The following is a 42,864-nucleotide window of genomic DNA, read 5'->3' on the forward strand; positions in this document are numbered from 1 at the left end:
ACTGCGAAGGATAACCGCCAGACGCAAAGCCAGTTTAAATGCGCTGCGTGTGGTTATGAGGCGAACGCCGATGTGAACGGCGCTCGCAATATTTTAGCGGCGGGACACGCCGTTTTAGCCTGTGGAGGCGTGGTGCAATCAGGCCGCCCGATGAAGCAGGAACCCGGTACTGCGCGAGCAGCTATCACCCAGTAATGGGAATCCCCCTCCTGTGACGCGAAGCGCTAAGGTGGGGGAGGATGTCAATTCCCTCAACTACACCTCCGGCACCACGGGGAACCCCAAGGGGGTGGTCTATCACCATCGCGGCGCCCACCTCAATGCGGTCAACAATGCCCTCTCCTGGGAGCTGCCCAAGCACCCGGTCTACCTCTGGACCCTGCCGATGTTCCACTGCAACGGCTGGTGCTTCCCCTGGACCCTGGCGGCCACCGCCGGGGTGAGCGTCTGTCTGCGCCACGTGCAGGCGGCGGCCATCTACGGGGCGCTGCGCGAACACAAGGTGAGCCATTTCTGCGCCGCCCCCATCGTGCTCAATATGCTCAACAATGCCGATCCGGCCCTCAAGCAGGGACTCGACCACCCCGTCAAGGCGATGACGGCGGGGGCTGCGCCGCCCGCCACCGTGATCGCCGGCATGGAGGCCATGGGGATCGCCGTGACCCATGTCTATGGCCTCACCAAAACCTATGGCCCCTGCGTGGTGTGCGAGCCGCAAAGACGCTGGCAGGGGCAGGATGCCACCACCCTCTCCCGTCTCAAGGCGCGCCAGGGGGTGGCCTCCCCCCTGCAAGGGGAGATGCGGGTCATCAACCCCGTCAGCGGCGAGCCGGTTCCCATGGATGGCAAGACCCTGGGAGAGATAGTGCTGCGGGGCAACATCGTCATGAAGGGCTACCTCAAGAACCCGTCGGCGAGCGAGGAGGCGATGGCACAGGGATGGTTTCGAAGCGGGGATCTCGCGGTCTGGCACCCGGACGGCTATGTGGAGATCAAGGACAGATCCAAGGACATCATCATCTCCGGCGGGGAGAACATTTCCAGCCTGGAGGTGGAGGACGTGCTCTATCGCCACCCCGATGTGGAAGAAGCCGCGGTGATCGCCATGCCGGACGAGACCTGGGGGGAGGTGCCCTGCGCCTTCGTCAAGCTCAAGGAGGGGCGCGAGCTCACCCAGGCCGAGCTCATTGCGTTCTGCCGCGAGCAGATGGCCCACTTCAAGGCCCCCAAGCACATCATCTTCACCCCGCTGCCCAAGACCTCCACCGGCAAGGTGCAAAAATTCATGCTGCGCAAGCAGTTGGCGTGACGACAAAGGCGCCGCGCCATCAACGGGCCTGCGGGCCCGTTTTGTGTTGCGCGATGCAAAGAAGCAGGGCCTCGCCGGTAGCGGTCGCCAGCCAACAAGACGTGCCTTTCGAGCCCGTCCCGGCTTACCATGGCCGCCATGTCCCGCCAGCCTGAGGATGCCTGTGAGAAAATCGGACCGTCTGTTTCAACTGACCAACCTGCTGCGGGCGCATCAACCCCTGACCGCCCGGGAGCTGGCGACGCGCCTGTGCGTGTCGGAGCGCACCATCTACCGCTATATCGACGATCTCTCTTTGGCGGGCATTCCGGTTTACGGGGAAGCCGGGCTGGGCTATCGGCTGAGCGAGGGGTTCGAAATGGCACCGTTGCAACTGAGTGCGACCGAGCTGGAGGCCCTCATCACCGGGGTGAACCTGGTGGCGGTGCTGACGGGCAAGGGGATGGCCGATCCGGCCCGCGCCCTGCTCGCCAAGATTGAGGCGGCCCTGCCCGCCAAGGAGGCTCGGGCACCTCGCGTCCCCGTGGTGCGGGTGCCTGACTATTCCACGGCGCAGCCTGCATACGCTCGCTGGGACAGGTTGCACGACGCCATCACGGCCGGTCACTGGCTGCACATTGGCTACCGGGATGCCAGCGCCAGCAGGACGGAACGCCAGCTCTTTCCCCTCGGGCTCTTCTACTGGGGCGGATGCTGGACGCTCGGCGCCTGGTGTGCGCTGCGCCGGGCCTACCGGGATTTCAGGGTGGATCGCATCGACACCCTGGCGCCGTGCCGTCAGGGGGAAGGGGCGCCCCCTGGCGCGACCCTGGCCGATTACCTTGCCCTGCGCCAGTCGGATGCGTTTCCCCCTGGGCGCAGTGGCGCCGAAAAAGTCATTCAGGACTGACACAAGGCTGTCAGTAGCCCTTCGTTATGCTGGGTTCTCCAGACCATCCACAACGGAGAAAACGAGATGATCATCAAGGGTGACATGCAACAGGCAGGGGGCGTCGAATTTGCCACCTTCAGGCTCAGGGAAGGGGTGACGGAGGCGGATTTGCTCGCCCTGTCACGGCGGGTCGAGTCCGAGTTTCTTCTTCAGCAATCCGAGCTCATCATGCACTGCCTGCTGCGCGGCGCCGACGGCCTCTATGCCGATGTGGTGATGGCCCCCAGCCAGTCGCTGGTGGAAGCCTATTGCCAGCAGTGGCTGCACAACGACGTGGCAGGGGAGTACCTGACCCTGCTTGACCATCACTCGGTCAACATGAGCTTCTGGACCCGTATCGGCTGAGGGCGGCGCGGGGCCTGCCATCCCCCGGCGAGGGGGCAATCATGAAATGAAACGGGCCCACAGGGCCCGTTTTGTTGAACAGAATTCAATAATTACTTGGTGTGGCGCTCATGCAGGCGCTGCACCACATCCTTCAAACCCAAGCCTTCGTTTTGCAGCAAGACTGTCAGGTGGTAGAGCAGGTCAGCGGATTCGTTGATGAGCTCTTCCCTGTCTTTCGCCATGGCGGCCAGGGCCACTTCCACCCCCTCTTCACCCACCTTCTGGGCGATGCGCTTGGTGCCTTTGCCATAGAGGCTGGCGGTGTAGCTGGTGGCGGGATCTGCCCCTTTGCGTGATGCCAGGATCTGTTCGAGCTCGGCCAGGAAGCCGAGCGGCGGCACGGGGTGGCCGTCGAAGCAGGAGGGGTTGCCCAGATGGCAGGTGGGGCCGACCGGGTCGGCGGCAATGAGCAGGGAGTCCTGATCGCAGTCGGTGGTGATGGCGACGAGCTTGAGCACATGACCCGAGCTCTCGCCCTTGGTCCACAGGCGCTGCTTGCTGCGGCTGAAGAAGGTGACCTGGCCGGTGGTCTGGGTCTTTTCCAGCGCCTCGCGGGTCATGAAGCCCTGCATCAGCACTTCGCCGCTGAGGGAATGCTGGACGATGGCGGGGATCATGCCCTCACACTTGGCCCAGTCCAGGCGCTCGGCCAGCGGCAATGCATTGTCTACTGCTTGATTATTCACGGATGGCGACTCCTTCGTTTTTCAGCCAGCGTTTCAATTCGGGAATGGGAATGAGGCCCTTGTGGAACACGGAGGCGGCCAGCGCCCCGTCCACGTCGGCCAGGGTAAAGGCATCGCGAAAGTGCTCCATGGCCCCGGCGCCGCCGGAGGCGATGAGGGGCACCTTGCACACGGCGCGCACCAGCTTGAGCTGCTCAAGGTCGTACCCCTGACGCATGCCGTCCTGGTTCATCACGTTGAGCACTATCTCTCCCGCGCCCCGGCGCTGCACTTCCTGTACCCACTCCAGGGTGGTCCAGGTGGTGGTGCGGGTGCGGCTCTCGTCGCCGGTAAACTGTTTGACCTGATATTGACCGAGGGCGGCATCGAAGTAGGAGTCGATACCCACCACCACGCACTGCACGCCGAAGCGCTCGGCGAGCCGGGTGATCAGGGTGGGATCGGCCAGGGCGGGGGAGTTGATGGAGACCTTGTCGGCACCGAATTCCAGGATCTGGCGGGCATCCTCCACGCTTTTGATGCCGCCGGCGACGCAGAAGGGGATGTCGATGACTTCCGCCACCCGGCTTACCCAGCTCTTGTCCACTACCCGTTCGTCGCTCGAGGCGGTGATGTCATAGAAGACCAGCTCATCGGCGCCCTCGGCGGCGTAGCGGCGGGCGAGGTCGACAATGCCGCCCATCACCTCGTGGTTGCGAAACTGCACGCCCTTGACCACCACGCCATCTTTGACGTCGAGACAGGGGATAATACGCTTTGACAACATGCTCATTGCTCCATGTAAAGCACGGTTAAAGAAACGTCGTTCTGCCGCCGGCGTTGGCCCGGGCGGCGGACGGGAACACGGTTGGCATGCCTTGAACGGGGGCCCATGAAGGGAGAAACGACAGGCCCGGCAGGCCGTCTCGTCGCCTCTGGGCACCCCACTATATGCATGACTTCATTCAGTGATTCAACCCTTTGTCGCCCTTGACCTGCCCCGGATGGCAGGCTGGCGCCTCGGGGAGGGGAGCCCGATCGTCCGGGTGGGTCTCGTCCGTTGCCATATGCTGGCGCAGGGTGAGCAGGGCGGCATCAAAATCAAACGCCTTCAGTTGCCTGGTCAGGGTGTCGCTGCGAGACCCCAGCATGAGGCGAAGGGGACCGGAATACTGCTCGTAGAGGGGGATCACGGCGGTGTCGCTTTGCACCAGCAGGGCTTCCATCTGGCCCAGCAGTTGCTGGCGCCACTGATCCCCCAGAGGCACCAGATCGGTGGTCGGGGCGGCGAGATCGTCCCCGAGCAGAGCGCAAAGGGCGGCGATCTCTTCATCGATGGATGACATGAGTCCGGTGGGCTCAGTGTTGCCGTCCGCGATGGCCTGCTCCAGGGCCAGGCAGTGGCGCGACAGCTCATGTGCCCCCAGGGTGCTCGCCACGTCGCGCAGGCTATGGACCATGCGGGTTGCATCGCTGTGCTCCCCGGCCTGCAAGTGGCGGTGCAGCCGGGTCATGTCCTGGCCATGCTCATGGATGAAGTCGCGAAGCAGGGCCAGGTATTTCTCCTGATTGCCGTTGAGGGCCGCCAGCCCCTGGTCGAGATCCAGACCCGGGTGTGCCTGCAGGCGGGCAAGGGGGCCTGTCACGGGATGGCGAGTGCTGTCGTCCGGGGCAAGCTCGGGGACCTTGCCTTGGGGCAGCCAGCGCTGCAGGGCTTCAAACAGCTTGGCGGGGGTGACGGGCTTGGCAATGAAATCGTTCATGCCGGCCGATGCGCTCGCCTTTCTGTCCTCCTCGAAGGCGCTGGCGGTGAGCGCCAGGATGGGCAGCCTGTCCATGCCGGGCAGGGCCCGGATGGCGCGGGTGGCGCTGTAGCCATCCATCACTGGCATCTGTATGTCCATCAGGATGAGGTCGAAGGGGTGCTGGCTGACGAGGGCCAGGGCCTCCTGGCCGTTGACGGCCGTCTCGATGACGAGGCCGCTGTGGCACAGGAGCTCGAGCACCACTTCCCGGTTGATGGCGTTGTCTTCCACCAGCAGGATCCGGGCGTGGCGAGGGAAGCTGAAGGCCTGTTGGTTCCCCTGCTCGGACGGGGTCCGGGAAGGAGCGTCCTCTTTTGCCTTGAACAGCCTGGCGGTAAACCAGAAGCAGCTTCCCTGGCCTGGCTCGCTGGTGACTCCGACCTCACCCCCAATCAGGGCGGCGATCCGGCTGGTGATTGCAAGGCCAGTGCCGCCATATCTGCGAGTGGTGGAGACATCCGCCTGTTCGAACGCCTGGAACAGCTTCTCGCGCTGCGCAGGGGTGATGCCGATGCCGGTATCTTCCACCTCGAAGCGCAGCAGGTAGCCGGTGGTGAGGGGGCGGGCCAGCCTGACGCGCAGGGTGACGGTTCCCTGCTCGGTGAACTTGATGGCGTTGGTCGCATAGTTGAGCAGGGCCTGGCGCAGGCGGGTGATGTCGCCGTGCACCCAGGCGGGGGTATCGCCGATGTCCGTCACTATGGTGAGCCCCTTGGCCCTGGCCTGGTCGTTCATCAGGGCGCGGACGTTGTCCAGCATGGCGGTGAGGGTGAAATCGGTCAGCTCCAGCGTCATCTTGCCCGCATCGATCTTGGAGAGATCCAGGATGTCGTTGAGGATGCTGAGCAGGTGCTGGGCGGCAGTGTCTATCTTGGTCAGCCGTTCGAGGTCGGTGGGATCCCGGGTGTCGCGCTTGAGCAGATAGGTGAGCCCCAGGATGGCATTCATGGGGGTGCGGATCTCGTGGCTCATGTTGGCAAGGAAGGCGCTCTTGGCGTGGTTGGCACTTTCGGCCCGCTGGTGGGCCTGGGCCAGCTGCCGGGTGCGCTCGTTGACCATCTCCTCCAGGTGGTAGCGATACTGGTCCAGCTCCTCGCCGAGCTGTTTCTTCTCGGTGATGTCGGCCTGGACCGTGACGTAGTGGGTGATTTCACCGCTCTCCTGGCGGATCGGCGACACCGTGGCCAGCACCTGGTAGTGGGAGCCATCCTTGCGCTGGTTGATGAATTCGCCATGCCAGCGCTGGCCGTGGTTGATGGCATCCCACAGGGCGACATAGCTGGCATCCGGGGTGAGGCCAGAGCGCAGCAGGGACGGGGTCCGGCCTATCACCTCGTGCTGCTGGTAACCGCTGGCGGCGAGGAAGGCGGGGTTGACGTACTCGATGCGCGCCCGGGTGTCGGTGATGAAGACGCCGTCAGGGCTCTGTTCGAGGGCCAGGGACAACTGGCGCAACTGCTGCTCGGCCAGCTTGCTCTGGGTGATGTCCAGATGGATGCCAAGGAGGCGCACGGGCCGTTGCTGGGCGTCCCGATAGACGCTCCCTTTGCTCACCAGCCAGCGGATGCCGCCATCTGGCAGCAGGATCCTGAACTCCAGCTCGACGGGGGCGCCGCTGACCGCCCGCTCCGCCAGCAACTGCTCGATGTGCGGCCTGTCATCCGGATGCAGGCAGGCTTGCCAGGCGGCCAGCTCGCCGAGCGCCTCGGCACTGCGGCCATAGAGGCGGGCGCATTCCGGCGAGAAGAAGAGACGGTTGCTGACCATGTCCCATTCCCAGATGCCGACATGGGCCCCTTCCTGGGCCATCAGCAGGCGCTGTTCGCTCTCGCGCAGGGCGCTGCTGACGGTTTCGGCGCGCACCCGTGCACTGATGGCGTCGTCCATCAGGTTCAGGGCTGCGAGGCGAGCACGACGCTGGGTATCGAGCGCCATCTGCTGATTGTGTTGCAGGCGCTGCTCCGCGAGCTTGCGCTCCGTGATGTCCTGCACGGTGCCGTAGAGCTCGAGTATGGTGCCATCCCTGTCCCTGAGCGCCGCCCCACGGGCAATGACCCAGGCGGTCTCCCCCTGCTCCGTGATCACTTCGGCATCGCACTCGTAGGGCTGCCCGTCCAGCCTGCAGCGCTCGACGGCCTGGGCCACCGTGTGCCACCCCTCCTGGGTGAAGTATTTTCTGACCTCGGGATAGACGGCGGGGGGGAGGGCCGGATCCCGGCCATAGATGCGATAGATCTCCGGTGACCAGAAGTGGCTGTCATCGGCCACGCGCCAGCGCCAGTTCCCTATCTTGGCGAGACGCTGGGACTCGCGCAGTATGGCTTCATTGCGGCGCAGCGCCTCCTCGGTCTCCTTGTTCTGCCGGTTGTCCTCGATGATGGAGATGAAGTAGTCGGGATTGCCTTCGGCGTCGCGCACCAGGGCCACCGTCAGAGTGGTCCAGATGATCTCGCCCCCCTTGTGCAGGTAGCGCTTCTCCAGGGTGTAGTGGGGGATAGTTCCCGCCAGCATCCGGGCCACATGGGCCTCATCGAGGTAGAGATCGTCCGGGTGGGTCAACTGCTGGAACGTCATCCCGGTGAGCTCGTCGGCCCGGTAGCCCAGGATGTGGCACAGCCGCTGATTGACACGCAGCCAGTGTCCATCGGGGGAGACCAGGGCGATGCCGACCGCTGCCTGTTCGAAGGTGACCTGGAAGCGGTTCTCGCTCTGCTGCAACTGGTTCTGGGTGTTCATCAGCTCCTGCCAGCGCAGGACCTCTCTGGCCCGGGCGCGATGAAAGGCGGCACTGAGCACGCTGATGAGCAGACCGTTGGCGATGAGCAGGCACCATTGCACCAGATCCTGGCCAGCCTCGACACTCAGTGAATAGATGGGGGGGAGCATGAAATAGCTGGTGACCAGGGCGGTGATCAGGGTGCAGAGCAGACCAGGCAACAAGCCCCCCAACAGGGCGCAGACGATGATGGGCAGCATGAAGAGAACCAGCAGCGGTCGCTCACCAAAGGCGATGGGCAGCTGGACACGGATTTGCAACATCAGAACGGGCAGCAGCACGGCCAGCAGGGAGATCCCCCAGCGCTGGGTAGAGGGGCGCACATGCCACAGGGGTGACCAGCTCATCATGGGAGATCCTCCGGTGGCATGGGGGCCTGGGGATAGGGGGGCGGCACTCCGAGCTGACGGGAGAGCCCGTTGATCTGGTGCTTGAGGGCCAGCATGGCGAGCTCCCTGTCCACCATCACCTTGTTGAACCGCTCCAGCTCATGGTTCTGCTGGCGCAGCTCGCTGGCCTGGCGGGTCAGGGCCTGTTCAACCTGCTCCCGTTCGGTGACATCGAGCAGAATGCCGATGATGGCGGGCTGGCCGAGGTAGTCGACGCGCCGCCCGTACAGCTCGACCTCCAGGGATTCCCCGTGCTGATGCAGGGCACTGAAGCGGGTGTGGATATCGCGCGCGTCCTGCTCGCACGCGTGCACCAGCTCGGCGACCCTGGTGCTGTCCTTGGGAGCGGCAAGGGCGTGTAACTGGCCAACGGCGATCAGCGCCCCCGGGGTGTCATAGCCAAACAGTCGGGCAAAACAGGGGTTGATGTAGCAGAGCCGACCCTGCTGGATGATGTAGATCCCGGCAAGGGATTGCTCCACCAGGGCACGGAACAGCCCCTCGCGCTCTCGCAAGTCGGCCTCGGCCCGTTTGAAGTCCGTGATGTCCCGAGAGATGCCGAAGATCCCGATCACCTGCCCCTCGCTGTCTTGCAAGGGGCCTTTGGTTGCGAGAAACACATGCTCGCCATCGGGCAGGGTCAGGTACTCCTCCTCGGTCTGCACCCGGTTGCGCTCTATGACCTGGCGCCCGGATGCCATCAGCATCTGCGCCTGCTGCGGCGGGAAGAGCGTCAGATCATCCTGGCCCAGCACCTCGTCAACCGGCTTGCCGACAAACTGGCTGGCGGCCCGGTTGAAGAGGATGTATCTGCCCTCCTTGTTCTTGGCGAAGATGGCGTCTTCCGAGCTGTCGGCGATGGCGGAGAGCAGTTGCAACGCCTCCAGCCGCTGGGACTGGGAGTGCTGAAGCTGCTCGGCCATCTGCAGCCGGGTGTGCTGGCGCAGCAGGATGATGCCGGCGTTGGTGACAAAGAGCACCAGCAGGCCGATGAGACCGATCCAGACGCTCTCCTTGAAGGTGGCCTGGTAGAGTTCCGCCTTGTCGATCTTGGCCAGCAGGTACCAGTCCGTGTTCATGACCGGATAGACAACCCCGAAGACCTCGCTGCCCCGGTAATCCTGGCCATAAAGCACCTGGGGCGTGCCGCGTTCGGCGAGCCGCAAATACTGGGCTGCCAGCAGGGTGGGGTGGGTGACGGGATAGTGCAGGGTGAGAGCCGGTTCCGGGCGATAGCGCAGGCTACTCAGATAGTGGACCTGATCCCCCTGCTGGCGAAACAGAATGGCTTCTCCGCTGCTGTCTGGGATGGGCCAGGTACGAAGGATGCGATCGGCCCAGTCAGTACCGATGATGTGCAGCGCGAGGACGGTGGTCCCGTGGCCTGACGGGCCGAGGGGAGCCAGAAAATCCAGTCTGGCGTATCCCTTTCCATCGACATAGGGGGCCACTCTGAGCACCTTGCCTGCCTCAACCCGGGAAAGGGCGGCCTGCAGGGGACTATTCACGGGGCCAGCCCCCGGGGTCTGCCACAGGATATGGCCGGCAGGATCAAGCAGGGTCGCCCCCTGGAATCCACGCAGCGAGAGGACGTCCTGCAGTTGTGTCAGCCACTGTGTCTTTGCCGTCAGCCCATCAGGAGGCAGGGCACCATAACGCGGGCTCTCGATGATCTGGCGGACATCCTGATCGCGGTTGTCGAGCCATTCGGTGATGCGCCGGCTTTTGAGATCGGCGATGGCTTCGAGACGGGCCACTTCCGTGTCCCGGGTCAGTTCGATGTTGCGGGCGATGGCCATGGCGGTCAGGGCCAGGATGAGCCCGTTGAGCAGCAGGAAGGGGATCCACTGACGCCGGGAGAGGGCGGGCGTCACCGCTGGCTGGCTGATGCGACGACGCAGCATGGCATAAAGCATGAGGGCCGTGATGAGGATGAAGAGCCAGCCCTTGATGGTGCTTGCCATGGCGAACTGGGCAGGGGTGCTGAACAGCCACTCCACCGCCTTGTCGGAGAGCAGGATCCACAGGCTTGCCACGGCGGCATAGGTGAGCACGACGTTGAGCACATGTGCCCGGGTCAGAGGAGCCTCAGCCATCCACGGCCTCGCTGCCATCCTGGTAGCGTTCGGCAATGGTGACGAACGCGTCGAAATGGCGATCGAAGGCGGTCACGACATCGGGATCGAAATGGTGGCCGCTGCCGGAGAGGATGAGGGCGCGAGCCTCGTCGTAGCTCATGGCCGGCTTGTAGACCCTGGCGCAGATGAGGGCGTCAAACACGTCTGCCAGCGCCATCAGGCGAGCCGAGAGGGGGATGGCGTCCCCTTGCAAGCCGTCCGGGTAGCCGCTGCCATCCCACTTCTCGTGGTGCCAGTGGGCGATCTCCTTGGCCAGGGTGAGGAAGGCCAGGGGCTGCTCCATGTCCTGTTCGGCCTCCTCGATGGCATCGCTGCCGAGCTTGGCGTGGGTGCGCATGATCTGCCACTCCTCCGGGGTCAGCTTGCCCGGTTTGAGCAGGATGTGGTCGGGAATGCCCACCTTGCCGATATCATAAAGCGGTGCGGAGCGGCTCAGCAGGTCGATGTAACCCGGGGTCAGGGTATCGGCGAAACGGGGGTGATCAGCCAGGGCGCTCGCCAGCAGACGCACATAGCCCTGGGTGCGCAGGATATGGTTGCCGGTTTCGGGGTCGCGGATCTCCGCCAGATGGGCGAGGGCGCGGATGGAGACCTGCTGGATCAGGTCGTTTTCCGCCATTCGCCGCGCGACCTCGGCTTCCAGCGCCGCATTCTGGTTTTGCAGGCCGTCACGGGCCTGCTTTGCCTCCAGCTGGGTACGCACCCGGGCCTGAACGACCACCGGCTTGATGGGCTTGGTGATGTAGTCGGCGGCGCCGAGGGAGAGGCCGAACTCCTCGCTTTGGGGGTCGGCGAGGGCGGTGAGCAGAACGACGGGAATACGGCTGCTGATCGGGGACTGACGTAATTGCCTGAGCACTTCATAACCATCCATGCCGGGCATCATCACATCCAGCAGGATGAGGTCAGGCTTTGGATCCGCGCTGACGATGCGCAGGCATTTTTCCCCGCTCTGTGCAGCCAGCACGCGGTAATGAGGCGAAAGCAATTCGGTCAGTACCATCAGATTTTCGGGTGAGTCGTCGACGATCAGGATGGTGGCGTTGTGAGGTGTCAACATATGTCTTCCATGACGCTATCCCTGTGAGGTCGAGTATAGAGCCAATTGCTGCCAAATCATAAGATTCGCCCCCATCGGGGAGAAAGAGGCCTGCCCGGATGGGCAGGCTGTCTGATGCCAGAAAGGGGCGCGTCACGCAGCGCGGCCGTCACCCCAGCAGCGAATGGCTTCTGCCACGTCAAACTTGCCCTCCAGCAGGGCACGGCCGAGGATGATCCCCTTGACGCCGGTTCCCTTGAGCGCCTCGATATCCGCCAGACCGCCGATACCGCCGGACGCCTGGAAGCCGACGTTCGGGTAGCGGGCACAGAGATCCCGGTAGAGTTCGACGTTGGTGCCCGCCAGGGTACCGTCCCGGCTGATGTCGGTGCAGAGCACGTGTTTAAGTCCGGCGGGGAGGAAGCGCTCGATCAGCGCCTCGATGGAGATGCCGCTGTTCTCCTGCCAGCCAGCCACTGCGATGTGGCGGTTGCCCTGTTCATCGATGTTGACATCCAGGGCCAGCACGATGCGCTCGGGGCCATATTTCTCCATCCAGCTGGCCACCAGATCCGGGGATTTGACGGCGGTGGAACCGATCACCACCCGGCTGGCGCCGGCCGCCAGCAAGTCGGCCACATCCTGTTCGCTGCGCACGCCGCCGCCGACCTGCACCGGTGCCTCGGTGGCGGACAGCAGCTGGGCGATGAGGGCCAACTGGCGGGCCTTGGCATCCTTGGCGCCGTCCAGATCCACCAGGTGCAGCTGCGCCGCCCCCTGGCTGACATAGTCATCGAAGCGGGCCTGCGGGTTGTCGCTGTAGGCGGTTTTCTGGCCGTAGTCGCCCTGATAGAGGCGCACGACCTGACCGTTGATAAGGTCGATTGCGGGAATAATCATGCCTGTCATAGCTCCAGAAAGTTTTGCAGTAGGCGGGCACCGGCCGGGCCGGATCGCTCCGGGTGGAATTGGGCGCCAAAGAAGTTGTCCCGCCCGACGATGGCGGTAAAGGGCAGGCCGTAGCCGCAGGTCGCCAGGGTCGCGTCGGTCACCTCCAGCGCATAGGAGTGGACAAAGTAGAAGTAGCTGCCGCTGGGAATGCCTTTGAGTAGCGGGTGGGTCTCGTCGTGTTCAATCTGGTTCCAGCCCATGTGGGGCAGGCGCAGGTTGCCCACCTCCATCAGGCGGATCCTGCCAGGCACGATGCCGAGGCAGTCGATGAGCGCTCCTTCGCTGCCATCGGCGCTCATGTTCTCTTCCGAGGCCTGTGCCAGCATCTGCATGCCGAGGCAAAAACCGAGCAGCGGCTGCTTGGCGGCGCGAATGAGGGGCACCAGTTCCCGCTCATTGAGGTTCTTCATGGCGGCGATGGCGGTGCCGACGCCGGGCAGGATCAGTTTGTCCGCCTGCTCGATGTCGGTGGCCTTGCAGCTCACCCTGGGCTGCACGCCGAGGCGCTCGAACGCCATGCGCACCGAGGCGAGGTTGGCGCAGCCGGTGTCGATGATGACCAGGTTCTGTTTCCCCATCACAGCACCCCCTTGCTGGAGGGAAGCTCGCTCCCTTCCACGCGAATGGCCTGGCGCAGGGCGCGGCCAAAGCCTTTGAACAGCGCCTCCACCTGATGGTGGGTGTTGCCGCTGCCCACCTTCATCTGCAAGGTGATGGCCATGGCGTCAGAGAGGGAGCGGAAGAAGTGGGGCACCATCTCGGTGGCCATCTCTCCCACGCTGTCGCGACCAAAGCCGCTCGGGCAGTCGAACACGAAGTAGGGACGGCCGCTCAGATCCAGCGCAGTGGCCACGTCCAGCTCGGTCAGCGAGGTGCTGTCAGCCTCCTGGCGGGGACGCCCGTCGATCACCGCCTGCACCTCGTCCATCGCCAGCACGAAGCCGAAGCGGCCGATGCCGCGCTTGTTGCCAAGGGCCTGGCGCAGGGCTTGACCCAGTGCCAATCCCACATCTTCCACCGTGTGGTGATCGTCGATGTGCAGATCGCCGCACACTTTGAGCTTGAGGCGAAAGCCCGCGTGGGTCGCTATCTGATCCAGCATGTGATCGAAGAAGCCGATGCCGGTGGCGATCTGGTTGCCACCGCTCTTGTCGAGATCCACCGCCACCTGGATGCGGGTCTCCTTGGTGTAGCGCTCCACCTCGGCCACGCGCCCCTTGGAGAGCAGCTGATCACGAATGGCAGTCCAGCCGTGATCTTGCGGGTGGTAGCGTATGCCGCGGATGCCCATGTTCTCGGCAAGCTGGATGTCGGTCTGTCTGTCGCCAATCACGAAGGAGTTGGCAAAGTCGATGCGGCCCGAGGCGAGATACTCCTTCACCAGCCCAAGGTGAGGCTTGCGGCAGCTGCAACCGTCGGTGGGGAAGTGGGGACAGATCAGCACTTGCTCCCAAGTGACGCCCTGGGATTCGAAGAGGTGCATCATCAGGTCGTGGGGCGGCTGGAAGTGTTCAAGGGGCAGGCTGGCGGTGCCGAGCCCATCCTGGTTGGTCACCATCACCAGCACGTAGCCGGCGGCCTGGAGCTCACGCAGCACAGGTATCACCATGGGCTCGAAGCGCAGCTTCGCAAGGCTGTCCACCTGCTTGTCGGTGACCGGCTCCTCGATCAGGGTGCCGTCACGGTCGATAAACAAAAACGGGGTTTTCATCGCTACATCCTTGCTTGTCTTACAGAGAGGGTGGGGGCAGGTCACGCAGCACGGCGAGCACGGCGTCCATTTCGCCCTGATAGCCGATGGTGATGCGGATGCTGTTGTCAAGGCCAGGCTTGCTGGAGAAATCACGCAAGATGATGCCGGCGGCCTTCATGGCGGCGAACACGGCGGCGCCATCTTTGAAGCGCACCAGCACGAAGTTGCCTTTGTCCTCGAACACTTCCTTGACGCAGGACAGACGAAGCAGCTCCGCCTTGATGAGCGCCTTCTGCTTGTTGAGCTCCTGCACCCGCTCCTGCATCAATTCCAGCCCCATGGGAGAGAGCGCCTGGGCGGCAATCTGGGCGATGGGGTCGGGAATGGGGTAGGGCGCGATCACCTTGGCCAGCATGGCAATCACCTCTGGATCCCCCAAAGTAAAGCCGCAGCGGATCCCTGCCAGGGCGAAGGCCTTGGAGAGGGTGCGGGTCACCACCAGGTTCGGGTATTGGGCGAGCAGGTCCACCACGGAGGCCTCCGGGCAGAACTCGATGTAGGCCTCGTCCACGACGATGATGGCGCGGTCCCGGGCCTTCTCCAGCAGGGCGACGAGTCCCTTGCGGCCCACCAGATCCCCGGTGGGATTGTTGGGGGAGCAGAGGAACACCAGCTTCACGTCAGAGAGGCGATCGGCGATGGCGGGCCAGTCCGGCTGACGGCTGGCGGTCAATGGCTGCTCGACAATCCCCACGCCACAGGTCTCGGCGCTGATGGCGTACATGCCGTAGGTGGGGGGGCAGATGAGGATTTGATCTTCCCCTGCCTCGCAGAAGGTGCGGATCAAGAGCTCGATGGCCTCGTCGGCACCGCGGCTTACCAGCACCTGATCCGGATTGACCCCGGCGTAGGCGGCATAGCCATTCACCACCTCGGCCGGCTGGCACTCGGGATAGCGGTTGAGGCGGCTCCCCTCGACGGTGAAGGGATAGGCCAGGGGGGCCTCGTTGGCATTGAGCCAGACGTGGCCCTGGCCGCCGATGCGGCGAGCGGACTGGTAGGGAGTGAGAGCCCGCACAACGCGACGGGCCAGATTGACGATGCTCATGACAAATCCTTCTGCTGTGCTGTTTGTTGGGGCTCGGCGGCCAGGGCGTTCAACCTGAGGGTGACGGCATGCTTGTGGGCATCGAGCCCCTCGGCCTGGGCGATGCGCTGGACGATGGGGCCAAGGCCGCGAATGCCGTCTGCAGTGAGCTCTTGAACCGTGTAGCGGCGCTGATAGTCGGCAAGCCCCAAGCTCGAGCAGGTGCGGGCATAGCCGTAGGTGGGCAGGGTGTGGTTGGTGCCGCTGGCGTAATCACCGACCGACTCCGGTGTCCATGCCCCGAGGAAGATGGAGCCCGCGTTCTCGAGCTTGTCCAGCAGATCCCGGGGGGCCCGGGTCTGCACGATGAGGTGTTCCGGTGCATAGGCGTTGGAGATGGCGCAGGCCTCCTCCAGGTTGTCGCAGAGGATCACCAGGCTTGCCTTCAGGGCTTGCTCGGCGATGTCGCGGCGGCTGAGGTCGGCGAGTTGCGCCTGGATCTCGCTGCCGATGGCATCGGCCAGGGAAGCGGAGGTGGTGACCAGCACCACCTGGCTGTCGGGGCCGTGCTCGGCCTGGGAGAGCAGATCCGATGCCACGAAGGCCGGGTTGGCGCTCTCGTCTGCGATCACCAGCACCTCGGAGGGGCCGGCTGGCATGTCGATGGCGGCGCCCCGCCAGTCACGGGAAACCTGGCCCTTGGCTTCGGTCACATAGGCGTTGCCCGGGCCGAAGATCTTGTCCACCTTGGGGATGGTTTGCGTGCCATAGGCCATGGCCGCGATGGCCTGGGCGCCGCCGATGGCGAACACCTGACGGACGCCACAGGCGCGGGCGGCAAACAGGATCTCGTCGCTCGCCGGAGACGGGGTACAGAGCACCACCTCACGGCAACCGGCCAGGCTTGCCGGAATGGCCAGCATCATCACGGTGGAGGGGAGCGGCGCGCTGCCTCCCGGGACATAGAGGCCGACCCGGCTGATGGGTTGGGTGCGCAGCTCGCACAGTACCCCGGGCTGGGTTTCGACTCGGACGACGGGCTGTACCTGGGCGGCGTGGAAGGTACGGATATTGGCGATGGCGGCCTCGATGGCACCCTTGATGTCATCACCGAGTCGAGCGCAGGCGGCATCCACTTCCGCGTCGCTCACCCGAAGCTGTTCGCGGGGCGCGCGTTCGAAACGCTGGCTCAGCTCGCGCAGGGCCTCATCGCCCCGGCTACGTACCGCGGCAATGATGTCTCGCACCACGGTACCGATGTCGGCTTCGTCGCCAAGGGCGGGCCGGGTCAGGACCTCGGCTTGCCGGGCGGGGGAGAGGGTCTTCCAGATCAGGGTCTGCATGATGTGTCTTCCTTATTCCATCATCTCGGCTTATTCCATCATCTTTTCAATGGGCAGCACCAGGATGGAGCTGGCACCCAGGGCCTTGAGCTGTTCCATGGTCTCCCAGAACAGGGTTTCGCTGGAGACGACGTGCAGGGCCACCTGGTTGGTGTCACCGGCGAGCTGCATGATGGTGGGACGCTCCGCCCCCGGCAGCAGATCGGTGATGGCATCGAGCTTGTCTTTGGGGGCGTGCAGCATGATGTATTTGCTTTCGCGCGCCTGCTGCATCCCCTGGATGCGGGGCAGCAGCTTGTCGATGAGTTTCTGCTTGGCATCGTTCAGGGGGTTGGGAGCCTGCACCAGGACGGCCTTGGAGCGGTAGATCACCTCGACCTCTTTCAGGCCGTTGGCTTCCAGGGTCGCGCCGGTGGAGACCAGATCGCAGATGGCATCGGCCAGACCCGCGCGGGGGGCCACTTCCACCGAGCCACCCAGCATCACGCTCTTGAAGCCCAGGCCCTTCTCGTCGAAGAAGCGCTTGAGCAGACCGGGGTAGGAGGTGGCGATGCGCTTGTCGGCCAGGCTCTCGGGTCCTGTGTAGTTGACATCGTCCGGCACCGCCAGAGAGAGGCGGCAGCCGCCGAAGTCGAGCTGCTTGAGGGTCTTCACCGCAAAGGGCTGCCCCTGGGCTGCGCGAATGAGCTGCACCTCTTCGAGAACGTTCTCGCCGATGATGCCAAGATCGACCACCCCTTCCATCACCAGACCCGGGATGTCGTCATCACGCACTCGCAGAATGTCGATGGGCATGTTCTCGACATGGGCGATGAGGCGCTGTTCCCGCAGGTTGATCTTGAGGCCGCAGCTCTTGAAGAGGGCCTGGGAATCCTGGCTCAGACGACCGGATTTTTGCATGGCGATGCGCAGACGTTGTGTTTCCATTGCTCGATTTCCTTTTAGTCAAAAACGAAAAAACCCTCGGAAGTATGTGCTTCCGAGGGTTTATGAATCTTGCGGTCCTTTTGGAAGTCACCAGTTAAGTGTCTTCCAGCAGTCAACCTCCTGAAAGACTATTCGGGATGATGATGGTGATGATGAGTCTTCAGGGTGGTGAACTTCATGATGTAATCAATCCTTTACAAATCAGATGCCGTTGTTGACGCCCGATTTAAACTACCTGCCTTGACAGAAAATGCAACCGAAAAATGTGATCAGGACGATTAAAGTTGAGAAAACGGTTTTCTGGTCGATAACTAGACAATGAGATGCCAAAGGAGGCGACATCATGCCCAGCCAGGACCTGTTATTTCCCATCCTGCCCCGTGCACCCTCGACACCGAGCCCGGATGACATCAAGCGGGAGGTGACCCAGATCAGCCAGAAACATCAGCTGCGCAAGATAGGCACCGACAATGGCGGCGGTGGCCAGCATCACCAGCAGAGAGAGCAGCCGCCAAAGGCTGATCAACCAGCGGTACAGGATGATGATCACAAACCGGATCCGGACCACCGGATTGATCTCTTCGTCTGAACGCATTATCAGTCCCGCTTTTTCCGCGCTTTTGGCATAATGCCCGCTTTTGCAACGGGACATGCCTTTGACCATCATCCAGACCCTGTTCAAGCCAGACGGCCCCCTGGCCCGCCATATTGACGGCTTCAAGGCCCGTGCCCCGCAACTGGAGATGGCCGAGGCGGTGTCCCGCGCCATCAAGCAAGGTGGCCGTTTGCTGGTGGAGGCTGGAACGGGCACTGGCAAAACCTATGCCTATCTGGTGCCTGCGCTGGAATCCGGCAAGCGGGTGGTGATCAGCACCGGGTCCAAGAATCTGCAGGAGCAGCTCTTCTATCGGGATCTGCCCACCATCACGGGGGCGCTTCACTACACCCCGCCGGTGGCACTGCTCAAGGGGCGCAGCAATTACCTCTGCATCGAGCGGATGAACCGGCTGTTGAGTGAATCCCATCTGCAAAAGCCCGAGGTCCTGAGCGATCTCGTGAAGGTCAAATCCTGGTCGACCGCTACCGACAACGGCGATGTGGGGGATATCCCGGGGCTACAGGAGAACGCCGAGATCCTTGCCCACGTCACCAGCACCAACGACAACTGCCTGGGTCGCGACTGCCCCTATTACGATGATTGTCACCTGGTCATCGCCCGGCGCCGTGCCATGGACGCCCAGGTGGTGGTGATCAACCACCACCTCTTTTTCGCCGACATGGCGGTCAAAGACACCGGCTTTGGCGAGCTGGTGCCCGAGGCGCAGGTCTATGTATTCGACGAGGCGCACCAGCTGCCCGAGATCGCCAGCCACTACTTCGGCAAGTCCGTGGGCAGCCGCACCATCCAGGATTTGGCGCAGGATATCCAGCTTGCCTACCGGGCAGAGGCTCATGACATGGCCCAGCTTGGCAAGGCGGCGGACAGGCTCGCCATTGCCAGTCAGGATCTGCGCCTTGCCTTCGGCGTGGAGGGGGGGCGCGGCAACACCCGGGATCTGCTGAGACAATCCCTCTGGGCCCAGGCGCTGGCCCGCCTCAACGATGCCATCGGGCTCTGTTATGAAGTGCTGAAACTGGCGCTCGGGCGAGGGGAGCTGCTGGATCACTGTTTCGAGCGCATCAGCGAGCTGCGCACCCGCCTTGGGGAGGTGCTGGCGGTCAACCAGACCGGTTTCTCCTACTGGTATGACTGTTCGCGTCTGCACTTTACCCTCAATCTGACGCCGCTGTCGGTCGCCGAGCGCTTCGGTGCCGAGGTGCAGCGCCCCGAGGTGGCCTGGATCTTCACCTCGGCCACCTTGACGGTGGACAATCGCTTCGCCCACTTCGTCGCCGAGATGGGGCTGGCCGGCAGCGCCGAACTCATTCTCGACAGTCCGTTCGATTACGCCGAGCAGGCGCGCCTGTGCGTACCCCGTTTCTTGCCAGAGCCCAATGCCTTCGGGCGCGGGGAGCAGCTGGCGACCCTGATGATCCCCCTCATCAACAAGACGCCGGGGGGATGTTTTTTCCTCTGCACCAGCCATCAGGTGATGCGCCAGGTGGCTGAGGTGCTACGCCGGGAAATCGGCCGCACCGTCCTGCTGCAAGGGGAAGACAACAAGCAGCGGCTGCTCAAGACCTTCGTGGAAAACGGTCGGGCCGTGCTGGTGGCCACCAGCAGTTTCTGGGAGGGGATAGACGTGCGGGGGGCGGCATTGTCCTGTGTTATCATCGACAAGCTGCCCTTTGCGAGCCCGGACGATCCCCAGCTCAAGGCACGGGTGGAGGATTGCAAGCTCAAGGGGGGGGATCCCTTTGCCGAGCTGCAGTTGCCCAAGGCGGTGATTGCCCTCAAGCAGGGGGTGGGGCGGCTCATCCGTGATCGCAGTGATCACGGCGTATTGGTTATTTGTGATCCCCGGGTGGTCAACAAGCCCTATGGCGCCACCTTCATCAAGAGCCTGCCTGCCATTCCACGGACCCGGGAGCTGGCGACCCTGGGAGAATTTTTCGGACCACGGGAGTGAGTCCGCCGCGCCGGGGCTGATTGCCCCCGGCCATGCATGACGGCAGGCCTTGGCCATGCTGACGATTTAACTGACTGATGTGAAGAGAATAAAAAGAATGGATGAGTTGAAGATCCTGGCCGTGGATACCGCCACCGAAGCCTGCTCCGCAGCCCTCTTGGTGGGCGATACCCTCTACTCCCGCTGGGAAGAGGCGCCCCGTGACCATACCCGCAAGATCCTGCCCATGGTTCAGGCTCTGTTGGATGAAGCCGGTCTATCGTTGGATGAGCTCGACGCCATCGCCTTCGGTCGTGGGCCTGGCTCCTTCACCGGGGTACGGATCGGGATCAGCGTGGCCCAGGGGCTCGCCTTTGGTGCCGGCGTGCCGATGATCGGTGTCTCCACCCTGGCGGCCATGGCCCAGGGGGCCCATAAGCTGGAAGGGGCCGAGCAGGTGCTTGCCGCCATCGATGCGCGCATGGACGAGGTCTATTTTGGCCACTACGCCCTGGTGGACGGAGTGATGACGCTGGTGGGCGAGGAGGTGGTGAGCGAGCCAGCCGCACTGGTGCAGGCCCGTGACAAGCTGACTGGCGCGGTGAGCTGCGTTGGCACCGGTTTTGAAACCTATGGCGAGACTCTGGGCGGCCTGGCAGATGTGCTGATGCCAAGCCAGGTGCGTTTCCCGGCGGCCGCCGACATGCTGCCTCTGGCACGCCAGGCCTGGTTTGCGGGTGAGGCGGTGCCGGTTGAGCAAGCCACCCCTGTCTATCTGCGTGACAAGGTGACCTGGAAGAAACTGCCGGGTCGCGAATAGGCGGCAACGGCTGCCCCGGGCTGCTTTATCGGACGATGATGGAGAGACGAATGAGAAAATCCGTGATCATGCTGGGATTGGTGGGGCTGCTGCTGGGCGGTTGCAGCACGGTGCCCAAAGAGCTTGCCTATGAGCCTGCGGATCAGCTGGTGGCCTATCAACCCGCCCTGAAGGGGATGGAAGGCAAGCCGGCCCGCTGGAGCGGTGTCATCTCGGCGGTCCACAACAAGGCGGATCAGAGTGTCATCGAGGTGGTCTATCTGCCCCTCAAGTCCAACGGGGTGCCGGAGCAGACCGAGCAGAGCCCCGGTCGTTTTCTCGCCATCATGCAGGGGTTTGTCGACCCGACCCTCTATGCCAAGGGTCGCAGCCTGACGGTGCTCGGCACCCTCGACAAGCCGGTGGACAGCCAGATTGGCGAGCACAAGTATCGCTTCTCGGTACTCAAGGTGACGGGGAGCAAGCTGTGGCCACCGGTGAAGGAGGTGGAGATCCGCTACATGGATCCCTACTTTTACGATCCTTTCTATGATCCCTTCTGGCCCAGACGGCCCCTGCGCCGCTGAGGAGCCCGGATGACGGCGACATTGCAGGAGCGCAGGCTGCGCCTGGCGGACGGGCGGCACATCGCCCTGCTGGACAATGGTCAGGAGGACAGACCGCTGCTGGTGGCCCTCCATGGCTGGCTCGACAACGGTGCCAGCTTTTTGCCTCTGGCCCCCTGGCTGGGGGCGTTTCATCTGGTCTGCGTCGATCTGCCGGGCCATGGTCACTCCGATCACAAGTCGACTCCCTATGTCTTCGTGGACTGGCTGGATGATCTCTACCAGATCACCCAGGCCGCGGGCTGGCAGCGTTTCATCCTGCTTGGTCACTCTCTGGGGGCGCTGATTGCCTCTGCCTATGCCGGCGTCTTTCCCGAGCAAATCGAGCGGCTCATTCTGCTGGAGGGGCTCGGCCCCTTGAGCCAGCCCGACGAGGAGGTACCGGGGCAGCTGCGCCGCGCCATCCTCAACCGCACTCGTACCCGTGAGCGTGCAACCAGTGGATTTGCCACCCTCGAGGAGGCGGTGGCTGCCCGCTGCAAGGTGGCGGACATCCCCCCGAGTGCGGCACGCCTTATCTGCGAGCGACAACTGGAGGCGCGGGAAGGGCGCTGGTATTGGCGCAGTGATCCCCGTCTTCGCGATCTCTCGCCCCTGCGCATGAGCGAGGGGCAGGCCCAGGCCCTGATCCGGGCCATCGTCTGTCCGGTGCTCTTTATCCGGGGAGAGCAGGGCTTCCCCGGGCTCCTGGCACAGTGGCAGTTGCGGGAGGCGGCCTTTGGCCACATTGAACGGGTGACGGTGGCAGGAGGCCATCATTTTCATATGGAAAATTCATCAGAAACCGCCGTTTATATCGAAAACTTCGCTCAAATCCGGTAGGATCGGCGGCTTTGAATCATGTCAGGTTTGCTTTCTCCCTCACATTTCCCGTTGTTAATTCACTGTTAATTGATGTTGCCTTATGTAAATATGTGCGGCATTAGAGCATGAACTTAAAACAACTGATTGAAATGGATGTGACAGGGACGGAGGCAACACAGTGAGCGCACAGGTGCGAGTTATGCAGGAGAAGTTCGTGGAAAGAGTCTGGCTGAAGCGTTATCCAGAAGGGGTGCCCGCCGAGATCAATCCAGACCAATACGGCTCTCTGGTCGAGATGTTTGAAGAGTCGGTGAACCAGTTCGCCGATCAGCCCGCCTTCGTCAACATGGGGCAGACCATTACCTACCGCCGGCTGGAGGAGCAGTCCCGAGCCTTCGCCGCCTACCTGCAAAACGAGCTGAAGCTCGGCAAGGGGGACAGGGTGGCCGTGATGATGCCGAACCTGCTGCAATACCCCATCGCGGTATTCGGCATCCTGCGGGCCGGCATGACGGTGGTGAACGTCAACCCCCTCTATACCCCGCGCGAGCTGGAGCATCAGTTGAAAGACTCCGGCGCCAAGGCCATCGTCATCGTTTCCAACTTCGCCCACACCCTGGAAAAAGTGGTGTATGACACCCCGGTCAAGCACGTGATACTGACCCGGATGGGTGACAACCTGGGGCTGGCCAAGGGGACCCTGGTCAACTTCGTGGTCAAATACGTCAAGAAGCTGGTGCCCAAGTACAACCTGCCCCATGCCAGCACCATGCGCCAGGCCCTCGCCAAGGGGCGCTACCTGCAGTACATCAAACCCGAGATCAGCAACCAGGACATCGCCTTCCTGCAATACACCGGCGGGACCACCGGCCTCTCCAAGGGGGCCATGCTGACTCATCGCAACATGATCGCCAACGTTGAGCAGTGCCTCGGTGTCTATGGCCCCGTGCTGGAGCGCGGCAAGGAGTTCGTGGTCACGGCGCTGCCGCTCTATCACGTCTTCGCCCTGACGGTAAACTGCCTGCTGTTCATGCGTCTGGGGGGCTACAACCTGCTCATCAGCAACCCCCGCGACATCCCGGGTTTTGTCAAAGAGATCAAGAAGTATCCTTTCACCTGCATCACCGGGGTGAACACCCTGTTCAATGCCCTGGTCAACAACGACGAGTTCAAGGGCATGGATTTTGCCAAGCTCAAGCTCACTATCGGTGGCGGCATGGCGGTGCAACGGGCGGTGGCCGAGCAGTGGAAGGGGCTGACCGGCACCCCGCTGCTGGAGGGCTATGGCCTGACCGAGTGCTCGCCCCTGGTGAGCGTCTGCCCCTATGATCTGGTGGATTACAACGGCTCCATCGGTCTGCCGGTCTGCTCCACCGAGATCCGTCTGGTGGATGACGAGGGGAACCAGGTCACCGAACGGGGTGCCCCCGGCGAGATGCAGGTGCGCGGTCCTCAGGTGATGACCGGCTACTGGCAGCGCCCGGAGGCGACCGCCGAGGTGATGCAGGATGGCTGGCTCTGCACCGGCGACATCGCGGTATGCGACGAGCAGGGCTTCTTCAAGATCGTCGATCGCAAGAAGGACATGATCCTGGTCTCCGGCTTCAACGTCTACCCGAACGAGATAGAAGACGTGGTGGCCCTGCATCCCAAGGTGCTGGAGGTAGCCGCCGTCGGCGTACCCAACCCGGTGTCCGGCGAGCAGGTGAAGATCTTCGTGGTCAAGAAAGATGCAAAGCTGGCGGAAGAGGAGATAATTGCCCACTGCCGCAAACATCTGACTGCCTATAAGGTGCCGAAACTGGTAGAATTTCGCGACGAACTTCCCAAGACCAACGTGGGCAAGATCCTGCGCCGCGTGCTGCGCGACGAGGAGATTGCCAAGCAGTAACCGGCATGCACTGCTTTGCAGTCCAGCGCTGTCGTTATGCAAAACCGTGGGACATCCACGGTTTTTTCTTTCTGGATCCGACCAACGTGCAGGCAACGATGCAATATCAACTCATTTCACAGCAAGCCGAACTGGATCAGTATCTCGCTTCTCTGGCCGACGTTCCCCTGGCCATCGATACCGAATTCGTTCGCACCCGTACCTACTATCCCCAGCTCGGTCTGTTCCAGATCTACGATGGCAAGCAGCTTGCCCTGCTCGATCCCCTGACCCTGGAGCTCTCCGGTTTGTGGCAGCGCCTCGGTCGGGCCGGACAGATTGCCATCCTGCACGCCTCCGGTGAGGATCTGGAACTCATCCAGCATCAAGCGGGTCACCTGCCCAACCAGATGCACGATACCCAGCTGGCGGCAGCCTTCCTGGGTCATGGCGTGTCGGTGGGGTTTGGCGCCTTGGTCAACGAATTCCTCGGGGTCGAGCTTGAGAAGGATCAGGCCCGTACCGACTGGCTGGCGCGCCCCCTTACCCCTCGTCAGCTGGAATATGCCGCGGCGGATGTCTTCTACCTCATGCCCCTCTACGAGAAGGTGATGGCCAGACTGCGCGAGAGCGGCAAGTTCCCCTGGTTCGAACAGGAGTGCCAGAACCACTCCGCCCGCAAGACCCAGGGCAGCGATCCCCGTCAGGCCTACCTCGAGATAGTCAACGCCTGGCAACTGGGTCGCCGCGAGCTGGCCATCCTGCGCGAGCTGGCCGCCTGGCGCCAGCAGGAAGCGGTACGCCGGGATCTTGCCCTCAACTTCGTGGTCAAAGAGCTGCACCTGTTCAAGGTGGCGGAGCGTCGTCCCGCTTCGCTTCGGGATCTTAACGAGCTGGGCCTCTCGCCCATCGAGATCAAGATCCACGGCAAGCGGATGCTGGACATCGTCGCCGCCGCCCAGCAGAGCGACCCTGCGAGCTGGCCCGATCCCATCCGCCGTCTGGTGGACTTCCCCCAGTACAAGGCCGAGCTCAAGCGCATCAAGGCCATGGTGGAGGAGAAGGCCAAGGCCAGCAACATTCCACCGGAGCTGGTGGCGAGCAAGAAGATCATCCACCAGTACTTCACCTGGAGCTGGCGCATGAGTGCCGAGGAGCGGGCCAGGGCGGACAAGCCCATGCTGCTGCAAGGGTGGCGTCATGAGCTGGTAGGCCACCTGCTGGCCCAGTGACGAGTACGCAGTACGAGAAGGGGAGTCCATGACTCCCCTTTTTCATGCCTGTGCGGCTGCCCTCGGGGGTTGCCGGGATCGTCGCGCCAGGGGGTTGGTCATGATGGGAAGCGAGAAGGGGGGGAGGAGGAAAATGGCGGGCACAAAGGGTGCCCCCATCAGAGTTCGTGAGCGTGGAATCCCTTGCGGTAGCGGGCCTCGCAGCGCGGGCAGCGTTGCAGGGTCGGATCCTGTTCCAGCTGTTCAGGGAGCAGCGGCTCCTCACAATCGGAGCAGAAGCCATAGAGCCCCAGATCCATCTGGCAGAGCGCCGCGTCGAGCCGCTTGAGGCGTGCCACGCTGTGTTCCACCCCGGGCAGATCGAGACGGCTGGTCAGATCAACCAGTTGATCTCGCTCGCAGCGCTCCACCTTCTGTGCCCAGTCATCTTGTCGACAGGCATTGAGCTGACGGATCAGCTCCTCTCTTGTTTGCGCCCAGTCGGTCAGAAGGCGCTGATGCCATTCGGCCAACCGGGCTTGCGTCACTTCACACACAGCAGCCCCCAAAAACGAGTGATAAAACTCGGCCAGTATAGGGAAACCCGCGGTTTATCAAGATGACATGAGTCAAGTTAACCGTGCTTTGACGGGTTTTTCCGGCAGGTGCTGCGGCTTGCCGGTGATGACGTAGAGCACTCCCGCCACCAGACAGACGACACCCACCAGGGTACTCATGGGGGGCATGATCCCGCGCAGCATAAAGGCGTACAAGAGCCCCGCCAGAGTCTCGAACACGATGAGCGGCCCGACCAGCACGGTCGGCAGGCGCTGGCTCGCCTCGTTCCAGCACAGGGTGCCGAGCCAGGAGCAGAAGAGCCCCACCGCCCCCATCAGCAGCACGAAGCGCAGGGGCGTCGGCCCGAAGGGCAGGGGAAAGTCCGGTGCGCTCAGGGCAAGATGGCCGAGGCTGCCGAGATAGGCAATGAGCGCCACCGGCAGGGTCACCAGCCCCTGGGCGGTGGCCCAGACGGCCGGACTGCGGCCCGGGTGCTCGCGCAGCCAGCGGGCGTTGCGCAGGGGATACCAGGTCCAGCACAGCACGGCGCCTACCGCCAGGGCTATACCGATCAGTTGTTCGGTGCGCGCCTCGGTGTGCCAGGTGAGCTCGGCGCTGTTGACCAGATAGAGACCGGCCCCCATCAGCACCAGGGACGGGTAGAGCCGGGTGCGGGAGAGGCGACCGTCCCGTGCGCCATAGAGGCGGTTGGCGGCCAGGGCCGTCACCACCGGCAGGGTGCCGATAAGCATGGCTGCCAGGGGCGAGCCGATGCGCAAGATGGCCCCCGACAGGCAGAAGTAGTAGAGGAGGTTCCCCACCAGAGTGAGGGCGAGGGCCTCTCGCCAGTCGCTGGCTGAGAGGGCCGCCAGGTGTTTGCGGGCCTGCCAGGCGAGCGGCAGCACGATGAGGCCGAAGGCGAGGTAGCGGCCGCTCGCGAGCAGGGCGGGGGGATAGCCGTCCACCAAGAGGGGGGCGACGAAGATGAGCCCCCACATCAGGCCGGCCAGCAGGGCAAACAGGACTCCGATCAACATGTTTCATATCCGGTAAAGAAGAAGGAGGCCAGCCTAGCAGGGAGGAAGGGGGGCGTATTGAACCAGATTGCGCTTTAGCGGCCAGCCTGCACCTGTTTCTGGTAGCGGACCGGGGTGGTGCCATAGCGGCGCAGGAAGGCACGGTTGAGGTGGGACTGATCGGCCAGACCACAGGCGGCGGCCACCTCGGCAGCGGGCAGGCCGGCAGCCAGCCACCCCTTGGCGCGCTGCAGGCGGATGGCCATCAACATCTGCTGGGGGGTGACGTGAAAGCGGGCCTTGAAGCTGCGCTGGAAGTGGTAGGGGCTGAGGTTCACTGCACCGGCCAGCTCGGCCAGGGTAATGGGGCGGGCGAAACAGGCCTGCATATAGTCGATAGCGCGGCCCAGAGGGTGGGCCGCTTCGCGCGGGGCCGCCAGGGCCCGGGCATGGGGGCGCAGGGTCTCGCACACCCTTAGCAGCAGGCCGTCGGCGGCGAGCTCGCTGTCACAGTGCCAGAGGGCATCCAGGGTCGCCTGCAGGACGGGGGCAGTGCGCGGATCGCTTCGCACGGCATCGGTGAAATACCAGTCGCGCTCGCCGCTGATGGCCTCGAGCCGGTCGGCGGGCAGGTAGAGCATGCGATAGCGCCACCCCTGCTCGCAGGCTGACTCGCCCGTGTGCAGCTCATCGGGGTTCATCAGCACCAGGCTGCCGGGACCGGCCAGGAGCTGGCTGCCGCGATAGCGAAAGCGCTCGGCACCGCACTCAATGACACCGAGGCCAAACCCCTCGTGACTATGGGGATCGAAGATGTGGTGCTGGATGTGGGCGCGATAGAGCTCGGTCGCAGGCTGCCCCGGCAGGGCGCGAAAATCGGCCCTGTCGTGCTGATGGGTAAAGTTGACCGGTACTCCCTGCATCCTGACCTCCTGTCAATGAGCCTTCATCATAGGGCGCCGCGGGGTGGCGGCCAAGTCTAGGCCTGTGAGGCGCACTCGCGCTCGAGGGCGGAGCGGATCTCCTCTGCGGTCTTGATGGTGCGGATGCGGCGAAACAGCTCGTCGGCCTGGGGGTATTCCCGCACTATGTAGGAGAACCACTGCTTGATGCGACTCGGGTAGTAGTCGGCCTTGTCGCTCGCCAGATCCTGCTCGGTGTAGGTCACCATCAGTTGCAGTACCTCGGCCCAGCTCATGTGGGCACACCCCGTCTTCATCACGTTGGCCAGGTTGGGCAGGGAGATGGCGCCCCGGCCCACCATGAGGGCATCGCAACCGGACACCCGGGCACAGGTCAGGGCATCGGCATGGTTCCAGATCTCGCCGTTGGCGGTGACGGGGATGGGCAGGGCGCGGCGGATGGCGTCCACGTACTCCCAGTGGGCCGGCGCCTTGTAGCCTTCGCGCTTGGTGCGGGCATGCACCGCCAGCTCGTTGGCGCCCCCCTGATAGACGGCCTGGGCATTGTCCAGATAGAGATCCTTGTCATCGTATCCCAGGCGGATCTTGGCGCTCACCGGCAGGTGGGCAGGCACGGCCTCCCGCACCGCCTTGACGATGCGATAGACGGTCTCGGGTTCCTTGAGCAGCACGGCGCCCCCCTTGCTCTTGTTGACCGTGGGGGCAGGGCAGCCGAAGTTGAGATCGACCCCGGGAGAGCCGAGCTCGATGGCGCGCACTGCGTTTTCGGCGAGCCATTCCGGATGCTGTCCCAGCAGTTGCACCCGTACCGGGGTCCCCGCACGGGTCTTGCCATCCTGTCTGAGCTCGGGGCAGAGGCGATGGAATACCTTGGCGGGCAGCAGTTGATCGACCACCCGGATGAATTCACTGACGCAGAGGTCGTAATCATTGACGGAGGTGAGGACCTCCCGCATCAGGTGATCCAGCACCCCCTGCATGGGGGCCAAAATAACGCGCATAGCTGCTTCCGAAGACAAGGGGAGAAAAAAGAGCGCAGATTGTAGTGGCAATGGCCGGGATTGTCAGCCGTCTGCCCACTCGATGGCCCCCATCGACGGCCGCAGACTGGGCCAGGCTGTCAGCTTCCGGGCCAACTCTGTTAGGCTAAAGGCAGAGAAACACTAGAGGAGTACCCATGAAACGCTGGTGTCTGATGGCCCTGGGCTGGCTTGCCTTCGCCACCGGGATAGTCGGGATAGTCCTGCCCCTGCTGCCGACAACCCCCTTCATGTTGCTGGCGGCGGCGCTGTTTGCGCGCTCCTCCCCCCGCTTTCATGGCTGGTTGCTGGCGCATCCCTGGTTTGGCCCCCCCATCCTCGACTGGCAGCAGTATCGCGGCATTCGCCGCCACGCCAGATGCCGCGCCATCATCTTCATCCTGATCTCGTTCTCGGTATCGCTGCTGGTGGTGCCGTTGCCCTGGGTGAGGTGGCTGCTGGTTGTCATAATGGTGATCCTGCTCACCTGGTTGATGCGTCTGCCGGTGCTGGAGCCGGTTGCAATGAAGAAGTGAAATCCCTAAGCTATCGCGGCAATAATGCTATGGAGTTGGCTCGTCATTTTTGCGTGACGGGCCTTTTTATTGCCCCCAGGCGGAGACCCCGTGCGCCGCCATGGCAGGGCTCAAAAAATAAGCGGTCAAATAATGAATCCGGAAACCCTGAAGTTTATCGAAGCGAGCATCAAGACCATTCCCGACTATCCGAAGCCGGGCATTCTGTTTCGCGACATCACCAGCCTGATCGAGAATGCCGAGGCCTTCAAGGCCACCATCGATCTGCTGGCCGATCATTACCGTGATCAAGGCATCACCAAGATTGTCGGCACCGAGGCCCGTGGCTTCATCTTCGGCGCCCCGGTTGCCTACGCCATGGGGCTGGGGTTCGTGCCGGTGCGCAAGCCGGGCAAGCTGCCCCGCGCCGTCATCGAGGAGTCCTACGCCCTGGAGTACGGCACCGACACCCTGCAACTGCACACCGATGCCATCGTGCCCGGTGACAAGGTGCTGGTGGTGGACGATCTGCTGGCCACCGGCGGCACCGTCGATGCCACCGTCAAGCTCATCCGCCGCGCCGGCGGTGAGGTAGCGGATGCCGCCTTCATCATCTCCCTGCCGTCCCTGGGCGGTGATGCCCGCCTGACCGCCGCCGGCGTCAAGGTGGTCTCTCTGGTGGAACTCGCGGGGGCGTAAATCGCCCCTTCGCGCGGCAGGCCTCGTCACCCTGCTTTCTGCCGCAAACCGGTGCCTGAACGGGCACCGGTTTGAAATTCAAGCGATCCCTCCCAAGGCGGCGCATCCCCCATACAGCCAGCCCTCCATTTGTGTTAGCATCCAGCCTCAATGCCTCGTTTCCCAGCATCGAGATCTATGAGCTATCAGGTTTTGGCGCGCAAATGGCGCCCCCATACGTTTGAACAAGTGGTCGGCCAGCAACATGTGCTGACGGCCCTGACCAATGCCCTGGATCAGGGGCGGCTTCACCATGCCTACCTCCTGAGCGGGACCCGCGGCGTGGGCAAAACCACCATCGCCCGCATTCTGGCCAAGAGCCTTAACTGCGAGCAGGGGATCAGCAGCCATCCGTGCGGTGTGTGCGATACCTGCCGCGAGATCGATCAGGGCAATTTCGTCGATCTGCTGGAAATCGATGCGGCGTCCCGCACCAAGGTGGAAGACACCCGAGAGCTGCTCGACAACGTGCAGTACCGTCCGGCCCGTGGTCGTTTCAAGGTGTACCTCATCGATGAAGTGCACATGCTGTCGCGCCACAGCTTCAATGCGCTGCTCAAAACCCTGGAAGAGCCGCCCCCCTATGTGAAATTCCTGCTGGCCACCACGGATCCGCAGAAGCTCCCCATCACCATCCTCTCGCGCTGCCTGCAGTTTCATCTCAAGAGCCTGGATCAGACCCAGATTGCCAGGCAGCTCGAATGGGTGCTGGACCAGGAGGGCCAACCCTTCGAGCCTCGCGCCCTGCTGGCCCTGGCCAAGGCGGCCGACGGCAGCATGCGCGATGCCCTGAGCCTCACCGATCAGGCGTTGGCCCACGGCAACGGCAGCGTGCGCCTGGAGAGCGTGCTCACCATGCTGGGGACCCTCGATCATCACCACCTGCACCAGTTGCTGGAGGCAGTGCTGCGCCAGGATGCCCCGGCCACCATGGCCAAGATCACCGAGATTGCTACCCTGGGGCCGGATTTCGACCAGCTTCACGCCGAGCTGGAAGCCTTGCTCCATCGGGTGGCCATGGCGCAACTGCTGCCTGCGAGCGTGCAGGAGCAGGGGGCGGATGCCGATGCCTTGCTGCAGCTTGCCGGAGCCATGAGCCCGGAAGAGGTACAGCTCTGCTATCAAATCGTGCTGGGGGGGCGCAAGGATCTGCCCTGGGCCCCTGACGGGCGCACCGCACTGGAGATGACCTGTCTGCGGATGCTGGCCTTCTCGCCCCGGCGCGAGGTGGTCCATCCCGCCAACCTGGCGGCCCAGCCTCTCATGACAGGGCACACCGGCGTGATGGCGGCAGCGAGGGAAAGCGCGCCGCTCCTGCCGGGAAAGCCCCAGGGGGCTGAGCCGGCCCCGGCTGCCAGCGCAGCACCAAAGGCTCCCGCCGCGCCAGCATCGGTCCTTGAGGCCGAGCACGTCGCCACCTCACTCAAGGCGGAGGAGGGCGCAGTGCTGGATCCGCTCTTTGCCGAGCAGGATGAGCTGCTGCGTGAGGCCGAACGGATGGGTTACGAGGCCGTGGTGCCTGCCAGTCCGCCTACAGAGCCTGCCTCTGCGCCGTTGGCGGCGGATGACGCCGGGCAGACGCAGCAGGTTGAGGTCCAAGGGGAAGACGTCGCCATCTCTTCGACCTCCAGCATGCAGAGCCTGCTTGGCAAGCGCAATTTGCTGCGAAGCCGCCTGCGTGGCGAGCAGAGTGCAAACGCCGTGCCCGCCCGGATCACTCCCGTCAAATCGGTGGCCGCGACCAAACCGGCCCCTGCGATGCCTGCCGTCGCGACTTCGCCCCAGGCCGAGGTGCAACCAGCGGCGCGGCCCGAGATGCCGGGGCAGGGACCTGCCTTGCAAACAGGGTATGACGACCTGCCCCCTCTCGATGCCTATGAAGAGGGGGCCAGTGACTACGAAGAGTATCTGAATCAGGGGTTTGACGAGGGGTTTGCCAGTGCCCCGTTGCCCACGCGGGCAGTGACTTCCGCCCAGCCAGCTCCCGCCACCATGGCACCTCCTTCGCAGGAGGATCTGCCGCCTTGGGATCTGGGCGCTGACGCCGGCAGCGCGGATGCGGCGGCACCTGTGGTTGCCGCTATGGTGCCTGCCGCGCCTCCAGTGGCCGCCAGCGAGCCTCAGCCCGCCATTGCGTTGATGGAGACCATCGACTGGGATGCGCTGGAGAGCGACGAACAACCCGAGGAGGAGGGGGAGGTCGCCCGTCTGATCCCCTCGTCCTTGCTGGTCAATTGCGGGGACGCCTGGGCCGAGCTCATCGCCCGCACCGGGGTGGGTGGTCGGCTGCGTCAACTGGCCATCAACGCGGTGATGACCCGGGAAGGCAATCGGGTCTCCCTGCTGCTCAAACCCGAGCAGCGCCATCTGGTGAGCGACAAGGCCCGCGCCGATCTGGCCGAGATCATCGGTCCCGAGCTGGGCGGCCCGGTTCACATCGATGTGACCCTGGGCTCGGATCCCGCGCGGGAGACGCCGCTCGAGATAGAGCATCGTCTCTATCTCGGGGTGCGTGAACAGGTGAGCCGGGATCTGGCGGCGGATCCCAACGTACAATTCTTGCAGCAGCGTTTCGGCGCCGTGCTCCATCCCGAGAGCATCGAACCACTGAGTCGCTGAGTTGCGGTGAAAAAACCGTGCCGGGGCTTGCCCCCGGTTGAAAAGACCTTTGGCTGCCCCCACTTAGGGCAGATGAACCCACAGCCCGGCGCTGGATGCCGGATTTCAAGACGAGAGACGATCTATGTTTGGTAAAGGTGGAATGGGTAACCTGATGAAACAGGCCCAACAGATGCAAGAGCGCATGCAGAAGATGCAAGAGCAGCTGGCCCAGATGGAAGTGGTCGGCGAGGCGGGCGCAGGCATGGTCAAGGTGACCATGGCCGGCAGCCACAGCGTGCGTCGTATCGAGATCGATCCCAGCCTGATGGAAGATGACAAGGAGATGCTGGAAGATCTGGTCGCCGCCGCCGTCAATGACGCCGTGCGCCGCGTGGAAGAGCAGAACAAGGCCAAGATGGGCGAGCTGACCGGCGGCATGCAACTGCCCCCGGGCTTCAAAATGCCCTTCTGAGGATACTGCCCGTATCCGTTTCCCCTCCTCTGTGAAGGGGAAAATGAAAAGGCCAGAGCCAAGCTCTGGCCTTTTGCATGTCAGCACACCCGGGAACGGCCATGCACAGATCATGGCGGGAGCTGCGTACTTGCCTGCCCCAGGGGGGAGAAGCCCTCGACCAGATGATCGATGAGGGCGCGGATGGCAGGCAGCAGACCGCGGCGTGAGGGGAAGACCGCGTGGATCACCTCCTGGCGCGGTGCCCAGTCGGGGAGCAGACGCACCAGCCGGCCATCGGCCAGGGGCTCATCCATCATCATGGTGGGCAGTTGCACGACCCCGAGCCCGTCGATCGCCCCCTGACGCAATGTCTGCATGTCGGTGGTGGCAAAGCGGGGGCTGTGGTGCTGTTTGACTCTGGCCCCATTGGGGCCCAGCAGGGTCCAGTGATGGCCTTCCAGGCTGGCGCCATGACCGAGGCTCGGCCATGACAGCAGATCTGCGGGGGCCCGGGGCATGCCGAGTGACGCGACAAGGGCCGGGCTTGCCACCAGACACTGGGTCGCATAACCCAGCACCCGCATGGCGAGATCGCTGTCCTCCAGGGGCAGTGGTCGCACCCTGAGAGCCATGTCCAACCCCTCCGCGACCAGATCCACCGCCCGGTTGACCCCGACGAGCTGCACCTTGACGCTGGGATGGGCCAGGGCGAAAGAGACCAGCATCCTCCCGACGTGGGCGTGGAGCAGATCGATGGGGCAGGCGATGCGCACCAGACCGCAAGGCTCGCTCTGGGTCGCGGCGATGAGATCCTGCGCCGCATCGGCTTCCACCAGCATGGCCCGGCAACGGGTGTAATAAGCCTGCCCGAGTTCGGTGACGGTGAAGCTGCGGGTGGAACGCTGGATAAGACGCACCCCGAGTCGTTCCTCCAGCATGGCGATGCGGCGGCTGAGCCTGGATTTGGGCATGCCGAGGGCCCTGCCGGCCTGGGCAAAGCCCCCGTGATCCACCACCTGGACATAGAAATAGAGGTCGTTGAGATCCTGTTGCATGGGGTTATCGTTCACAAAATAGGACGCTGATGGCAAATTTTACGTCTACCGGACGCAGCGTTCCAGACTCACAATGCGAGCAACGACACATCCCGTGACGATCACCCAGGAGAGCATCATGAAAAGAGTCATCGGTATTTACAGCGCCCCTCGACAACACTGGGTCGGCGACGGATTCCCGGTTCGCTCGCTGTTCTCGTATCAGACCCATGGCCGCGCCTTGAGCCCCTTCCTGCTGCTGGACAGGGCTGGCCCGGCACATTTCGAGCCCGCCGATCATGCCAGGGGCGTGGGGGAACACCCGCACCGTGGCTTCGAGACGGTCACCATCGTCTATGAAGGGGAGGTTGCCCATCGCGACTCGACCGGCCAGGGGGGGATCATCGGTCCGGGAGACGTGCAGTGGATGACGGCCGCCGCCGGCATCATGCACGACGAATTCCACTCCCAGGGGTTTACCCGTCGTGGTGGCACCCTCGATATGGTGCAGCTGTGGGTCAACCTGCCCGCCAAACACAAGATGTCGACGCCCGGTTATCAGGGCATCACCAGCGACACCATCCCGCAACTGAGCCTCAAGGAGGGCGATGTGCGGGTACGCATCATCGCCGGGAACGATGCCGGGTTGCAACAAGGCGAGGTAGAGGGGCCAGCCCGCACCTTCTCGCCCATGAACATCTGGGATCTGCGGCTCAAGGGCGGGGCCAGCGTGGTGCTGCCGGCGGTAGCGGGATGGAACAGCGCCTTGGTGGTGCTCAAGGGCTCTCTCATTATCAACGGTCAGGAGCGCGCGGGCGAAGCACAACTGGTGCTGCTCGATCCCAACGGTGAGGAGTTCATGCTGGAGGCGGAAGGCGAGGCCAGCTTGTTGCTGCTGAGTGGCGAGCCCATCGATGAACCCATCGTGGGTTATGGCCCCTTTGTCATGAACAGCGAGGCAGAGATCCATCAGGCGATAGATGATTTCAACAGCGGCCGGTTCGCCGTCATCGCCCCCTGAGACAATTCTGATAAAAACAAAGCGCCTGATGGCGCTTTGTTTTTTTATGGGCCCTGGTCAACCGAGCCAGCCGAGGGCCAGCGCCAGCCTGCCGCACAAGGCGGCCAGCAGGATGCCAAGCAGGGTGCGCAGCAGCCAGATCACCACCAGCTGTCCCACGCTCACCGGGATCCGGGTGGCCAGGATGCAGGGGATGGAGGCAGAGAAGAAGAGCACCGAGCTGACCGAAACCACGGCCGCGACATAGCGCACCAGCAGGTCGGCATCCTTGAGCAGGATGGCGGGCAGGAACATCTCGGCCAGACCGGCAGAGAGGGCCTTGGCGGTGGCGAGCGGCTCGCCGAGATCCAGCAGCCAGGTCAGTGGCCAGAGCAGCCAGCCCAGCAGATCGAACAGGGGAGTGTGCTTTGCCAGCAGCAGGCCCAGCAGACCGACGGACAGTATGGTGGGCACCACGGCTGCGGCCATGTGAAGACCGTCCCTGAGGTTGTCCTTCAATTGCCGCAACAGGGGATCGGCCTGGTGGGACTGGGTCAGGCCGCAGGTGAGGGCCGCCTGCCAGCGGCTCATGCCATCCGGTAGCGGCTCGTCGGTCTCCCCATGGTGAGCCAGACGGCTGATGGGAGGAACGCGCGCCAGGATGGCGGTGATGACGAAAGTGATCACCAGGGTGGACCAGAAGTAGAAGTTCCAGTGTCCCATCAGGTTGAGGGTCTTGGCCACGATGATCATGAAGGCGGCCGAGACGGTGGAGAAGCCGGTGGCGATGATGACGGCTTCTCGCACCGTGTACTTGCCCGCGAGGAAGACCCGGTTGGTGATGAGCAGGCCCACCGAGTAGCTGCCGACGAAAGAGGCGACGGCATCGATGGCGGAGTGACCCGGCGTGCGCCACAGGGGGCGCATCACGGGTTGCATCAGCACCCCGATGAATTCCAGCAGGCCGAAACCGAGCAGGAAGGTCAGGGCCATGGCGCCGATAGGCACGATGAGACCCACAGACATGGCCAGTTTATCGAACAGGAAGGGGAGGCGATCCGGGGTCATCAACCAGGCAGGGCCCCAGTCTGTGACATACAAAATGGCCAGGGCCAGCCCGAGCAGCTTGAACAGGCTCAATACCCTGTCGATGGGACGGGCGCGCCAGCGGCCATCCAGCAAGGGGGTGATGGCGCCATAGGCGATGAGCAAGAGAATGAGGGTCAGGGCAAGGGGGCGCTGGGCAATCAGAAAGCCGGCCAGGTGATCCACCACTATGGTGCTGCGCCCGCCAAGCTCGAAGGGCACGAAAAAGATGGCGATGCCAAGCAGGCTGGCCAGCAGCAGCTTGATGCCGGCCCCTGATCCTGCCGGTGCAGTGAGCGTGTGTTCAGGTTCCATTTTCTCTCCTTGTGATCCGCATGGTTCAATTCCGTTGAGGGGATTATTTGTATATACAATATCGTCCGGCGCTCAAAATGGAAACACCAAAGTCACCAAAATGCAACATATGAATCGGTGTGGATGCAGATGACCCCAAGACTGAAAAGCGTGATCTCGGGGGGAAAGAGGGGCCGGGATGGCGAGTGGGTGGTGAGGCATCAAGAGGCAAAACAGGGAGGTAAGCGACCAGCGCCAGGAAAAACATGAGCGGCTATTTACCCTTTCTGGTCATATTCATTCATGAGCCTATATTCATGACTATTTATGAATAAATCATAAACCCTTTGTTCATTTGACTACTTTTCGGCTATCCCATTGCAGAGTAAGATGCCTCTTCAATAAAAATAAGAATTAGGAGTTCGGGTGTGAAGGCATTAGAGAAAGAAAGGATATCGCCCTATATCAGCCAGTTATACGAGTGCGGTATTAATGATTCTGACATTAAGCTTGTCGTGGACCAATTTCGTGCCGACGTTTCCTGCAGTTCATCCCTGTTTTTATTGCGGGATGATGACAAGAGCGACGGAATAAAGCTTTTTTCCAGCGGTCTGACCGAGGCCCAGCAGCAGTTTTACCTGCAACATCATCGCCAGGATGTGTGGTTCAACCATTATCTGGATAAAGGGTGCAAGGGGATCGTCAGCGCCAACAGCATTTCAAGCTCGGTGGGCCTGCTGGCAAGTTTCGGCGCCCAATTCGCCGCCGGCGGCGTCTGCCAGGTCAAAGGGCGTGGGCTGAGCAGCCTGTGCAGTTACCGTGGTGCAGCGCAAGATGATTTCAGCAGTCGCGACCTCACCTCGCTCTCGGAAATCTATTCCGGACTGGCGGCCTGGAGCCACCATTATTGGAACTTGCTGGCCCTGGAAACCCAGAACTATCAGTTGCAACAGCTGGTGAAAAACCATAATAAGCCCAGCGCCATCATAGACGACAAGGGGCATATTCATTATTCCAATGTGGCCTTCAACCGTATCGCCGATGAAAATGTGGAATTGCGGGCCATCAATGGCATTTTCTCTTTGCAGAATAAGGAGCAGCAACGTCAGCTCAAGGAGATCCTCAATGGCTTTGCCTATTTGCTGCCCGGCGCCAGCGCCTATATGTCCATTCCCCGTCAGCCTAACCTGCGCCCGCTGCTGGTCCAATGCACCCTGATGAGCGGACTCAGCCGCTTTGAACGCTATGTGGAAGTGGTGCTGCGTGACCCCGAGCACGCCTTCAATCCTGACATCGAAGCGCTGGCCAGCCTCTATCCCCTCACCATTGGCGAGAAGGAGCTGCTGGTGCTGATGAGCAAGGGTTACAGCAGCAACGACATCGCGGAGCTGCGCGGTGTCAAGGTGGAAACCGTGCGCTCCACCCTGAAAGGGGTGTTCAAGAAGACCGGCTGCCACAGCCAGAACGAGCTCTTGCTCTTGCTGCAATCCATCTCCTGATCCACGCGGACTATGCTTGGAGTGAGCTGGACATAGTGCCCGGCTCTTGCCTCCCCTCGGGAGGCTCGTTGGGGGAAAGCGTCATGGAATCACTCAAGGCAAAGGACTACATGCAGACCAAGCCCATCATCTTCAGCGCAGAGATGATGGTACAGGCGGCGGTGGAAAAATTTCTCAACAGTCATCAGTTGGGCGGCCCCGTAGTGGACAGCCAGGGACATCTGATTGGCTGGGTCTCCGAGCAGGATTGCATTGCCGTCATGTTGAAAGAGGCCTACCACTGTGAACAGGTGGCCCAGGTCAGGGATGTGATGCGCAAGGAGGTGCTGGCAGTCGGCCCCGACACCAGCATCCTGGATCTGGCGGAGATGATGATGGGTCAAAAGCCCAAGATCTATCCTGTGGTGGAGGAGGGGCGCCTGCTCGGGGTCATCAACCGCCACAATGTGATGCAGGCCATCCACGCCCAGCTTGGCACCTGTTTCGTGCATCAGGCCAGAGTCTGAATGGTGTTGTCTGGTTGTTTTCAAAGAGCAGGCTCCGGCCTGCTCTTTTCATCCGTGACGGTCATGACGCCTCCGGCTTGATGTGCTGGCGCGGCGCTTTAAGGCTTGCACCGCCCAGCCTCGCTCTTTAGGATCTCCCCCAGCTATCGATATGGCCCTTGATGGGCACTCTTTTAAGGAATTCGTACCTTGTCTCTCTCTATCGAGGCGCTGCGCCGCCGTCTTACCGCCTGCATGAATCTCGACGCCCGCCGTCTCTCCAGTCGACTGCACGGGGTCAAGAAGCTGCCGGAAGCCAAGCAGGCTGCCGTGCTCGAAACCATCGCCGCTGACCTGGATGTGGCACAGACGCGCTATCAGTCCCGTCTGGCGGGCGTGCCTAAGGTCACCTATCCGGACAATCTGCCAGTCAGCCAGAAGCAAGGGGAGATCGCCAAAGCCATTGAAGAGCATCAAGTGGTGATCATCGCCGGCGAAACCGGTTCGGGCAAAACCACCCAGATCCCCAAGATCTGTCTGGCGCTCGGGCGTGGGGTCAAGGGCTTCATCGGCCACACCCAGCCGCGCCGTCTGGCGGCCCGTACCGTCGCGGCCCGTATTGCCGAGGAGATGGAGTCCGAGCTTGGCCACTACGTGGGTTACAAGGTGCGCTTTACCGATCAGGTGAGTGAGCAGACCCACATCAAGCTGATGACCGACGGTATCCTGCTGGCCGAGATCCAGAACGACCGGATGCTGACCCAGTACGACACCATCATCATCGATGAGGCCCACGAGCGCAGCCTCAACATCGACTTCATCCTGGGCTATCTCAAACAGCTGCTGCCAAAGCGCCCCGATCTCAAGGTGATCATCACCTCGGCAACCATTGACCCCCAGCGTTTCTCTCGTCATTTCAACAAGGCGCCGGTGATCGAGGTCTCCGGTCGCACCTATCCGGTGGAGGTGCGTTACCGCCCACTGTTTGTTGATAAAAAAAGCAATGACAAGAGCGAAGGGCTGGAGGAGCGCGACGAGCTGCAGGGGATCTTTGATGCGGTGGAAGAGCTGGCCCGCGAGGGGCTCGGGGACATCCTCATCTTCATGAACGGCGAGCGGGAGATCCGCGATACCGCCGATGCCCTGCGTAAGCTCAACCTGCGCGATACCGAGGTGCTGCCGCTCTACGCCCGCCTCTCCAACGCCGAGCAGAACAAGGTGTTCCAGCCACACGCCGGACGGCGCATCGTACTGGCCACCAACGTGGCGGAGACCTCGCTGACGGTGCCGGGCATTCGTTACGTCATCGATCCGGGTACGGCCCGCATCAGTCGCTACTCCTGGCGCACCAAGGTGCAGCGCCTGCCCATCGAGCCGGTCTCCCAGGCCAGCGCCAACCAGCGTAAAGGGCGTTGCGGTCGGGTGGCGGATGGTATCTGTATCCGCCTCTACTCAGAGGAGGATTTCAATAGCCGTCCGGCCTTTACCGACCCCGAGATCCTGCGCACCAACCTGGCCTCCGTCATCCTGCAGATGCTGGCGCTCGGCCTTGGTAATATGGAGGCTTTCCCGTTCGTCGAGCCGCCGGAGTCGCGCCATATCAAGGACGGTCTGACCCTCTTGAAAGAGCTGGAGGCGGTGCGCGAGCTGCCCGCCACGGGCGATCGCGAAGCCAAGCTGCAGCTGACCGAGACCGGTCGCCAGCTCTCGCGTATCCCCCTTGATCCGCGTCTGGCGAAGATGGTGATCAGTGCGGCGCAGACCGGTTGCCTGAGCGAGGTGATGGTGATCACCGCCGCCCTCAGCATTCAGGATCCCCGCGAGCGGCCCATGGAGAAAAAGCAGGCCGCCGACGAGCAGCACAGACGTTTTGAAGACAAGGATTCCGACTTCCTCGCTTTTGTTAACCTCTGGAACTATCTTAAAGAGCAGCAGGATGCTCTTGGCAGCAACCCGTTTCGCCGCATGTGCCAGAAGGAGTTTCTCTCCTATCTGCGGGTACGCGAGTGGCAGGACATTCACTTCCAGCTGCGTCAGACGGTCAAGGAGCTGGGCTTCAAGGCCAACCAAGAACCGGCAGACTTCAAGACGGTGCACTGCGCGCTGCTTACCGGTCTTTTGAGCCATATCGGCAACAAGGATCTGGAAAAGCCCGAGTTTCTCGGGGCCCGCAACGGCCGCTTCCACCTCTTCCCGGCCTCCGGTCTGTTCAAAAAGCCGCCCAAGTGGGTGATGGCCGCCGAGCTGGTGGAGACCTCGCGCCTCTACGCCCGCATCAACGCCAAGATTGAACCGGAGTGGGTGGAGCCGCTGGCAGGTCACCTCATCAAGCTGCACCACAGCGACCCTCACTGGTCGAAGAAAAACGGTGCCGTGATGGCCAAGGAGAAGGTGACCCTCTATGGTCTGACTCTGGTCAACGAGCGCACCATCAACTTCAGCCGCATCGATCCGGCGCTGTGCCGCGAGCTGTTTATCCGCCGCGCCCTGGTGGAGGGGGATTTCGAGACCCGCCACCGTTTCTTCAGCGATAACCGCAAGCTCCTGGCCGAGGTAGAGGCGCTGGAGCACAAATCCCGTCGGCGCGATATTCTGGTGGATGATGAGGACTTGTTCCGCTTCTACGATGCCCGTTTGCCGGAAGATGTGATTTCCGCCCGCCACTTCGACAAGTGGTGGAAGGAGGCGCAAAAGCAGGATCCCGAGCTGCTCAACTTCGAGAAAGAGATGTTGATGAAGGGGGATGCGGCCCACATCAGCGATCTCGACTACCCCAACTTCTGGCAGCAGGGGCGCCTCAAGCTCAAGCTGACCTATCAGTTCGAGCCGGGGGAGGCGGCGGATGGCGTGACCCTGCATATCCCGCTGCCGCTCCTGAATCAGGTGGAGGTGAAGGGGTTCGAGTGGCTGATCCCCGGGCTGCGTCACGAGTTGTTGGTGGCCCTCATCAAGTCGATGCCCAAGCCGATGCGCAAGAACTTCGTGCCGGCCCCCAATTATGCCGATGCGTTGCTCGCCAGTATCAACCCCGAGCAGGGGCCGCTGTTGGACGAGATGGAGCGTCAGCTGCGCCGCATGACCGGCGTGACCGTGCCCCGTGAATCCTGGGATTGGGCTGCGGTGCCCGATCACCTGAAACTCACCTTCCGTGTGGTGGACGACAAGCACAAGAAGGTGGCGGAAGGCAAGGATCTGGAGGCATTGAAAGAGTCGCTGCGCGGCAAGGTGCAGGAGACTCTGTCACAAGTGGCGGACGATGATATCGAGCAGTCTGGCCTCACCCTGTGGAGCTTTGGCGAACTGCCGCAAGAGTACAGTCAGAAGCGCGGTGGGTTCGAGGTGAAGGCCTATCCGGCGTTGGTAGACGAGAAAGATTCGGTCGCCATCCAGCTGGTGGAGAGCCCTGTGGTGCAGCAGCAGCTGATGTGGGCAGGCCAACGCCGGCTGGTGCTGCTCAACGTGCCATCTCCCATCAAGTATCTGCAGGAGAAGTTGCCCAACAAGGCCAAGCTCGGGCTCTATTTCAACCCGTTTGGCAAGGTGGCCGAGCTGATTGACGACTGCATCGCCTGCGGCTGCGACAAGCTGATTGAGCAGCACGGCGGCATGGCTTGGGACGAGGCCGGTTTCGAGGCGCTCAAGGAGTATGTCCGCGCCGAGCTCAACGATGCGGTGGTGGAGGTGGCCAAACAGGTGGAAGCCGTGCTGACCCTCTCCCATGAGATCAAGAAACGGCTCAAGGGCAAGATGCAGCTCGACACCGCCTTTGCCATGTCGGACATCCAGCAGCAGTTGGGTAACCTCATTCACAAGGGCTTTGTCACCGAGACCGGCTGGCAGCGGCTGCCTGACTTGCTGCGCTACCTGCGGGCCATCGAGCGGCGGCTCGAGAAGCTCGCCATCGATCCCAACCGGGATCGGGTCTACATGCTCAAGGTGCACAGCGTGGAGTCGGAGTACAAGGCACTGCTCGCCAAGATCCCCAAATCCCAGCTGATCCCGGCCGAGGTGGCCAATATCCGCTGGATGATCGAGGAGCTGCGAGTTTCCTTCTTCGCCCAGCAACTGGGGACGCCATACCCTATCTCGGATAAACGGGTGCAGAGCGCCATTGCCCAGTGCTAAGCTGCTATCTATCTGTTTTCTGAGCCATAGTGTGAAAGCAACGAGACGCCAAAGGGAAGGGAGGCCGTCATATGCTGGGGATCTGGTTGGGGGTGGCACCAGGGCGGGATCGCACTTTGTTAATGAAATTTGAACAGGCAGATCGTCTGTGATCTAATCGCGTCTCCATGCAGGAGGCACGCGCTATGACGTTGATTGAACACCTTACCCTTGTCGAA

36 protein-coding genes and 1 other annotated feature are annotated in these 42,864 nt (G+C 62.7%); of the genes, 19 read left to right on the plus strand and 17 right to left on the minus strand.

What is annotated here, in order from left to right; all coding sequences use genetic code 11:
* From OKB81_RS05220 to OKB81_RS05235, 4 genes are all read left to right on the plus strand, one after another.
* Positions 1-195, plus strand: a 195-nt coding sequence (locus tag OKB81_RS05220) for a transposase (RefSeq protein WP_247631704.1), incomplete at its 5' end; no start/stop codon positions are given.
* A gap of 16 nt (positions 196-211) precedes the next feature.
* Positions 212-1,309 (plus strand): AMP-binding protein, encoded by a 1,098-nt coding sequence (locus tag OKB81_RS05225; RefSeq protein WP_257710145.1) that lies wholly within the window; start codon positions 212-214, stop codon positions 1,307-1,309.
* 190 nt (positions 1,310-1,499) lie between these two features.
* The gene (locus tag OKB81_RS05230; RefSeq protein ID WP_181023102.1) at positions 1,500-2,198 is read left to right on the plus strand and encodes a helix-turn-helix transcriptional regulator; all 699 of its coding nucleotides are present in this window, start codon (positions 1,500-1,502) and stop codon (positions 2,196-2,198) included.
* A gap of 66 nt (positions 2,199-2,264) precedes the next feature.
* Positions 2,265-2,585 carry a hypothetical protein gene (locus tag OKB81_RS05235; protein ID WP_143237504.1) on the plus strand — a complete coding sequence of 107 codons (321 nt, stop codon included), beginning with the start codon at positions 2,265-2,267 and terminating at the stop codon, positions 2,583-2,585.
* Positions 2,586-2,677: 92 nt separating this feature from the next.
* Here OKB81_RS05235 and hisIE read toward each other — a convergent pair whose 3' ends face one another.
* The 11 genes from hisIE to hisG form a co-directional block, all read right to left on the minus strand.
* Complete coding sequence (gene hisIE / locus OKB81_RS05240) at positions 2,678-3,313, minus strand: bifunctional phosphoribosyl-AMP cyclohydrolase/phosphoribosyl-ATP diphosphatase HisIE (RefSeq protein WP_029314506.1); 636 nt, start codon at positions 3,311-3,313, stop codon at positions 2,678-2,680.
* Complete coding sequence (gene hisF, locus OKB81_RS05245) at positions 3,306-4,079, minus strand: imidazole glycerol phosphate synthase subunit HisF (protein WP_042881382.1); 774 nt, start codon at positions 4,077-4,079, stop codon at positions 3,306-3,308. Before hisF ends, hisIE begins: the two co-directional genes overlap by 8 nt.
* Before the next feature lie 178 nt (positions 4,080-4,257).
* Positions 4,258-8,223: a PAS domain S-box protein gene (locus OKB81_RS05250; protein ID WP_270805141.1), complete on the minus strand. Its 3,966-nt coding sequence runs from the start codon at positions 8,221-8,223 to the stop codon at positions 4,258-4,260.
* Positions 8,220-10,358 (minus strand): PAS domain-containing protein, encoded by a 2,139-nt coding sequence (locus tag OKB81_RS05255; protein WP_113978458.1) that lies wholly within the window; start codon positions 10,356-10,358, stop codon positions 8,220-8,222. Before OKB81_RS05255 ends, OKB81_RS05250 begins: the two co-directional genes overlap by 4 nt.
* Entirely contained in the window at positions 10,351-11,460 is a 1,110-nt protein-coding gene (locus OKB81_RS05260) for a response regulator (protein ID WP_160837503.1), read from the minus strand. The genes OKB81_RS05255 and OKB81_RS05260 overlap by 8 nt, the downstream gene beginning before the upstream one ends.
* Before the next feature lie 132 nt (positions 11,461-11,592).
* Positions 11,593-12,339, minus strand: a complete 747-nt coding sequence (gene hisA / locus OKB81_RS05265) for a 1-(5-phosphoribosyl)-5-[(5-phosphoribosylamino)methylideneamino]imidazole-4-carboxamide isomerase (protein ID WP_143237505.1) — start codon at positions 12,337-12,339, stop codon at positions 11,593-11,595.
* Positions 12,340-12,344: 5 nt separating this feature from the next.
* On the minus strand, positions 12,345-12,968 hold the full coding sequence (gene hisH, locus OKB81_RS05270) for an imidazole glycerol phosphate synthase subunit HisH (RefSeq protein ID WP_143237506.1): 624 nt from the start codon (positions 12,966-12,968) through the stop codon (positions 12,345-12,347).
* On the minus strand, positions 12,968-14,101 hold the full coding sequence (gene hisB, locus OKB81_RS05275; RefSeq protein WP_102948496.1) for a bifunctional histidinol-phosphatase/imidazoleglycerol-phosphate dehydratase HisB: 1,134 nt from the start codon (positions 14,099-14,101) through the stop codon (positions 12,968-12,970). Before hisB ends, hisH begins: the two co-directional genes overlap by 1 nt.
* 19 nt (positions 14,102-14,120) lie before the next feature.
* Entirely contained in the window at positions 14,121-15,191 is a 1,071-nt protein-coding gene (gene hisC, locus OKB81_RS05280; protein ID WP_069651239.1) for a histidinol-phosphate transaminase, read from the minus strand.
* Positions 15,188-16,513, minus strand: a complete 1,326-nt coding sequence (gene hisD / locus OKB81_RS05285; RefSeq protein WP_041211399.1) for a histidinol dehydrogenase — start codon at positions 16,511-16,513, stop codon at positions 15,188-15,190. Before hisD ends, hisC begins: the two co-directional genes overlap by 4 nt.
* Before the next feature lie 30 nt (positions 16,514-16,543).
* A complete protein-coding gene (hisG, locus tag OKB81_RS05290) occupies positions 16,544-17,440 on the minus strand; it encodes an ATP phosphoribosyltransferase (RefSeq protein WP_041211400.1) in 897 nt (298 codons plus the stop codon).
* Positions 17,441-17,464: 24 nt separating this feature from the next.
* Positions 17,465-17,593 (minus strand) — a sequence feature (His leader region).
* 190 nt (positions 17,594-17,783) lie between these two features.
* Here hisG and OKB81_RS05295 point away from each other — a divergent pair.
* The 7 genes from OKB81_RS05295 to rnd all read left to right on the plus strand — a co-directional run bounded on the left by OKB81_RS05295 (position 17,784) and on the right by rnd (position 25,320).
* A complete protein-coding gene (locus OKB81_RS05295; protein WP_160837501.1) occupies positions 17,784-18,029 on the plus strand; it encodes a hypothetical protein in 246 nt (81 codons plus the stop codon).
* Between the two features lie 61 nt (positions 18,030-18,090).
* Entirely contained in the window at positions 18,091-20,010 is a 1,920-nt protein-coding gene (locus tag OKB81_RS05300) for an ATP-dependent DNA helicase (protein ID WP_143237507.1), read from the plus strand.
* Positions 20,011-20,107: 97 nt separating this feature from the next.
* Positions 20,108-20,809, plus strand: a complete 702-nt coding sequence (tsaB, locus tag OKB81_RS05305) for a tRNA (adenosine(37)-N6)-threonylcarbamoyltransferase complex dimerization subunit type 1 TsaB (protein WP_042017608.1) — start codon at positions 20,108-20,110, stop codon at positions 20,807-20,809.
* 50 nt (positions 20,810-20,859) lie between these two features.
* Positions 20,860-21,375 carry a Slp family lipoprotein gene (locus OKB81_RS05310; RefSeq protein WP_160837500.1) on the plus strand — a complete coding sequence of 172 codons (516 nt, stop codon included), beginning with the start codon at positions 20,860-20,862 and terminating at the stop codon, positions 21,373-21,375.
* Between the two features lie 9 nt (positions 21,376-21,384).
* Positions 21,385-22,236, plus strand: a complete 852-nt coding sequence (locus OKB81_RS05315) for an alpha/beta fold hydrolase (RefSeq protein WP_160837499.1) — start codon at positions 21,385-21,387, stop codon at positions 22,234-22,236.
* 196 nt (positions 22,237-22,432) lie between these two features.
* Complete coding sequence (gene fadD, locus OKB81_RS05320) at positions 22,433-24,109, plus strand: long-chain-fatty-acid--CoA ligase FadD (protein ID WP_010674700.1); 1,677 nt, start codon at positions 22,433-22,435, stop codon at positions 24,107-24,109.
* A gap of 98 nt (positions 24,110-24,207) precedes the next feature.
* Positions 24,208-25,320: a ribonuclease D gene (gene rnd / locus OKB81_RS05325; protein WP_042865294.1), complete on the plus strand. Its 1,113-nt coding sequence runs from the start codon at positions 24,208-24,210 to the stop codon at positions 25,318-25,320.
* A 158-nt stretch (positions 25,321-25,478) separates the two neighbouring features.
* On the opposite strand, the gene OKB81_RS05330 is transcribed toward rnd, so the two are convergent.
* The 4 genes from OKB81_RS05330 to dusC all read right to left on the minus strand — a co-directional run bounded on the left by OKB81_RS05330 (position 25,479) and on the right by dusC (position 28,797).
* Positions 25,479-25,847 (minus strand): TraR/DksA family transcriptional regulator, encoded by a 369-nt coding sequence (locus OKB81_RS05330; RefSeq protein ID WP_052815020.1) that lies wholly within the window; start codon positions 25,845-25,847, stop codon positions 25,479-25,481.
* A gap of 81 nt (positions 25,848-25,928) precedes the next feature.
* Positions 25,929-26,894: a DMT family transporter gene (locus OKB81_RS05335; RefSeq protein WP_052815009.1), complete on the minus strand. Its 966-nt coding sequence runs from the start codon at positions 26,892-26,894 to the stop codon at positions 25,929-25,931.
* A gap of 74 nt (positions 26,895-26,968) precedes the next feature.
* Positions 26,969-27,796: an AraC family transcriptional regulator gene (locus OKB81_RS05340; protein ID WP_052815008.1), complete on the minus strand. Its 828-nt coding sequence runs from the start codon at positions 27,794-27,796 to the stop codon at positions 26,969-26,971.
* Positions 27,797-27,852: 56 nt separating this feature from the next.
* Entirely contained in the window at positions 27,853-28,797 is a 945-nt protein-coding gene (dusC, locus tag OKB81_RS05345) for a tRNA dihydrouridine(16) synthase DusC (protein ID WP_052815007.1), read from the minus strand.
* A 176-nt stretch (positions 28,798-28,973) separates the two neighbouring features.
* Between dusC and OKB81_RS05350 the strand changes: the two genes are divergently transcribed.
* The 4 genes from OKB81_RS05350 (at position 28,974) to OKB81_RS05365 (ending at position 33,141) form a co-directional block, all read left to right on the plus strand.
* Positions 28,974-29,351 (plus strand): YbaN family protein, encoded by a 378-nt coding sequence (locus OKB81_RS05350; RefSeq protein WP_010674706.1) that lies wholly within the window; start codon positions 28,974-28,976, stop codon positions 29,349-29,351.
* A 132-nt stretch (positions 29,352-29,483) separates the two neighbouring features.
* Positions 29,484-30,029 carry an adenine phosphoribosyltransferase gene (gene apt, locus OKB81_RS05355; protein WP_010674707.1) on the plus strand — a complete coding sequence of 182 codons (546 nt, stop codon included), beginning with the start codon at positions 29,484-29,486 and terminating at the stop codon, positions 30,027-30,029.
* Between the two features lie 177 nt (positions 30,030-30,206).
* The gene (dnaX, locus tag OKB81_RS05360) at positions 30,207-32,687 is read left to right on the plus strand and encodes a DNA polymerase III subunit gamma/tau (protein ID WP_053288204.1); all 2,481 of its coding nucleotides are present in this window, start codon (positions 30,207-30,209) and stop codon (positions 32,685-32,687) included.
* Between the two features lie 124 nt (positions 32,688-32,811).
* Positions 32,812-33,141 carry a YbaB/EbfC family nucleoid-associated protein gene (locus tag OKB81_RS05365; RefSeq protein ID WP_005301028.1) on the plus strand — a complete coding sequence of 110 codons (330 nt, stop codon included), beginning with the start codon at positions 32,812-32,814 and terminating at the stop codon, positions 33,139-33,141.
* Positions 33,142-33,251: 110 nt separating this feature from the next.
* On the opposite strand, the gene OKB81_RS05370 is transcribed toward OKB81_RS05365, so the two are convergent.
* Entirely contained in the window at positions 33,252-34,178 is a 927-nt protein-coding gene (locus OKB81_RS05370; protein ID WP_041211406.1) for a LysR family transcriptional regulator, read from the minus strand.
* Positions 34,179-34,296: 118 nt separating this feature from the next.
* On the opposite strand from OKB81_RS05370, the gene OKB81_RS05375 reads away from it, so the two are divergent.
* Entirely contained in the window at positions 34,297-35,178 is an 882-nt protein-coding gene (locus OKB81_RS05375) for a pirin family protein (RefSeq protein WP_043152681.1), read from the plus strand.
* Between the two features lie 57 nt (positions 35,179-35,235).
* On the opposite strand, the gene OKB81_RS05380 is transcribed toward OKB81_RS05375, so the two are convergent.
* Positions 35,236-36,558, minus strand: a complete 1,323-nt coding sequence (locus tag OKB81_RS05380; protein WP_043152684.1) for a YjiH family protein — start codon at positions 36,556-36,558, stop codon at positions 35,236-35,238.
* Between the two features lie 407 nt (positions 36,559-36,965).
* Between OKB81_RS05380 and OKB81_RS05385 the strand changes: the two genes are divergently transcribed.
* The 3 genes from OKB81_RS05385 to hrpA all read left to right on the plus strand — a co-directional run bounded on the left by OKB81_RS05385 (position 36,966) and on the right by hrpA (position 42,646).
* The gene (locus tag OKB81_RS05385) at positions 36,966-38,036 is read left to right on the plus strand and encodes a helix-turn-helix transcriptional regulator (protein WP_043152694.1); all 1,071 of its coding nucleotides are present in this window, start codon (positions 36,966-36,968) and stop codon (positions 38,034-38,036) included.
* A gap of 83 nt (positions 38,037-38,119) precedes the next feature.
* Positions 38,120-38,542, plus strand: coding sequence for a CBS domain-containing protein (locus OKB81_RS05390; protein WP_043152696.1), 423 nt, complete (start codon positions 38,120-38,122; stop codon positions 38,540-38,542).
* Between the two features lie 189 nt (positions 38,543-38,731).
* A complete protein-coding gene (gene hrpA / locus OKB81_RS05395) occupies positions 38,732-42,646 on the plus strand; it encodes an ATP-dependent RNA helicase HrpA (protein ID WP_049636836.1) in 3,915 nt (1,304 codons plus the stop codon).
* Positions 42,647-42,864 lie beyond the last annotated feature (218 nt).

Origin of the sequence: Aeromonas sp. QDB56 (genome assembly GCF_027705505.1) — a bacterium.
Lineage (GTDB): Bacteria > Pseudomonadota > Gammaproteobacteria > Enterobacterales > Aeromonadaceae > Aeromonas > Aeromonas caviae.

Coding starts and splice junctions, on each gene's coding strand:
- rnd (WP_042865294.1), top strand. CDS start 24,208: ATGCAATATCAACTCATTTCACAGCAAGCCGAACTGGATCAGTATCTC.
- hisA (WP_143237505.1), bottom strand. CDS start 12,339: ATGATTATTCCCGCAATCGACCTTATCAACGGTCAGGTCGTGCGCCTC.
- hisH (WP_143237506.1), bottom strand. CDS start 12,968: ATGGGGAAACAGAACCTGGTCATCATCGACACCGGCTGCGCCAACCTC.
- OKB81_RS05375 (WP_043152681.1), top strand. CDS start 34,297: ATGAAAAGAGTCATCGGTATTTACAGCGCCCCTCGACAACACTGGGTC.
- OKB81_RS05380 (WP_043152684.1), bottom strand. CDS start 36,558: ATGGAACCTGAACACACGCTCACTGCACCGGCAGGATCAGGGGCCGGC.
- dusC (WP_052815007.1), bottom strand. CDS start 28,797: ATGCGCGTTATTTTGGCCCCCATGCAGGGGGTGCTGGATCACCTGATG.
- OKB81_RS05315 (WP_160837499.1), top strand. CDS start 21,385: ATGACGGCGACATTGCAGGAGCGCAGGCTGCGCCTGGCGGACGGGCGG.
- OKB81_RS05340 (WP_052815008.1), bottom strand. CDS start 27,796: ATGCAGGGAGTACCGGTCAACTTTACCCATCAGCACGACAGGGCCGAT.
- OKB81_RS05365 (WP_005301028.1), top strand. CDS start 32,812: ATGTTTGGTAAAGGTGGAATGGGTAACCTGATGAAACAGGCCCAACAG.
- hisG (WP_041211400.1), bottom strand. CDS start 17,440: ATGGAAACACAACGTCTGCGCATCGCCATGCAAAAATCCGGTCGTCTG.
- hisC (WP_069651239.1), bottom strand. CDS start 15,191: ATGAGCATCGTCAATCTGGCCCGTCGCGTTGTGCGGGCTCTCACTCCC.
- OKB81_RS05310 (WP_160837500.1), top strand. CDS start 20,860: ATGAGAAAATCCGTGATCATGCTGGGATTGGTGGGGCTGCTGCTGGGC.
- OKB81_RS05260 (WP_160837503.1), bottom strand. CDS start 11,460: ATGTTGACACCTCACAACGCCACCATCCTGATCGTCGACGACTCACCC.
- OKB81_RS05350 (WP_010674706.1), top strand. CDS start 28,974: ATGAAACGCTGGTGTCTGATGGCCCTGGGCTGGCTTGCCTTCGCCACC.
- tsaB (WP_042017608.1), top strand. CDS start 20,108: ATGGATGAGTTGAAGATCCTGGCCGTGGATACCGCCACCGAAGCCTGC.
- OKB81_RS05250 (WP_270805141.1), bottom strand. CDS start 8,223: ATGATGAGCTGGTCACCCCTGTGGCATGTGCGCCCCTCTACCCAGCGC.
- hisB (WP_102948496.1), bottom strand. CDS start 14,101: ATGAAAACCCCGTTTTTGTTTATCGACCGTGACGGCACCCTGATCGAG.
- OKB81_RS05295 (WP_160837501.1), top strand. CDS start 17,784: ATGCCCAGCCAGGACCTGTTATTTCCCATCCTGCCCCGTGCACCCTCG.
- OKB81_RS05335 (WP_052815009.1), bottom strand. CDS start 26,894: ATGTTGATCGGAGTCCTGTTTGCCCTGCTGGCCGGCCTGATGTGGGGG.
- hisD (WP_041211399.1), bottom strand. CDS start 16,513: ATGCAGACCCTGATCTGGAAGACCCTCTCCCCCGCCCGGCAAGCCGAG.
- OKB81_RS05235 (WP_143237504.1), top strand. CDS start 2,265: ATGATCATCAAGGGTGACATGCAACAGGCAGGGGGCGTCGAATTTGCC.
- hisF (WP_042881382.1), bottom strand. CDS start 4,079: ATGTTGTCAAAGCGTATTATCCCCTGTCTCGACGTCAAAGATGGCGTG.
- OKB81_RS05255 (WP_113978458.1), bottom strand. CDS start 10,358: ATGGCTGAGGCTCCTCTGACCCGGGCACATGTGCTCAACGTCGTGCTC.
- dnaX (WP_053288204.1), top strand. CDS start 30,207: ATGAGCTATCAGGTTTTGGCGCGCAAATGGCGCCCCCATACGTTTGAA.
- apt (WP_010674707.1), top strand. CDS start 29,484: ATGAATCCGGAAACCCTGAAGTTTATCGAAGCGAGCATCAAGACCATT.
- OKB81_RS05390 (WP_043152696.1), top strand. CDS start 38,120: ATGGAATCACTCAAGGCAAAGGACTACATGCAGACCAAGCCCATCATC.
- OKB81_RS05370 (WP_041211406.1), bottom strand. CDS start 34,178: ATGCAACAGGATCTCAACGACCTCTATTTCTATGTCCAGGTGGTGGAT.
- OKB81_RS05300 (WP_143237507.1), top strand. CDS start 18,091: ATGCCTTTGACCATCATCCAGACCCTGTTCAAGCCAGACGGCCCCCTG.